The organism is Stenotrophomonas nitritireducens (assembly GCF_001431425.1).
GTDB classification, from domain to species: domain Bacteria; phylum Pseudomonadota; class Gammaproteobacteria; order Xanthomonadales; family Xanthomonadaceae; genus Stenotrophomonas; species Stenotrophomonas nitritireducens.
Genome location: NZ_LDJG01000004.1, coordinates 55,194 through 95,810, shown reverse-complemented (window position 1 = coordinate 95,810; position 40,617 = coordinate 55,194). Strand labels below are relative to the sequence as shown.

44 protein-coding genes and 1 pseudogene (1 of these 45 cut by a window edge) are annotated in these 40,617 nt (G+C 69.7%); 17 read left to right on the top strand and 28 right to left on the bottom strand.

What is annotated here, in order from left to right; genetic code table 11:
* Positions 1–203 (bottom strand): annotated as a pseudogene (locus ABB22_RS18990) (hypothetical protein); the annotation flags it as partial.
* Entirely contained in the window at positions 127–717 is a 591-nt protein-coding gene (locus ABB22_RS03815; protein WP_055764340.1) for a GNAT family N-acetyltransferase, read from the bottom strand. The pseudogene ABB22_RS18990 and the gene ABB22_RS03815, both read right to left, overlap by 77 nt.
* A 148-nt stretch (positions 718–865) precedes the next feature.
* Here ABB22_RS03815 and ABB22_RS03810 point away from each other — a divergent pair, with 148 nt between their 5' ends.
* The 5 genes from ABB22_RS03810 (at position 866) to ABB22_RS03790 (ending at position 5,508) form a co-directional block, all read left to right on the top strand.
* A complete protein-coding gene (locus ABB22_RS03810) occupies positions 866–2,065 on the top strand; it encodes a sensor histidine kinase (RefSeq protein ID WP_055764343.1) in 1,200 nt (399 codons plus the stop codon).
* Entirely contained in the window at positions 2,065–2,706 is a 642-nt protein-coding gene (locus ABB22_RS03805) for a response regulator (protein ID WP_055764345.1), read from the top strand. The genes ABB22_RS03810 and ABB22_RS03805 overlap by 1 nt, the downstream gene beginning before the upstream one ends.
* Before the next feature lie 506 nt (positions 2,707–3,212).
* Positions 3,213–4,280, top strand: a complete 1,068-nt coding sequence (locus tag ABB22_RS03800; RefSeq protein WP_055764348.1) for a polyketide cyclase — start codon at positions 3,213–3,215, stop codon at positions 4,278–4,280.
* Positions 4,281–4,456: 176 nt separating this feature from the next.
* Positions 4,457–4,828, top strand: coding sequence for a DUF423 domain-containing protein (locus ABB22_RS03795; RefSeq protein WP_055765332.1), 372 nt, complete (start codon positions 4,457–4,459; stop codon positions 4,826–4,828).
* A gap of 5 nt (positions 4,829–4,833) precedes the next feature.
* The gene (locus tag ABB22_RS03790) at positions 4,834–5,508 is read left to right on the top strand and encodes a DNA-3-methyladenine glycosylase family protein (protein ID WP_055764351.1); all 675 of its coding nucleotides are present in this window, start codon (positions 4,834–4,836) and stop codon (positions 5,506–5,508) included.
* Between the two features lie 34 nt (positions 5,509–5,542).
* Here the strand turns inward: ABB22_RS03790 and ABB22_RS03785 are convergent, their stop codons facing one another.
* The 9 genes from ABB22_RS03785 to ABB22_RS03745 all read right to left on the bottom strand — a co-directional run bounded on the left by ABB22_RS03785 (position 5,543) and on the right by ABB22_RS03745 (position 11,183).
* On the bottom strand, positions 5,543–6,067 hold the full coding sequence (locus ABB22_RS03785; RefSeq protein WP_055764356.1) for a hypothetical protein: 525 nt from the start codon (positions 6,065–6,067) through the stop codon (positions 5,543–5,545).
* A 90-nt stretch (positions 6,068–6,157) separates the two neighbouring features.
* Positions 6,158–6,955 (bottom strand): M15 family metallopeptidase, encoded by a 798-nt coding sequence (locus tag ABB22_RS03780; protein ID WP_055764359.1) that lies wholly within the window; start codon positions 6,953–6,955, stop codon positions 6,158–6,160.
* A 9-nt stretch (positions 6,956–6,964) separates the two neighbouring features.
* The gene (locus tag ABB22_RS03775) at positions 6,965–7,528 is read right to left on the bottom strand and encodes a PH domain-containing protein (RefSeq protein WP_055764362.1); all 564 of its coding nucleotides are present in this window, start codon (positions 7,526–7,528) and stop codon (positions 6,965–6,967) included.
* 23 nt (positions 7,529–7,551) lie between these two features.
* The gene (locus ABB22_RS03770; protein ID WP_055764365.1) at positions 7,552–8,349 is read right to left on the bottom strand and encodes a CPBP family intramembrane glutamic endopeptidase; all 798 of its coding nucleotides are present in this window, start codon (positions 8,347–8,349) and stop codon (positions 7,552–7,554) included.
* Entirely contained in the window at positions 8,346–9,614 is a 1,269-nt protein-coding gene (locus tag ABB22_RS03765) for an alpha/beta hydrolase (RefSeq protein ID WP_235504192.1), read from the bottom strand. Before ABB22_RS03765 ends, ABB22_RS03770 begins: the two co-directional genes overlap by 4 nt.
* 31 nt (positions 9,615–9,645) lie before the next feature.
* Positions 9,646–9,828, bottom strand: coding sequence for a DUF4177 domain-containing protein (locus ABB22_RS03760; RefSeq protein ID WP_055764372.1), 183 nt, complete (start codon positions 9,826–9,828; stop codon positions 9,646–9,648).
* A complete protein-coding gene (locus ABB22_RS03755) occupies positions 9,825–10,007 on the bottom strand; it encodes a type II toxin-antitoxin system antitoxin (protein ID WP_055764374.1) in 183 nt (60 codons plus the stop codon). Before ABB22_RS03755 ends, ABB22_RS03760 begins: the two co-directional genes overlap by 4 nt.
* Complete coding sequence (locus ABB22_RS03750) at positions 10,004–10,291, bottom strand: hypothetical protein (protein ID WP_055764375.1); 288 nt, start codon at positions 10,289–10,291, stop codon at positions 10,004–10,006. The genes ABB22_RS03755 and ABB22_RS03750 overlap by 4 nt, the downstream gene beginning before the upstream one ends.
* A 10-nt stretch (positions 10,292–10,301) precedes the next feature.
* Positions 10,302–11,183 carry an SPFH domain-containing protein gene (locus ABB22_RS03745; RefSeq protein ID WP_055764377.1) on the bottom strand — a complete coding sequence of 294 codons (882 nt, stop codon included), beginning with the start codon at positions 11,181–11,183 and terminating at the stop codon, positions 10,302–10,304.
* A 120-nt stretch (positions 11,184–11,303) separates the two neighbouring features.
* Between ABB22_RS03745 and purT the strand changes: the two genes are divergently transcribed.
* Complete coding sequence (purT, locus tag ABB22_RS03740) at positions 11,304–12,503, top strand: formate-dependent phosphoribosylglycinamide formyltransferase (protein ID WP_055764379.1); 1,200 nt, start codon at positions 11,304–11,306, stop codon at positions 12,501–12,503.
* Between the two features lie 368 nt (positions 12,504–12,871).
* On the opposite strand, the gene ABB22_RS03735 is transcribed toward purT, so the two are convergent.
* Both ABB22_RS03735 and ABB22_RS03730 read right to left on the bottom strand, forming a co-directional pair.
* Positions 12,872–14,074 carry an endonuclease/exonuclease/phosphatase family protein gene (locus ABB22_RS03735; RefSeq protein ID WP_055764381.1) on the bottom strand — a complete coding sequence of 401 codons (1,203 nt, stop codon included), beginning with the start codon at positions 14,072–14,074 and terminating at the stop codon, positions 12,872–12,874.
* Positions 14,075–14,248: 174 nt separating this feature from the next.
* Positions 14,249–14,989: an arginyltransferase gene (locus ABB22_RS03730; RefSeq protein ID WP_055764383.1), complete on the bottom strand. Its 741-nt coding sequence runs from the start codon at positions 14,987–14,989 to the stop codon at positions 14,249–14,251.
* Between the two features lie 236 nt (positions 14,990–15,225).
* Here ABB22_RS03730 and ABB22_RS03725 point away from each other — a divergent pair, with 236 nt between their 5' ends.
* Positions 15,226–15,798 carry an EF-hand domain-containing protein gene (locus ABB22_RS03725; RefSeq protein ID WP_055764386.1) on the top strand — a complete coding sequence of 191 codons (573 nt, stop codon included), beginning with the start codon at positions 15,226–15,228 and terminating at the stop codon, positions 15,796–15,798.
* An 86-nt stretch (positions 15,799–15,884) separates the two neighbouring features.
* On the opposite strand, the gene ABB22_RS03720 is transcribed toward ABB22_RS03725, so the two are convergent.
* The 4 genes from ABB22_RS03720 to ABB22_RS03705 form a co-directional block, all read right to left on the bottom strand.
* On the bottom strand, positions 15,885–17,093 hold the full coding sequence (locus ABB22_RS03720) for an RNA polymerase sigma factor (protein ID WP_055764388.1): 1,209 nt from the start codon (positions 17,091–17,093) through the stop codon (positions 15,885–15,887).
* A gap of 67 nt (positions 17,094–17,160) precedes the next feature.
* Complete coding sequence (locus tag ABB22_RS03715) at positions 17,161–17,679, bottom strand: putative signal transducing protein (protein WP_055764390.1); 519 nt, start codon at positions 17,677–17,679, stop codon at positions 17,161–17,163.
* Between the two features lie 2 nt (positions 17,680–17,681).
* On the bottom strand, positions 17,682–18,581 hold the full coding sequence (tesB, locus tag ABB22_RS03710; protein WP_055764392.1) for an acyl-CoA thioesterase II: 900 nt from the start codon (positions 18,579–18,581) through the stop codon (positions 17,682–17,684).
* Positions 18,582–18,766: 185 nt separating this feature from the next.
* Positions 18,767–19,549 (bottom strand): enoyl-CoA hydratase/isomerase family protein, encoded by a 783-nt coding sequence (locus tag ABB22_RS03705; RefSeq protein ID WP_055764393.1) that lies wholly within the window; start codon positions 19,547–19,549, stop codon positions 18,767–18,769.
* Positions 19,550–19,587: 38 nt separating this feature from the next.
* On the opposite strand from ABB22_RS03705, the gene ABB22_RS03700 reads away from it, so the two are divergent.
* From ABB22_RS03700 to ABB22_RS03685, 4 genes are all read left to right on the top strand, one after another.
* Positions 19,588–20,028 (top strand): copper chaperone PCu(A)C, encoded by a 441-nt coding sequence (locus ABB22_RS03700; RefSeq protein ID WP_055764395.1) that lies wholly within the window; start codon positions 19,588–19,590, stop codon positions 20,026–20,028.
* A 172-nt stretch (positions 20,029–20,200) separates the two neighbouring features.
* Complete coding sequence (gene gltX / locus ABB22_RS03695) at positions 20,201–21,604, top strand: glutamate--tRNA ligase (protein ID WP_055764397.1); 1,404 nt, start codon at positions 20,201–20,203, stop codon at positions 21,602–21,604.
* A gap of 16 nt (positions 21,605–21,620) precedes the next feature.
* On the top strand, positions 21,621–22,109 hold the full coding sequence (locus ABB22_RS03690; protein ID WP_055764398.1) for a transcriptional repressor: 489 nt from the start codon (positions 21,621–21,623) through the stop codon (positions 22,107–22,109).
* Positions 22,110–22,202: 93 nt separating this feature from the next.
* Positions 22,203–22,397 carry a hypothetical protein gene (locus tag ABB22_RS03685; RefSeq protein WP_055764400.1) on the top strand — a complete coding sequence of 65 codons (195 nt, stop codon included), beginning with the start codon at positions 22,203–22,205 and terminating at the stop codon, positions 22,395–22,397.
* Positions 22,398–22,439: 42 nt separating this feature from the next.
* Here ABB22_RS03685 and ABB22_RS03680 read toward each other — a convergent pair whose 3' ends face one another.
* The 5 genes from ABB22_RS03680 to ABB22_RS03660 form a co-directional block, all read right to left on the bottom strand.
* Positions 22,440–24,140, bottom strand: coding sequence for an amidohydrolase (locus ABB22_RS03680; RefSeq protein ID WP_055764402.1), 1,701 nt, complete (start codon positions 24,138–24,140; stop codon positions 22,440–22,442).
* Positions 24,141–24,245: 105 nt separating this feature from the next.
* Entirely contained in the window at positions 24,246–25,388 is a 1,143-nt protein-coding gene (locus ABB22_RS03675; RefSeq protein ID WP_082443453.1) for an HlyD family secretion protein, read from the bottom strand.
* Positions 25,389–25,398: 10 nt separating this feature from the next.
* On the bottom strand, positions 25,399–27,051 hold the full coding sequence (locus tag ABB22_RS03670; protein WP_055764404.1) for an MFS transporter: 1,653 nt from the start codon (positions 27,049–27,051) through the stop codon (positions 25,399–25,401).
* Positions 27,048–27,614, bottom strand: a complete 567-nt coding sequence (locus ABB22_RS03665) for a TetR/AcrR family transcriptional regulator (RefSeq protein WP_055765337.1) — start codon at positions 27,612–27,614, stop codon at positions 27,048–27,050. The genes ABB22_RS03670 and ABB22_RS03665 overlap by 4 nt, the downstream gene beginning before the upstream one ends.
* Before the next feature lie 167 nt (positions 27,615–27,781).
* Complete coding sequence (locus ABB22_RS03660; protein ID WP_055764406.1) at positions 27,782–30,001, bottom strand: TonB-dependent receptor; 2,220 nt, start codon at positions 29,999–30,001, stop codon at positions 27,782–27,784.
* Positions 30,002–30,130: 129 nt separating this feature from the next.
* Here ABB22_RS03660 and ABB22_RS03655 point away from each other — a divergent pair, with 129 nt between their 5' ends.
* Both ABB22_RS03655 and ABB22_RS03650 read left to right on the top strand, forming a co-directional pair.
* A complete protein-coding gene (locus ABB22_RS03655; protein ID WP_055764408.1) occupies positions 30,131–30,541 on the top strand; it encodes a MerC domain-containing protein in 411 nt (136 codons plus the stop codon).
* A 108-nt stretch (positions 30,542–30,649) separates the two neighbouring features.
* Positions 30,650–30,832 (top strand): 30S ribosomal protein THX, encoded by a 183-nt coding sequence (locus tag ABB22_RS03650; RefSeq protein WP_054666917.1) that lies wholly within the window; start codon positions 30,650–30,652, stop codon positions 30,830–30,832.
* A gap of 92 nt (positions 30,833–30,924) precedes the next feature.
* On the opposite strand, the gene ABB22_RS03645 is transcribed toward ABB22_RS03650, so the two are convergent.
* From ABB22_RS03645 to ABB22_RS03635, 3 genes are all read right to left on the bottom strand, one after another.
* A complete protein-coding gene (locus ABB22_RS03645) occupies positions 30,925–32,163 on the bottom strand; it encodes an alkaline phosphatase family protein (protein WP_055764410.1) in 1,239 nt (412 codons plus the stop codon).
* A gap of 77 nt (positions 32,164–32,240) precedes the next feature.
* Complete coding sequence (locus ABB22_RS03640) at positions 32,241–32,750, bottom strand: methylated-DNA--[protein]-cysteine S-methyltransferase (protein WP_055764412.1); 510 nt, start codon at positions 32,748–32,750, stop codon at positions 32,241–32,243.
* Entirely contained in the window at positions 32,747–34,216 is a 1,470-nt protein-coding gene (locus ABB22_RS03635; RefSeq protein WP_055764414.1) for a DNA-3-methyladenine glycosylase 2 family protein, read from the bottom strand. Before ABB22_RS03635 ends, ABB22_RS03640 begins: the two co-directional genes overlap by 4 nt.
* A 164-nt stretch (positions 34,217–34,380) precedes the next feature.
* Here ABB22_RS03635 and ABB22_RS03630 point away from each other — a divergent pair, with 164 nt between their 5' ends.
* Positions 34,381–35,511 (top strand): COG3904 family protein, encoded by a 1,131-nt coding sequence (locus ABB22_RS03630; RefSeq protein ID WP_055764416.1) that lies wholly within the window; start codon positions 34,381–34,383, stop codon positions 35,509–35,511.
* Between the two features lie 144 nt (positions 35,512–35,655).
* On the top strand, positions 35,656–36,837 hold the full coding sequence (gene ubiM, locus ABB22_RS03625) for a 5-demethoxyubiquinol-8 5-hydroxylase UbiM (protein ID WP_055764418.1): 1,182 nt from the start codon (positions 35,656–35,658) through the stop codon (positions 36,835–36,837).
* Between the two features lie 10 nt (positions 36,838–36,847).
* Here the strand turns inward: ubiM and ABB22_RS03620 are convergent, their stop codons facing one another.
* From ABB22_RS03620 to ABB22_RS03610, 3 genes are read right to left on the bottom strand one after another with little or no spacing between them, the layout of a single operon-like run.
* Entirely contained in the window at positions 36,848–37,069 is a 222-nt protein-coding gene (locus ABB22_RS03620) for an RNA-binding S4 domain-containing protein (RefSeq protein ID WP_055764420.1), read from the bottom strand.
* 57 nt (positions 37,070–37,126) lie between these two features.
* The gene (locus ABB22_RS03615; protein ID WP_055764422.1) at positions 37,127–37,783 is read right to left on the bottom strand and encodes a hypothetical protein; all 657 of its coding nucleotides are present in this window, start codon (positions 37,781–37,783) and stop codon (positions 37,127–37,129) included.
* Positions 37,784–37,802: 19 nt separating this feature from the next.
* Positions 37,803–38,312, bottom strand: coding sequence for an RNA polymerase sigma factor (locus tag ABB22_RS03610; RefSeq protein WP_055764424.1), 510 nt, complete (start codon positions 38,310–38,312; stop codon positions 37,803–37,805).
* Between the two features lie 160 nt (positions 38,313–38,472).
* Here ABB22_RS03610 and ABB22_RS03605 point away from each other — a divergent pair, with 160 nt between their 5' ends.
* Entirely contained in the window at positions 38,473–40,410 is a 1,938-nt protein-coding gene (locus tag ABB22_RS03605) for a DEAD/DEAH box helicase (protein WP_055764426.1), read from the top strand.
* Positions 40,411–40,608: 198 nt separating this feature from the next.
* A protein-coding gene (locus tag ABB22_RS03600) for a sensor domain-containing diguanylate cyclase (protein WP_082443479.1) crosses the window boundary here: on the top strand, positions 40,609–40,617 show its 5' portion. Its footprint extends 1,641 nt past the window's final position; only the first 9 of its 1,650 coding nucleotides appear in the window; its start codon is at positions 40,609–40,611; its stop codon lies beyond the right edge, outside the window.

Below are 40,617 nucleotides of genomic sequence, written 5' to 3'. Positions count from 1 at the left end.
GCCACGCGCTCGCGCATTTCCTGTACCAGCCGTTCCACATCGAGGGTGCGGATGCGCAGGTTGGCGATGCCCACCTGCCCGATCTTCAGTTCGCCTGCCTGTTCGTAATCCGGATTCACTGCCATCTCAGGTTCCCGTCGGCCGCTGCTGCAGGGGCCGGCGTGTGTTGCCCACCCACGGGACGTCGGGCAGGTTGTCGCCATAGGTTTCCTTCACCCATTCGTAGCTGCACAGGTCCTTGAGCAGCATGCTGGTGCGCACGTCCACTTCGGGCATGGTGTTCTGCCCGACCTCGCGGAAGCCGAAGCTGCCATGGAACAGCAGGGCGGCATCGGCGCCGTGGTCCAGGAACACCTCGCAGGCCATCTGCGGGTAGCGCAGCTCGGCATAGCTCTGGGCGTCGGCATAGAACGCGCGGCCGACGCCACCGCCGCGGCGGCGGCTGGCGACCACGATGCGGTCGATATAGAAGAAGCTGGGGTAGCGCTGCTGGAACCAGGCGAAGTTGCAGCTGTCGTGCTCGCTGTCGCTGCCATAGCCGACCAGGAACCCGGCCATGTTGCCGTCGCGCTCGGCGACGCGGAAATACTCGGCGGTTTCGTAGAAGCGGCGGATCTTGGCCGCATCCAGTGGCAGGATGGCCAGGCCGGCGTTGTTGTTCAGTGCCAGGACGGAATCGAGCTCGTGCTCGCGCACGTCGCGGATGACGATCGACATTGTGACTCCGTGGGTGAAACGGTCGGCCCCGAGCGAGAAGTGGGGGCTGGCCGGCGATTATCGCATGGCCGGCTGGACCGGGCGAGCATCGGACGGGCATGACTTCCGTGGGAGGGCGCAAAGGCCCCGGGCTCCTTACCATGCACGCATGTTGGGATATCTCAGCCATACCCGCGTCCTGCGCCTGGCCGGCCTGTTCACCTGGGGCCTGGTCAGCCTGCCGCTGCTCTACACCCAGTACGCGCCGGCCGAAGGCGAGCTGCCGCCGAGCCTGGGCGAGGCGACCTGGCTGCTGGCCGCTTATCTGTCCTTCGGCGTCTGCTACTTCTGGCTGACCCGCGGCCTGAGCGCCGGTGGCCATACCAGCTGGTACGACCGGCTGGCGCTGCTGGTGCTGACCCTGTCGGGGCTGGCGGTCAGCTATCTGAGCGTCACCGGGCTGGGCAGCATCCTGCTGATGGTCGCGGCCGGGGTGATCCCGTGGCTGCTGAGCCGGCGGGTCGGCATCGTCTGGCTGGTGCTCAGCCAGCTGGCGGTGCTGCCGGTCTACAACCTGATCATGGGGCTGCCGCTGTTCGAAGCGCTGCTGCAGTCGCTGTTGTATGCCGGCTTCTCGATGTTCATCTTCGTGACCAGCCTGGTGGCGCGGCAGCAGACCCAGGCCCGCGAGGAGCAGCGCCGGCTCAATGCGGAGCTGCGCGCCACCCGCCTGCTGCTGGCCGAGAGCGCCCGGGTCAACGAGCGCACCCGTATCTCGCGCGAACTGCACGACCTGCTCGGCCACCACCTGACCGCGCTGAGCCTGAACCTGGAAGTGGCCGGCCATATCACCGAGGGCCAGGCCCAGGAACACGTGCGCCAGGCGCACACGCTGGCCAAGTTGCTGCTCACCGACGTGCGCGAGGCGGTCAGCCAGCTGCGCGAGAGCGGGGCGATCGACCTGGCCGCGGCGCTGCGGCCGCTGGCCGAGCGGGTGCCCTCGCTCGAAATCCACCTGGACATGGACGACCCGCTGAGCGTGGAAGACCCCGAACGCGCCCATGTGCTGCTGCGCTGTACCCAGGAAGTCATCACCAACGCGGTGCGCCATGCCGGCGCCCGCAACCTGTGGATCCGGGTCGAGCGCGAGCGCGGGCGGATCGTGATCGACGCCCGCGACGACGGCGTCGGCGGCGAGGTGGAGGACATCCTGCCCGGCAACGGGCTGCGTGGCATGCGCGAGCGCCTGGCGCAGTATGGCGGCGAACTTGACGTGTCGGCACGGCGCGGCGAAGGCTTCCGCCTTCGCGCCTGCCTGCCGGTGGCAACCAATATGATGCTGGCCTCCGGGCCGCAAGGAGTGAACTGATGATCCGCGTCTGTCTGGTCGATGACCAAACCCTGGTACGGCAGGGCATCCGTTCGCTGCTGGCGCTGGACGACGGCATCGAAGTGGTGGCCGAGGCTACCGACGGCCGCCAGGCCGTGGAGATGATCCCGCAGGTGGCGCCGGACGTGGTGCTGATGGACATGCGCATGCCGGTGATGTCCGGCCTGGAGGCGCTGCAGACCCTGTCGCGGCTGGGGCAGCTGCCGCCGGCGATCATCCTGACCACCTTCGACGACGACCAGCTGGTGCTGGCCGGGCTCAAGGCCGGCGCCAAGGGCTATCTGCTCAAGGATGTGACCCTGGAGCAGCTGGTCGGGGCGATCCGCACCGTGGCCGATGGCGGCTCGCTGGTGCAGCCGGCGGTGACCCAGCGCCTGCTGTCGGGGCTGGAGCACATGCGCAACGAGTTCGTCAGCCTCGACCGGCCGGACCCGTTGACCGACCGCGAGACCGAGATCCTGCGGCTGATGGCCAGCGGCTTCTCCAACAAGGAGATCGCCAATTCGCTGGGCGTGGCCGAGGGCACCATCAAGAACCACGTCTCCAACATCCTCAGCAAGCTGGGCGTGCGCGACCGTACCCGGGCGGTGCTCAAGGCGTTCGAACTGCAGCTGGTATGAAGGCAGGATGCCCGGCCCGCTGCAGCGCGGCGGGCGTTCGCCGGCAGCACGAGGCGGTGCCTCGCGAGCGCTGCCGCCTCACCCTGGGCAAGCTGGGCGTGCGCGACCCTGCCCGGGCGGTGCTCAAGGCGTTCGAGCCGCAGCGGGTGTGAGTGGCCGGGCAATCCATGTCATGCGCCATACGGTCGTGTCCGGCGGCGGGCGCGGGCCGGGCATGCCGACATGGCGGAACCTGCTTTCGAATGAATCTCATGGAATGACTGGTGCGGAGACCGCCAGTGGGGGGAAAATGCTTCGCGCCGGACCCCTCGCCATCCTGGCCATCGCGTGACATCGTGGATGGCCGCGGAGGTCGAGGGGGTGCCCTTTACGACCTTCGGCCCGCATGCCTGCACCGGACATGGAAACCGGTGCGCCAAATCCGTCAACAACCTGCGCAAAGCCTGATAGGATGGGGGCTTCGCTTCAATCAACCCGGCCGTGGGATCGGCCCCGGAGACTCCTGAATGACCCGTATTATCGAGTTCCTGATCGCCTTGGGGATCGTGGCTGGCCTGTTCGTCATCATTGGCGTGTGCCTGCCGGGCGAGCGCCATATTTCCGAAAGCATCGAAACCAACCGCAAGATGACGATCGTGTACGACACGGTCAACAGCCTGCGCCGCTTCAAGGACTGGAACCCGCTGGTGCTGCGTGACAAGGGCATCGAGCTGAAGTACGACGGTCCGGACGCCGGTGTGGGTGCCCGCATGGACTTCAGCTCCAAGGAGCTGGGCTCGGGCAGCTGGAAGATCACCGACAGCGAGCAGAACAAGCGTGTCGTGATCGCCATCGAGGACCAGACCAAGGGCAAGGACAAGGTCACCACCTTCACCCTGGAGCCGACGGGCAAGAACGACCGCAACGTCAAGATCACCCAGGACTACACCGTCGATTACGGCTTCGACCTGTTCGGCCGCTATGCCGGCCTGTACGTCAGCCGCCACATCGGCGACGACCTGAAGCTGGGCCTGTCGCGTCTGGCCAACATGCTCGCCTCGGTGCCGAACGTCGACTACCGTGCCGCCGAAGCCCCGCTGACCGACCTGAAGGTCGTGGACGTGCCGGCCGAGGACCTGCTGGTGGTCAACGCCGGCAACATCGACCGCAGCAACGAGAGCATCCGCAAGTCGATCCAGGACAACCAGGAGTGGATCAAGCGCGCGATGGAAGCCAACGGCCTTGAGGCCGCCGGTCCGGTGCGCATCGTGACCACCGACTTCGGCGCCGAGAAGTACGCGTTCGACGTGGCGCAGCCGGTCCGCAAGGCCGCTGCCGCTGCCGACGCCAAGCTCGAGGTCAAGATCCCGTCCGGCAACCCGGTCACCTACGTGCACGCCGATGCGCACCGTTCGGCGTTCGCGTCCTACACCGGCCACATGGCGGGGCTGGATGTCGCTCGCAACGCGCTGCGCGCCTGGGCGACCACTGCCGGCTACGAAGTGATCGACCGTCCGTACGAATCGTGGAAGGGCGGCGTGGACAAGGCTTTCACCACCGACGGTACCTACGACGTGTACTGGTCGGTCAAGTAACCGGCCCGTCGCGCAAAGCAATGAAGTGATGCACAGAAAACGCGCCGCCTACAGCGGCGCGTTTTTTGTTGCCTCCCTGCCTGGCGACAAGCGGACGCGCGTACAGGCGGGCGATGCGATCAGCGTCCGGGCGATCATGGGCCGCGCTGCTGCGGCCGACCAACCGGGGGATGATGATGCTTGGACTGGAACGGAGGGTGCGCAAGCCGTCGCTGCTGGCGTTCTGCGGAGCCTTGCTGGCGGCGGCCGCGGTGGGATTGTCCGCCTATGCCTCGCATGCGGTGAGCGATCCGCTGGCGCAATCCCATCTCGATACTGCCGCGCTGTATGCCTTCGGCCATGGCGCGGTGCTCGCGGTGCTTGGCCCGGCATCGTTGAACGCGGCTGGGCGCACGGCGCTGTACGTGCTGCTGCTGGGGGTGCTGTTGTTCTCCGGCAGCGTGGCCGGCGGCGCGCTGGGGTTGTGGCCGACGCGGCTGGCGCCAGCCGGCGGTACCGCGCTGATGGCCGGCTGGGTGCTGCTGGCGCTCAGCGCGCTGAAGCGGTAGAGCCGATGCCCCGGCACGTGCGTGGCTTCGACGTGGAGCAGGCGCTGGCGCACCTGCAGCGGCGCGACCGGCGCCTGGCCGGCTGGATCCGGCGCGTGGGCCCCCTGGAAGTGCCGCCGGGGTGGCGTCGCCCGTTCGATCCGGTCGATGCGCTGGCGCGCGCGATCCTGTTCCAGCAGCTCAGCGGCAAGGCGGCCTCGACCATCGTCGGGCGGGTGGAAGCGGCGATCGGCAGTGCGCGCCCGCATGCCGATACGCTGGGCCGCATCGATGATGCCGGCCTGCGCGCCTGTGGCGTTTCCGGCAACAAGGCGCTGGCGCTGCGCGACCTGGCGCGGCGCGAGCAGGCCGGGGAAATCCCTTCGACCCGGCAGATGGCGTGGATGCACCACGACGCCATCGTCGAGGCGCTGGTGCCGATCCGCGGCATCGGCCGCTGGACGGTGGAAATGATGCTGATGTTCCGGCTCGGCCGGCCCGACATCCTGCCGGTCGACGACCTTGGCATCCGCAAGGGCGCGCAGCGGGTCGATGGCGGCGCGGCGATGCCGACGCCGCGCGAACTGCTGGCCCGCGGCGAACGCTGGGGCCCGTACCGGACCTGGGCCAGCCTGTACCTGTGGCGGATCGCCGATTTCGCCGAGGCCGGCGGCGTGAAGACGAACCGTTCGCAGGACTGACGCGGCGACGGAGTGGATGCGGCCGGGATGCGCGCTAGGGCTCGCGCTTGTTCCCGGAAGGCGCAAAGAGCGGGTTCTCGCTGAGGGCCGGCCCGGGAACGGGCGGGTTGCGCTTCCATTCCTTCACGAAGCGGTGGTAGCGGAAGGTCGCGGTCATGGCGCGGAAGTAGAAGATCGCGAACACCAGCCCGAACACGATGCCGGTGGGTTGGCCGGTCTGCTGCATGATCAGGATCTTGGACAGCACGAAATAGGCCAGCATGAAGGTCGCCGCGCTCCGGCTGCGCCTGCGGATGCCGAATGCCAACAGGGCGATGAGGCCGACGTCGATGAGGTTGAAGGCGCTGAAAGCGGCCTTGTCGCCGCTCTGGCGCAGTGACAGGAGCGTGGCCAGCAGGGTCATGGCGCACGACACGCAGGCGGCGATCCAGCCATGGCGGATCGGCGCGGCGATGGTTTCCGGTATCTGCCGCTCGGCGGGGCGGGCTTCATGCCCGGAGACGGATGTGGTGGGCGGCGTATAGGGATTGGAATCGCTCATGGTCTCGTCCTTGTTCATGCTCGTTCGTGGCAGGGAAGCTGCGCCGCCTGCGGCCATGGTCGCGCGTGGGTGCAACCGTTTTGCGATCCTTCGGCGCCTCGTCCGCGGTCAGGTGCCTGCCGCGTGGCACCAGTGCCAAGGCTCGTAGACGATGCCGTGCGGATTGTCGCGGGGATAGCTCATGTGGAAGCCGAAGTCGTCCGCATGTGCCTGCAGCCAGGCGAAGGCGGGGGTGCGCTCGAACGACTCTTCCGCCGGTGGTTCGCCGGGCGTGCCGATGTCCAGCGCGTTGCCGCCGTGGTGTTCGCTATAGCCGGGCGCGGCATTGACGGTGAGGATCTCCGCCACGCCCAGGCCGCGCGCGAGTTTGCGTTCGAAGATGCCCAGTTGGTAATCGTGGCTGCGGTAGCCGGAGATCGCATCCAGGACGATGCCGTCGGCCGCGGCAGCACCGCGCAGGCGTTGCCAGGCGCGCGCGGCGGCGCGGGTCAGCCACAGGGCGCGGCGATAGCGGTCCAGGCCGGCGAAATACAGGCAGGAAGGTTCGGCGACCAGCGGCAGGCCGCTGGCGTCGGCATAGCCTTCGTCCAGTCCGAGACGGTGCAGGCGTTCGTTGAGGCGATCCAGCGGCAGCGGTGTTTCCGCGGGCGGGCCGCGGCGGAGCAGCGGATCGTCCAGGCGCCGCAGCGCCGCTTCGATGCCGGGTTCACGGGCGAGGCGTTCGACCATCGGCATCAGCCCTTCCGGCACCCGTGCCGCCAGATAGCGGCCGTCGCGCTTGCGGCGCAGCACCGCCTGCGCGCGCGCGAGCAGGCGCGCGTCGTGGCTGCTGCGCGCGCGCAGCAGGCCGCCGGGCCACAGTTCGATGTCGGGGGTGTTGAGCAGCAGGCGTGGAGCGGGGCGCATGCGGCCAGCTTAATCGCGGTGGCCGGTACCGGCCAGTTGTTCCAGTTGCTGCAGCAGCTGCCGCGGTTGTTCGGGACTGAGCAGCACCAGGCTGCCGTCGCGCAGCGGTAGCGCCAGTACGCGGCTGTTGTCGGTGATCAGGCAGAACGCCTTGCTGCCGTCGCGCATGCGGTAGTGGCCCGAGCGGAAGCCGGGCAGGCCGTAGCCGTTGGTCTTGATCGCCGGCTTCAGCTCCCCGTGTTCGGCCAGGTCGACGACGCGGGCGCGTTCCAGCCGCAGGGAGCCGAGGGCGACGGTCCTGGTATAGAACGTGGAGCGGATGGTCAGGCCACCGGCATCGAGCGTGATGCGCCGGCGCAGGTAGGCCAGGCTTACCGCCACGCCGGTCAGCGACACCAGCGCCGGACCCAGCCAGGCGCGGGCGCTCGCCAGATACGCCACGCCCTTGTCGCCGAGCATCAAGGCCAGCGGCAGCCCGATCGCCGCCAGCAGGATTGCCCACAGGACCAGCATCGGCATGCCGGTGGGCGCGGCGACGGGGTAGTCCTTCGGTGCTTGGATTGCGGTCGGCATTGCGTGGATTCCTCCCGGAATAGTCATGGCGCGCCGGCCCCCAGCAGGGGCGCCAGCACGTGCAGCACGATGTCGGCGCTGAAATGGGCGAGCATCGCCATCTCCAGCCCGCGTCGCCAGTACAGCCAGCCGCAGACGATGCCGACCAGTGCGTTCAGGGTGAGGGTGCGCAGCACGACGATGGCATCCAGGCCCCAGAGCTGCGCGGCCGCGGGCAGGTGGCCGGCGCCGAACAGTATGGCGGCCAGCACGATGGCGACATGGAAACCCACATTGCCGGGTACCCGCCGGCGCAGGCGGGCGGCGACCCACAGCATCAGCGTCATCAGGAACAGGCGCAGCTGCAGTTCTTCGGCGATGCCGCCGTAGAACGAGGCCAGCAGGCCGTTGAGCGCCGACTGTCCGGCAGGGATGGGGGGCGGCGGATTGAGCATCGCCGGCAGCCAGGGGTCGATCCATTGCGTGCACAGCAGGACGACCACGCCCGACACGCCGCCCAGCAGGATGGCCTGCAGCGGCGCAGGGCGCTGCACGCCGCCGCTGTCGCCGCCGCACCAGCGCCGCAGCAACGGAGCGCCCAGGCCGAGCCGGTGGCCCATGCGCAGGCCCAGCAGCGACAGCGCGCCAAGCAGCACGAACGCCTGCAGCGACTGTGCAGCCACCAGCGCCGGCAGGGGCAGTGGAATGCGCGCCAGCTTTTCCGGCATGAGCTGCAGCAGGTAGGGGAACAGGCCGGCCGTAGCCAGCGCCGCGGCCAGCGCAAGCACGCCGGCCATCTTCAGGTCGACCTTCCACGACGGCGCCGCCGTGTGCGGATTCATGGCTGCGCCTTCATCCAGCGGGCGATGTCGTCGATCAGCGTGGCATCGACATGGCCGGGCTTCCCGTATTCGTCTGGAGTGCCCTTGCCTTCGCCGGCGATGCCGAGATGGTTGAGCGCCGGATAGAGGTGGAAGCGGTAGCGCGGCCCCTGCAGGCCCTGCTTCCAGCGCTGCCAGTCGGCATCAATCACCTGGAAGTCGCGGCCGCCCTGCAACAGCAGCACCGGCAGCCCGCTGTCGCGCGCATCGGCCACGGGATCGACCTGTTCCAGTTGCTGCCAATAACGGCCGGGAAGTTCCAGCAGCCTGGCCTCGGGATCCTGGCGGACCTTGGCGATGGCCGCGTCCAGCGCATCCAGGTGCGCCTGCTCCTCGGCGCTGACGCTGCCGTCGAGATTGGCCATGTAGCGGTTCTGTTCGCCGAGCAGGTCCAGGATCGGGCGCGCGGGTGCGGCCAGCAGGATCAGGCCCGCCACCTTGCCCTGGCTGTCCCCGGCGATGCGGCCGGCGAGCAGCCCGCCCTGGCTGTGGCCAAGAACGTAGATGTGCCGATGGTCGATGCCGGCATTGCCGGCCAGCGCGGCAACCGCCGCCACGGCATCGTCGATGGTCTCGCCGTCGATGCCGATGCCGTCGCGGAAATCCTGCGGCCGCGCCTGCGTGCGCTTGTCGTAGCGCAGCGAGGCGATGCCGTGCGCGGCGAGGCCGCGCGCGATGTCGAGGAAGGGGCGGTTGGCGCCGATGGTCTCGTCGCGGTCCTGCGGCCCCGATCCATGTACCAGCACCACCGCCGGGAACGGGCCCTTGCCCTTGGGCAGGGTCAGCGTGCCCGGCAGCCCGGGCTTGCCCGAGACCGGCGCGGGCAGGGTGACGGCCTGTTCGATGACGCCGGCATCGGTGACCGGCGGGGGCGGCGGGGGCGGCGGCGCCGGCTGCACCAGGAAGCCGGCGATGCGGTCGTCCTGGTCCAGCACCACCCGCGCCAGCAGGCCGCCGTGCGCGTATTCCAGCGGAACGACGACGATGCGGAAGCCATCGGCCTGGCTGGTTTCCGCCGTGCCACGCTTGCCGGCCGCCCCCATCTGCGCGGGCAGCGACTCCCACACGGCCTTGAGCTTGGCGGCGGGCACCGCGGCCTTCATCTGCGGCGAGAACGAGGCCTCGGCCGCTTCATACTGGCCCGCGTCGAGCTGGTCGAGCAGGCGCATGGCCAGCGCGGCGGGGGCCTCGGCGGCGGATGCGGTGGCCGAGACTGCGATCGCCATGCCTGCGATCCATGCCAGCAGGCGCTTCATCTCAGGCTTCCCTCTTGAACAGCAGGGTCGGCGAGGAATAGCCGGGCATGGAATGCACCACGTTGACCAGTTCCCAGCCGAGCCGGCCCTGCTTGTCCAGTTCTTCCTGCAGCGTTTCCATCTTGAAGCCACCCATCAGGCTGGTCTTCAGTTCGACGACGAGATACTTCCATTGCTTGTTCATGGTTCTTCCTCGTTGGACTCGTTCTTCGGTGCGGGGAGTCGCCCGGCCTTGCGCAGGGCGTCGCGTATCACGTACTCGATCTGCGCGTTGAGGCTGCGCAGTTCGTCGTCGGCCCAGCGCTGCGCCGCCGCCAGGACGTCGGCGTTGATGCGCAGCGGATAGGCCTTTTTCTCGCTCACTTTCGTGCCGCTCCGGTATCGCCGCGGCGCAGGTGCAGCACCATCGACACCACCAGTACGTTGGCTGCCACGGCGAAGCCGATGCCGATGGCCATCGCGGCGCCGCGGTGGCCGCCGAAGAAATACAGCGCAATGGCGGCGATGAAGGCGCACAGCGCGATCAGCGCCCAGCGTAGGCCGGTACCGCGCGCGTGGGCGCTGCCGCCACGGCCGCTCCATGCGGCGATGAACAGCGCCGGCAGGCCGGTGGCGGCAAGAATCAGCGGGGCGATCACGTCATTCATTGCGTTGCCTTCAATACAGCGAACCGGTATTGACCACCGGCTGGGTGCCGCGGTCCGAGCACAGCACGGTGAGCAGGTTGCCGACCATCTGCGCCTTGCGTTCTTCGTCCAGCTGCACCACGCCGCTCTTCTGCAGTTCGGCCAGCGCCATCTCGACCATGCCCACCGCGCCGGCGACGATGCGCTGGCGCGCGGCGATCACCGCGTTGGCCTGCTGCCGCTGCAGCATCGCCTGGGCGATTTCCGGGGCGTATGCGAGGTGGCTGATGCGCGCGTCCAGTACCTGCACGCCGGCATCGGCCAGGCGCTCGGCCAGTTCGTCCTTCAGGTGCTGGGAGATCTCGCTGGCGTGGCTGCGCAGCGACAGCTGCCCTTCCTCGTGCTGGTCGTAGGGGTAGCTGGTGGCCATCGCGCGCAGCGCCGATTCGGACTGGATGTGCACGAAGCTCTCGTAGTCGTCGACGTTGTAGACCGCCTCGGAGGCGTCCACCACCTGCCACACGATCACCGCGGCGATCTCGATGGGCGAGCCGTCCAGCTCGTTGACCTTGAGCTTGCCGCTCTCGAAGTTGCGCACGCGCTGGCTGACCTTCTTCTTGGTCAGGAAGGGGTTGTTCCAGCGCAGGCCGTTGTCCTTGACCGTGCCCACGTACTTGCCGAACAGGCTCAGCACCGCGGCCTGGTTGGGCTGGACCATGTACAGGCCGCTGCTGAGGAGCAGCCCGGCGAGCAGGAGCGCGATGCCGCCCCCGGCCATCGCGCCACCCCCACCGCTGCCGGACTTGGTGAGCACCACCGCGAAGATGAGGGCGGCGACGCCGGCCAGCATCAGGACCAGCGAGCCGAGCAGGGTGGGGATGCCGGGCAGGGACCCGAGGGACTTCTCTTTCATGGCACGTCTTCCGTGGTGGTTGGAGAAAAGATATCAAATTGATATCAGGTTGCAAGTGCCGGGCGGCTGCGGGCGGATGGCTAGAATGTGCGGCCCTTTCTCCTCGCCTGGACCTGCCCGATGACGACGCTCGGTACCCCGCTGTCTCCCTCCGCTACCCGCGTTCTGCTGCTCGGTTCGGGCGAACTGGGCAAGGAAGTGGCAATCGAGCTGCAGCGTTTCGGCGTGGAAGTGATCGCCGTGGACCGCTATGCGGACGCGCCGGCGATGCAGGTCGCGCACCGCAGCCATGTGATCGACATGCTCGACCCGGCCGCGCTGCGCGCGGTGATCGCAGGCGAACAGCCGCACCTGGTGGTACCCGAGATCGAGGCCATCCATACCCAGACCCTGGTGGAGCTGGAGGCCGGGCAGGGCCTGCGGGTGATCCCGACCGCGCGCGCCGCGCGCCTGACCATGGACCGCGAAGGCATCCGCCGGCTCGCCGCCGAAACCCTGGGCGTGCCGACCTCGCCCTACCGCTTCGTCGATACCGAGGCCGAATACCGCGACGCGGTAGCCGCCATCGGCCTGCCGTGCGTGGTCAAGCCGGTGATGTCGTCCTCGGGCAAGGGCCAGAGCACCGTGCGCGGCGCCGCCGACATCGGCCCGGCCTGGGACTACGCACAGACCGGCGGCCGCACCGGTGCCGGGCGCTGCATCGTCGAAGGCTTCATCGATTTCGACTACGAAATCACCCTGCTGACCGTGCGCCACGCCGGCGGCACCTCGTTCTGCGACCCGATTGGCCACCTGCAGAAGGATGGCGATTACCGCGAAAGCTGGCAGCCGCAGCCGATGTCGGCCAAGGCGCTGGAGCGCGCGCAGGAGGTGGCCTGCGCCATCGCCGGGGACCTCGGCGGCTGGGGGGTGTTCGGCATGGAGTTCTTCGTGAAGGGCGACGAAGTGTGGTTCAGCGAAGTCAGCCCGCGCCCGCACGACACCGGGCTGGTGACGCTGGCCTCGCAGGAACTGAGCGAATTCGCGCTGCACGCGCGCGCCATCCTCGGCCTGCCGGTCGGTGCTGGCGACGGTGGGACCATCCGTCGCCACGGTCCGGCGGCGTCGTGCGCGATGCTGGCGCAGGGCAATGGCGTGCCGTTCTTCAGCGGTGTCGATGCCGCGCTGCGCACGCCGGATACCGCGCTGCGCCTGTTCGGCAAGCCGGTGGTGCAGGGCCAGCGCCGCGTCGGCGTCACCCTGGCGCGCGCGGCGGACGTGGACCAGGCCCGCGCGATCGCCCGCGAAGCGGCCGCGGCCATCGGCATCGAGCTGCGCTGATGCCCCTGTAGGGCGGGGCGCCGCCCTGCTGGAGCATGCCCGGCCAAGTCACGCCGGGCAGTGCCGGGCGCTGCGGAGCGCTTCGATCGTTCCTGTAGAGCGGGGCATGGCCCCGCTGGAGCATTCCCGGAGCAGCTGCGCCTGTTGGAGCGGATTCATCCACGATCGCCCTGGACGCTTTTGATTGGGGCAACCGCGCGAGCGCGCTCCGGCGATGTCCCGGCACGTCGAGCAGAAGGTCGTAGATACGTGGTTTGCCGCGCAGGCGGCTTTACCGGCAATGCCGCATCGCGCGCCGAGATGCGCTCCCGCAGCGAAACGAAAAACGCCGGCAGTCGCCGGCGTTTTTCATTGCATCGAGCGGACGATCAGCGCACGTCCACCCACACCAGATGATGGTCGCTGCCGTCGGCGATCTTCGCGTCCGTACTGCCTTCGGCCGGCCAGAACACGCCGCTGCCGAGGTGGCTGAAGCCGGTAGAGGGCAGTACGTAATCCAGCCGCAACGTGCCCGAGCGCGGGCCGAAGTCGCCGGTGGCATGCTGCGGCGCGCCGCGGCGCACGATGCCCTTCTCCGCATAGGCCAGGCTGGTCTGCTCGCCGCCGACGCTGCTCGGGGTCGGGTAGCGCAGCACGCGCGGGTGTTCGAGCAGTTCGAGGATGGCGTCGTGGCGGCCATCGCCGTCCACCGGGTCGTTGTTGAGGTCGCCGACGATGACGAAACGCGCGTCCGCCGCCAATCCGCCGCAGCGGCCCTGGTCGTCGCACAGCCATGGCGCGTCGCCGCCGTCGAGATATTCCTTCCACAGCCGCAGTTCGTCGTGGTTGCGCGCGGCGTTGCGCTTTTCCCTGCCGTCGAACACCGGCGGCGTCGGGTGCGAGGCCAGCACGTGCACCGTGCCCAGCGGCGTGCGCACCGGCACGTCCCAGTGCGACTTGGACGAAAGCCGCAGCTGCGACCAGACCACGTCGTTCCAGAACGGCTTGCCGGTGTCCGGGTCGAGCGGGCGGATCGCACCGGGCATCGCGCTCCACTTCAGCAGCTGGAAGCTGCGCACGGCCGCGGTGTCGATCGGATACCTGGACAGCACCAGCATGCCGTACTGGCCCGGGTGCAGGCCGTAGCCCCAGGCGTCGTTGCCGCGCTCGCGGCCCTGGCCGCCGACCGTGCCGTTGTTGTCCAGGTCCAGCCCGCTGGGCACGCCGGTATTGACCGGGGCAAGGTAACGGTAGGGATAGCGCAGCGCGTCGCCGCCGCCGGCCTGCGGCGCTTCCAGATAACGCTGCTGGAACAGGTCGGCGGCGCGATGGGCGTCGTCGAAATCGAATTCGTTGAGCAGCACCAGGTCCGGGCGGATCCGCTGCAGCACCGCGGCGATCTTGCGCGCGTGGGGACTGTCGCCTTCCAGCTCGCGGATCAGGCCGCCGGCGTCGTCCGAATACAGCGAGGTGTTGTAGGTCGCCAGCCGCAGCTGCGCGGTGGCCGCGGGCGTGTCCGGGGCGGCGGGGGCGGTGCTGGTGCAGGCGGCGCAGAGCATCGTCAGGGCCAGGGGCAGGAAGTATCTGTTCATGGCGGTATTCTCGCACTGCGTCGATGAAACCGGCATTGCAGCGGGTCGGCAGCCGATGCAGGGACTTCAGGTAGCGCCGGCAATGATCCGTCACCGCCGTCCGTGGCGGTGCCCCGGCCTATTGCCGGGGCGGCGCAGAAACCGCTCCGGGGGGGCTTCCCGGGGCGGACGGCATTACCCGGCGTCTTCCCGCCAGTGCCGGCCATCGAAACATTCCAGCGGCCGGTAGCGGCGCTTGTAGTCCATCTTGCGGTGGCCATCGATCCAGTAGCCCAGGTACAGATGGGGCAGGCCGGCGCGTCGTGCCCAGTCGATCTGCTGCAGGATCGCGTAGGTGCCCAGGCCGCGCGCGCTCTCGTCAGGATCGAAGAACGTGTAGACCGCCGACAACCCCAACCGGGTGACATCGGTGACGGCGACGCCCAGCAGCCGCCCGCGCTGGCCGTCGCGGCCCGGGGTGCGGATCTCGAGGAAACGTCCGTGCGACCAGCCGCCGATCAGGAACTGATCGAACTCGTGCGGGCCGTGGTCGTCCATGCCGCCCTTGGCATGGCGCGCGGCGAGGTAGCGCCGGTACAGCGCGAACTGCTCGTCGGTGCGCTCGGCCGGCAGTACGCGGCATTCCAGGCCGGCGTTGCGCGCCAGGCAACGGCGCTGGCTGCGGTCGGGCGTGAAGCGCTCCACCGGCACCCGTACCGGTACGCAGGCGCGGCACTGCTGGCAATGCGGCCGGTAGACCAGGTCGCCGGAGCGGCGGAAGCCCCAGCCCAGCGCCATCGGGTACAGCTCGCCGAGCCGGCTGTCCTGCGGGTCGAGTACGAGATCGCGCGCGCGCCGCTCGGGGAAATAGCCGCACGGGTGTTCGCCGGTCTGGAACAGGCGCAGTTCTTCGTTGGAGTCGCCGTGCAAAGCCATGGCGGCAAGCATAGCGGCACGCGTTCTCAGATCGTGCGCCTGCGGGCCCCGCAGGATCGCTGGCGGCACGACGCATCCGCTCCGGGGCCGAACCGGCTGACGGGGGCGTTCGCCGGCGCCTGCGGCTGTCCGCCCGATGAATGCGTCCGGCAGGCGGTCAACGCGCCGGGTGCTGGCGCGTTGATGTCACCAAGGCGCAGCGATGCGCCCGATCATCCACCACTGGAGCCAGACCCATGACCCACCGCAAACCCCTGATCCTGCTGGCCGTGCTGATGGCCGCCTCCGCCACCGGCGTCGCCTTGGCCGCCACCGCGCCTGCACCCGCGCAGAAGCCGGCTCCGGCGCGGCTGGATGCCAATGGCGATGGCGTGATCGACCGCCAGGAAGCCGCCGCCAATCCGCGCCTGGCGCAGCGTTTCGACGAACTGGACAAGAACAAGGACGGCAAGCTGTCGCGCGATGAGATGCCGCGCTGGCATGCCCGTGGCGGCGACGGCCACCGCGGCATGGGCCGTCACCATCGCGGGCATGGCGGCCAGGGCTTCCTGCGGGCGATGGACAGCAACCACGACGGCCGCGTCAGCGCCGCCGAATATCAGGCCTTCTTCGAGCGCATGGACGTCAACAAGGACGGCTTCATCGACCAGGCAGACCGTGAGGCGCGGGCCAAGCAGCGCCGCGAGGAGTGGTTCCGCAATGCCGACACCGACAAGGACGGCAAGCTGAGCCCGGCCGAGCTGGAGGCCGCGCGCGCCAAGATGGGATCGCACGGGCCGCGCCCGATGCCGTCACCGGCGGCGAAGTAACCGCGACCCTTGTCGATAAAAGAACGCCCCGCCGGCTGGCGGGGCGTTCTTTTTCGTCGACTGGACCCGCGGCAGGAGCGTCGCCTTCAGCGTTTGAGCAGCACGAACAGCACCGCGGCGATGGCCAGCGCGCTGGTTGCGACCACCGCGCTGCGGCCGAACAGGCTGTTGTAAACGCGGCTGGGGCCGCTGCGTCCGTGGCGGGCGGCGTCGCGGGCGAGCATCGGCCCCATGATCCGCGGCAGCGTCACCAGATACTGGTAGTTGATCGCGCACATGCCCAGCGCCAGCGTCGCCAGGGACGCGACCAGCCCCACACGCAGGACCACCGCCAGCAGCGTGCTGCCGCAGAAAACGGCGGCGGTGGCGGTATGCAGGCGCATGAAGCGCTGCACCTGGGCGCGTTCGCCGGCCGATTCGGCGTAGCGCAGCAGGTACAGCCCGCCCAGCCAGGCTGCGGCGGTGCCGCCGATGGTGGCGCCCAGCACCAGCCCGAGATGGAAGCCGTCGGCCATCAGCGTGTTGGCGAGCATGCCCAGCGAGCCGCCGGCCGCGCCACCGCTCACGGCGGCGGCGCCCATGCTGCCGGCACCCAGCTTGCCGGCGCCGGCCAGGCCGGCGCTGCTGCCGATCACCACCGCGCTGGCGGTTCCCGGTGCGGCCACCATCAACAGCGAGCCGATCGCCGCGGCGAACGCGGTGCCTGGCGCACTGCTGCGCGCGAATTCGCCGAAGCGGCTCAGCATCTCCTCGCGCACGGTGGCGCGGGCGCGCGATAGGCGTTTGCGCACTGCCGCGTCGCTCAAACCCAGCAGGGCGGCGACCTGCTGTGAGCTCTGCCCTTCGCGATAGAACAGCAGCAGCGCTTCGCGGCTGTCCTCGGGCAGGGCGGAGATGATTTCCTCGGCGGCCAGTTCCTCTTCCACGCGCGCCATCGCCTCGGCGGCGCCGGGCGTGGGGTCGGCGGCCATGCCGATGGCGATCTCCGCCGCTTCGCCGCTGAGCGGGCGGTTGCGGTTGGCGCGCAGCCAGTCGCGGGCCAGGTTGCGGGTGATCTGCCGCAGCCAGGGCAGGAAGCTGGCCGCGTTGTTGAGCTGGTTGAGTTGCTGCCAGGCCTTGATGAAGGCTTCCTGGGCGATGTCCTCGCTGGCCTGCACGTCGCGGGTGATGGCCAGGGCGATCGCGGTCACCGTGTTCTGGCAGGCGACCACGATGCGCCCATAGGACTGCGCGCAGCCGCCGCGGGCGGCGGGCAGTTCGTGATGGAGCAGGGATTCGAGCGTGGTGGCGGTCATGGGCGGCTCCCGGTGGTCTGCAGGGCAGGACGGAGGCCGCCGGCCGATGTGACCGCCACGTTGCGGCTCAGGGTGTCGGCGGCGGAGCCGGGGCGGGCGCGGGATCGCGGGGCTGGATGCGCACGCGGAAGCCGTCCTCGCCGTCCTGGCCCGGCGCCGGCTGCACCTGCGGAGCCGGTACGGGGGGCGGTGCCTGTGTGCCGCGATGGCGCAGCACGACCACCAGCGCCACGCCGGCGATCACCAGCAGCAGCGCGATGCGGATGCGCCAGGCCCAGCCGCGGCTGTTGGACTGCGCCGGCGCGTCGCGGAAAGCGTACTCGGCGACCGGATGGTCGCGGCGGGTGGTATCGAGCAGGCGCGCGTCGCGCAGGATCTCGCGGGCGCGCGGCTGGTCGTCGGCGCGTACCACCCAGACCGTCGGCAGCTGCGCGTCGTTCTTCCTGTCCAGGTAGCTGAATTGGCCACGGCGCTTGCTGTGGTACGAACGACCGTTGGTCAGGCGTACCTCGATGCCGGCTTCGCGCAGCATGTTGGCCACGCCTTCGGCGTTCTCCACGCGCTGGCTGGTGAAGATCTTGCGCATGCTTACTCCCCGCCGCCTTCGCCGGCGGCCGGCGGCGCTACACGGATCAGTCCTTCCTGCGCGGTGCTGGCCACCAGCACGCCTTCGCGGGTGAAGAACTGGCCGCGCGCCAGGCCGCGCGCATCCTGCGCGCTGGGGCTGTCGAGCGAGTACAGCAGCCAGTCGTCCACGCGGAACGGGCGGTGGAACCAGATGGCATGGTCGAGCGAGGCCATCTGCACGTGCGGCTGGTAGTAGCTGATGCCGTGCGGGAAGGTGGCGGTGCCCAGCAGGTGGAAATCCGAGGCGTAGGCGAGCAGCGCCTGGTGCAGTTCCGGCGCGTCGCCGACGCGTTCGTTCAGGCGCATCCACACCTGGTGGTAGGGCGGGCGCTTGGGCGGGTTGAGTTCATCGCGCGGGTACACGTGGCGGAACTCGAACGGGCCGCCGCGCGAGAGCCAGCGCTGTACCTTCACCGGCAGGCGCTCCAGCACCTCCGGCGGCAGCGGGCGGTTGGGTTCGATGTCTTCCGGCTGCGGCACTTCAGGCATCTTGTGCTGGTGCTCGGCGCCGTGTTCGGCCTGCTGGAACGAGGCCGCGCAGAAGAAGATCACCTTGCCGTGCTGGATCGCGGTGACCCGCCGCACCGAGAAGCTGCCGCCGTCGCGGGTGCGGTCCACGTCGTAGATGATCGGGTGGTCGATGTTGCCGGCGCGCAGGAAGTAGGCGTGCAGCGAGTGCACGTGACGGCCGTTGCCGATGGTGGCCTGGGCGGCGGCCAGCGCCTGGCCCAGCACCTGCCCGCCGAACACGTACTTGGTGCCGATGTCGCGGCTCTGGCCCCGGAACAGGTTGTCCTCCAGCCGCTCCAGCGACAGCAGGTCGATCAGTTCGGGTACCACGGGGTCGGCGTTGGAGGACAAGACGGCGGGCCTGGGTTTCGACAGGCCGCGATTATAGCGGGCGGGGCCGGGCGGCCATGCGGTGCAGCCCGTGCCGCCGATGCCGTCCTTCCGCCGGTGCAGGGGCGGCCTCAATCGCGGCGAGGCTTTCCCGGACAGGTCCCCTCGCGCTCACGCCGCTCCCGCGCAGGTTCGTCGCCGAAGCCTCAGGCTTTGCCCAGCTTCGCGGCCAGCGCCTGCAGCGCGGCCTGCGCATCGGGCGAGTACCAGGCCTCGACGAAGCGCTCCAGCTGGATGTGCTGCGGCTGCATCGCCTCGTGCAGGTCGGCACGGGCGATGGCGCGGGTCAGCAACATCGGCTGGCGCGGCAGTTTCAGCTGCGCCTGCAGCCAGGCGATGGCCTGCGCGGCCACGGCGGCGGCGCCGTCGGCCAGTTCGTCCACCAGGCCGATCTCCAGCGCGCGCTCGGCGCTGACCAGTTGCCCGCCGGCCAGCAGTACGCCGGCGCGGTGCGTGCCGACCACGCGCCGCATCAGCCGCTGGATGCCTTCGGGCGCGACCAGGCCGACCTGCACTTCGTTCAGGCCGATCAGGTACGGCTTGGCAGGATCGACGCTGCGCGCCATCACCCGGTAATCGCAGCACAGCGCCAGCACGCAGCCGCCGGCCGGGGAATGCCCGGTCAGCGCGGCCACGACGGGGATGCGGCTTTCGGCCAGCGTGCGCGCCGCGCCGAAGAAGGCCTGCCAGCTGTCCATCAGCCGCTGCCGGTCTTCGCCATGGCGCAGCAGGCAGGGCACGTCCATGCCGCCGGTGAAGACGCGCTCGCTGCCGGACAGCACCACGCCCTGCACGTCATCGGCCATGGCCTGGTTCATCGCAGCGATGAGCGCGCGGCACAGTTCGGTATCCAGCGCATTGACCGGCGGCCGCGCCAGCCGCAGTTCGCGGATGGGGCCGTGGTTGATCGTGTCGATGAGCGTTGTCATGCTGCGGCCTCGAATTACGGCAGGGAGTCGAGGGTCCGATGATAACCAAACCATTCGCGTGCGTACTGTTGGTGGCTGCGAGCTTCGCGGCCACCGTTACCGCGCAGGCGGCCGAATCCACCTGCGTGCGCCTGAGCGAGGGCTGGATCCGCTTCCCGGCGATGGCGCACATGGCCGGCGGCTTCGGCCGCATCGACAACGCCTGCAAGGCGGACGTGGCGGTGACTTCGGTGCGCAGCGCGGCGTTCAAGGATGTGTCCCTGCACGAGACCACCCTGGTCGATGGCGTCAGCCGCATGCGCGAGATCGAACGCCTGCCGGTGGCGGCCGGGAAGGGCGTCGAGCTCAAGCCCGGTGGCCTGCACCTGATGCTGATGGACGGCGCCGGCCCCCTGCAGGAAGGCCAGCGCGTGCCCCTGCTGCTGGGCCTGTCCGACGGCACCGAGGTGCGTGGCGAGCTGGTGGTGCGCAAGCCCTGATCTTTCCTTCTCCCGCCGGGAGAAAGTGGCGCGAAGCGCCGGATGAGGGGGCGGGCGAAGCCTGGCGCATCCAGACAGCGCGAAGGCTTCGTCCCACCCCCTCTCCCGGAGAGAGAGGGGCTTGCAGTGCCATACGCGGTAAAATGGGCCGATTCCATCTATCGGTTATGTCATGGCCTGCCGCACCCGCTTCGCCCCCAGTCCCACCGGTTACCTGCACATCGGTGGCGCCCGCACCGCGCTGTACTGCTGGCTGGAGGCCCGCCACCGCGGCGGCGAGTTCGTGCTGCGCATCGAGGACACCGACCGCGAGCGCAGCACCCAGGCGGCGATCGACGCCATTCTCGAAGCGATGGACTGGCTGGGCCTGGACTACGACGAAGGCCCGGTCTACCAGACCGACCGCGTCGCCCGTTACAGGGAGGTGGCCGAGCAGCTGATCGCGTCGGGCAAGGCTTACTACGCCTACGAGACCAAGGAAGAACTGGACGCCATGCGCGAGGCCGCGATGGCCAAGCAGGAAAAGCCGCGCTACAACGGCGCCGCGCGCGATCTGGGCCTGCCGTTCAAGGACGACCCGAACCGCGTCATCCGCTTCAGGAACCCGCTGGAAGGCACGGTGGTGTTCGACGACCTGATCAAGGGCCGCATCGAGATCGCCAACAGCGAACTGGACGACATGGTCATCTTCCGCCCGGACGGCTACCCCACCTACAACTTCGCGGTGGTGGTGGACGACTGGGACATGGGCATCACCGAGGTCATCCGCGGCGACGACCACATCAACAACACCCCGCGCCAGATCAACCTGTACGAAGGCATCGGCGCGCCGGTGCCGAAGTTCGGCCACATGCCGATGATCCTGGACGAGCAGGGCGCCAAGCTGTCCAAGCGCACCGGTGCGGCCGACGTGATGCAGTACAGGGACGCCGGCTACCTGCCCGACGCGCTGCTGAGCTACCTGGCCCGGCTGGGCTGGTCGCACGGCGACCAGGAGCTGTTCAGCCGCCAGGAACTGATCGACCTGTTCGACGTGAAGGATTGCAATTCCAAGGCCTCGCGCCTGGACATGGCCAAGCTGGGCTGGGTCAACCAGCATTTCCTGAAGACCGAGGAGCCGGCCAGCATCGTGCCGCACCTGGTCTACCAGCTGGAAAAGCTGGGCTTGGACGTGGCGGCCGGCCCGGCGCCGGAGGACGTGGTGATCGCCCTGCGCGAGCGCGTGCAGACGCTGAAGGAAATGGCCGAGAAGGCGGTGGTCTGGTATCAGCCGTTGACCGAGTACGACGAAGCGGCCGTGGCCAAGCACTTCAAGGCCGGTGCCGACGTGGCGCTGGGCAAGGCCCGCGAACTGCTGGCGGCGCTGCCGCATTGGACCGCAGAGAGCGTCGGCGTCGCCCTGCACGACACCGCCGCCGCGCTGGAGATCGGCATGGGCAAGGTCGCCCAGCCGCTGCGCGTGGCCATCACCGGCACCCAGGTCAGCCCTGACATTTCGCACACGGTGTACCTGGCCGGCCGCGACGAAGCCTTGAAACGCATCGACGCCGCACTCATCAAGATCCCCAGGAACTGATTCCGTCGAGGCAGACATGACCGAGCACGAGCACAGCTGTACCGCCCCCCACCACCACGTCGACGACGCGGCGGGTTTCATCGCGGTGGTCGAACGGGTGTGCCGCGAGCGCGGGCTGCGGCTCACGCCGATCCGCGCCAACGTGCTGCGGCTGATCGCAGAGGCCGGCAAGCCGGTCAAGGCCTACGAACTGCTGGACTGGGTGCGCGAGGGCAAGGGCGTCGGTGCCGACGCCCCGCCCACGGTGTACCGCGCGCTGGATTTCCTGATGGCCAATGGCTTCGTGCACAAGCTGTCCTCGGTCAACTCCTTCGTCGCCTGCCACCACCCCAGCAGCAACCAGCATTCGGTGCCGTTCCTGATCTGCGACCGCTGCCACAGCGCGGTGGAGCTGGAGGACCGCGACATCGTCCGCCAGCTCGAAACCCGTGCCCGCGAACTGGGCTTCAAGCCGCAGGCGCAGACGCTGGAAGTGCATGGCCTGTGCGCTGACTGCGCCGGGTGAGCGAAGGCCGGGCGCTGCGGGCATGGCGCGCCGCAGGCATCGGGTGATGCCTGGAGGATTCCCCCGCGGGGCCTGCGCGTGCCGTGGGGTTGGATGGCCGTTGCCGTGGCGTTGTGGATCGCCTGCTTCGTCGTGTTTTCCGATTCGTGCCTCGGCCTGCGCGGCGCCGCTCCGGTCGGCCGGAGCCTGTTCGATTACCCGCAATCCCTGCTGATCGCGGCGACCGCCTTCCGGGGGCTGGCGGCGCTGGTGGCCACCTTCATGGCGAAGCGGGGATCGCTGGTCTGATGTTCCCGCTCGCCGGCGGGTGTCAATCGCCGACCTGCGGCGTTACTTCGTCGACGCATCGGCGCGGTAGACGACGTTGCCGTCCTTGATGGTCTGCAGCACCTTGATGGTGTGCAGTTCGGCCGGCGCGATGGTCAGCGGATTGTCCGAGAGCACTACCAGGTCGGCGCGCTTGCCGGTTTCGATCGAGCCTTTGCGGGCTTCTTCCGAGTACTGCCGCGCGGCCCACAGGGTGATGGATTTCAGCGCCTGCTCCGGGCTCACCCGCTGCGCCGGGCCGAGCACGCGGCCGCTGCGCGTGGTGCGGTTGACGGTGGCGTCGAGCACGCGCATCGCATCGGGGAACACTACCGGTGCGTCGTGGTGCGAGGTGAACACCATGCCCGCGTCCAGCACCCAGCGCGTGGGCGAAATGTTCTCCGCGCGCTCCGGGCCGAGCACCGAATCGCGGTGCCAATCGCCCCAGTAATAGGTGTGCATCGGGAACAGCGAGGGGAAGATGCCGAGGCGGCGCAGTTCGCCCACCTGGTCGCGGCGCAGGGTCTGGCCGTGGATCAGCACCGGCATCAGGCGCTTGCCCGGATGCGCGGCCTCGGCGACGGCCACGGCATGGATGAACTGGTCGATGGCGGCGTCGCCGTTGGCATGCGCCAGCACCTGCCAGCCGTTGTCCCAGGCCTTGCCGATCAGCGCGTCGGCCTGCGCGTCGCTGTAGGCGGGGTAGCCGGCGTAATCCGTCTTCTCGCCCACGGGCGCCTTGTAATAGGGCTGGGTCAACCAGGCGGTCTTGCCCTGCGGCGAACCGTCCAGGCTGATCTTCACCCCGCCGATGCGGAAGTGGTCGATGTAGTCCGGGCCGTAATAAGGGCCGCGCATCGCCGGGCTGTCCAGCGCCACCTGGATGTCGGGGTAGGCGACGACGTCGATCTTCAGCTTTCCCGCCTTGCCGGCCATCGGCAGCATCGCCAGCGTGCCGGCGTCGGTCTTGCCGTCCTGCGCGGTGGTGTAGCCGTATTTCATGTAGAGCGCCTGGCCGGCCTCGAGCATGGCCATCGCCTGCGCGGGTGTGAGCGCGGGCATCAGCCGCGCGAGCGCGAGGTTGTGCGCGCTCTCCTCCAATACGCCGTCGGGAACGCGGCTGCCGGGTTCGCGGCGGATCACTCCGCCTTCGGGATCGGGCGTGTCGGCGCCGATGCCGGCCTGTTCCAGCGCCTTGCTGTTGTAGGCACCCAGGTGCCCGGACTGGTGGATCAGGACCACCGGGACGTCGGTGGCGATGGCGTCCAGTTCGGTACGCGTCGGTGCGCGCTTCTCCGCCAGCTGCGATTCGTCGTAGCCGAAGCCGATCAGCACCTTGTAGCCGCCGGGTACGGTGGCCGCGGCGCGGAACCTGCGCATGATGTCCTGCAGCGCGGGAATCGAGTTGCCTTCGCCATCGGGCGCGGGCAGCAGGTTGGCCGACAGCGCCTGCAGGCCGACGCCGGAGACATGCCCGTGGCTGTCGATGAAGCCGGGCATCAGGGTGTGGCCTTGCAGGTCCACCTGGCACGCGCCGGGGCTGAAGGCAAGCGCAGCCTTGTGCGTGCCGACGAAGGCGATGTCGCCGCCGCGCACGACCACCGCTTCGGCCTGCGGCTGCCGGTCGTCCAGGGTGACGATCGGCCCGCCCGTGTACAGCGTGTCCGCCGCCTCGGCGGTGCCATGGAGTGCCGCCAGGATCGGCAGGGCCAACAACAGTTTCATGCGCGCGCTCCGCAGCCGCCGAAGATGCCGCAGCCTAGCGCGCCGGCGGCATGCGGAAAGTGATTGCGCTGCGGGGCCCCGCTGGATGGGGGCAACGCGGCCCGCTCAGGGCCGCGGCGCGCCGGCCGTATCCACTTCCACCACCACCGACATGCCGGGGCGCAGGCGTGCGGCCAGCGGCTGGCCGGGGTCGATGGCGATGCGGATGGGCAGGCGCTGCACGACCTTGGTGAAGTTGCCGCTGGCGTTGTCCGGCTTGAGCACGGCGAACTCCGAGCCGGTGGCCGGCGCGATCTGTTCGACATGGCCGCGCAGGCGCTGGCCCTGGAAGGCGTCGACGCTGAAGGTCGCCGGCTGGCCGATGGCCATCTTCCAGGTCTGTCCTTCCTTGAAGTTGGCCACGATCCACAGGCTGTCCGGCACCAGGAACAGCAATTGGGTGCCGGCGGTGACGTATTGGCCCAGCCGCACCGAGGCCTCGGACAGCTGGCCGTCGCGCGGGGCGCGGATGACGGTGTTGTCCAGGTCGATCCGCGCCAGTTCCAGCGCGGCCTCGGCGCTGGCGACCTTGGCTTCCAGTCCCTGGCGCGCGACGCGCGTAGCGGTGAGGTTTTCCTCGGCGATGCGGATGGCCGCCTGCGATTGCGCCACGCCCGCGCTGGCCGCCTGCGCGCCGGCGCGCAGCTTGTCGCGGTCGCTGCTGGACACCAGTTGCTGCGCGGCCAGCGTTTCATAACGCTGCAGTTCGGTGCGGCTGCGCTGCTGCTCGGCCTGGCCGGCCGACAGGTTGGCGTGTGCGGAGGCGATCTGCGCACGGTTCTGCGCCTGGCTCTGGTCGGAATTGGCCAGCTGCGCGCGCGCATCGGCCAGCGCCGCCTCGGCCTGGTCGACCTTCTGCCGGTAGGTGCGCTCGTCGATGCGCAGCAGCGGCTGGCCCTGCGTCACATGGTCGAAGTCCTTCACCAGCACCTCGGTGACGTAGCCGCTGACCTGCGGCGCCAGCACCGTGACCTGCCCGCGCACATAGGCATCGTCGGTATGCATGTGGCTGCTGTTGAACGGCCACAGCTGCCAGGCGCGCAGGATCAGGGTCAGCCCGACCAGGGCGATGACCACCATCACCACCACGCTGGTACGGCTGGGCGTGTTGTATTTGGAGACCGGCGCCGACGCCGCTGCCGCCTCGCCATCGCTGGCGTCGGTGATCGGCTCGTCGGGGTTGCCGGGGTTTTCCTGTTTGTCGCTCATGTCGTCTGCTTCATCTGGAGGGCGTGGCGGCCGCGGCCGGCCGTATCGCTTTTTTTACGGTGGGATTGCGGAACAGCACTTCCAGCAGCAGCCAGCTGAGGAAGCCGATCGCCAGCCAGCCGCTCAGCGCGAACACGTCGTTGAAGGCGCGCACGTTGGCCTCGCGTCTGGCGGCCTGCGCCAGCGCCGCGGCGGCCTGCGCCTGGCGTTGTACCGGGTCGGTGATCAGGCGGGCGTAGCCCTGCTGCTGCACGCGCAGGCGCTGGGCGACGACCGGGTCGGCCGGGTCCAGCTGGCTGACCAGCTGGCTGGAATACACATGCTCGCGGTGCAGCTGGTAGCTGCCCAGCAGCGCCGAACCGGCCAGGCCGCCGAAGGTCTGGGTCAGCGACAGCACCACGATGAAGGACACGATGTGGTCCAGCCCGCGCGCCATGGCCTGGCGGATGCCCATCAGCATCAGCGGGCCCATGAACATGCCGCTGCCGACTGCCGCCAGGAACTGGCTCAGCGCGAAATCCATCGGCCGGTCCAGGCTGGTGCGGTGCTGGTCGAGGAAGGCGGCGCTGCCGAGCAGGATGATCGAGGCCAGCAGCTGCGGGATCAGCGCCTTCGGCCCGAAGGTCAGCGCGCCGGCGGCGATGCCGACCAGCACGCCGAGCAGGATCACCGCGAACAGCGGCGCCATCTGGTCCGGCCCCATGCCCAGCGTGCGCATCATCGTGACCATGCCGTAGGACTGCTCGTTGGTCAGGAAGCGGATCAGGAACGCGCCGGCGATGAAGCGCAGCATCGTCGGCCCCATCAGCCAGCGGATCTGCAGCAGCGGGTTGCGGCGGTAGTGCTCGATCAGGAACGCCGCCAGGATCAATGCCGTCGCCGCGGCCAGCAGCCAGCCCAGCCACGGCGTGTCGAACCACCAGTGCAGGTAGCCCTGGCTGAGCACGATGACCAGCATCGCCAGCGCCGGCGCGAGGATGGCGAAGGTGACGAAGTCCAGCGGCTCGAACACCTTGATCTGGATGCCCGGCGGCAGCTTGAGGATCACCACCGCGGCGAACGCGCACAGCGCCAGCCCGGCCTCGAACAGATAAAGGTTGTGCCACTCGCCGTGGTCGAGCAGGCCGGGCGAGACCAGCCATGCCAGCGGCACCGCCAGCTGCGACAGGCTCATGCCGACCACGAGCAGGTTGCCTACGTACTTCCTCGGCAGCGCCTGCAGCATGTACAGCGTGCCCAGCGTGGTGCAGGCCGCGCCGGCGAAACCGCTGGCCGCGCGCACCAGCATGGTGGTCGTCAGCCCGCCCACGGCCAGGTGCAGCACCGCCAGCGCGGCGTAGACGCCCAGGCCGAGTTCGGCGAACAGGCGGATGCCGTATTCCTGGCGGAATTTGAACACCAGCAGGTTGGCGGTGACGTTGACCATTATGTAGGCCGCCACCAGCCAGTTGGCCTCGGTCGGCTGCAGGCCCATCTGCCCCTGGATCCACGGCAGGTTGGCGCTGAGCAGCGCATTGCCGAGGCCGCCGGTGATCGCCACCAGCACCGCCACCGCCGCGTAGGCCGCACGCCGGTGCGGCGGGTGCCAGGGCATCGACGCGGAGCCGGGCAGGGTGGGTTTTTCGTGCTCCTCCCAGTCGGGAATCGGCTTGAGCGGCTTCATGCGTCCGCTCCGGCGGATGCGGCCAGGCCTGGGCGCAGCAACTGCAGCGCGCGCGTGGCGAGACGGGCGCGGTCGGCGCGGGTGCGTCCGCGCAGCGCGGCGCCGAGCATGCTCGAAACCAGCGACAGGTCGGCCAGTTCCAGGTCGGCCCGGCACAGCCCGGCGGCGCGCGCGCGCAGCAGGGCCGGCTCCATCAGCTTCAGCACCCGCTGGCGGGCGGCGCGGATCGGCGGGTCGTTTTGGTCCACGGCGCGCCAGTAATCGGCCAACGCCGGCGAATGCACGATGCGCCGGGCCATGCCGCCGATCAGCTCGAACAGGGCATCGTCGCGTTCGCCCAGTTCGGCCACGTGCGCCCGGATCTTCTCGACCGTGCGTTGGAGCAGCGCCTCGATCAGCGCGGCGCGGTCGGGGAAGTTGCGGTACAGCGTGGCGCGGCCGACGCCGGCACGTTCCACCACCAGGTCCAGCGGGGCGGTGATGCCGTGTTCGCCGAACACGGCATCGGCCGCGTCCAACAGCTGGGCGCGACGCGCGGCGGCATCGGAACGGATCGAGGTCATGCGCATATGATCCGGACAAAAGTGTCCGCTTACAATGAGGGCGGTGTGAAACGCCGTGTCCGGCAAAGCGGCCATTCAGCCTTGCGGCGGGAAGGGCACCCGATGCCGCAAAGCAAGGAAGGGGCCTTGCGGCCCCTTCCTTTGCTGCTTCTTCGTCAGTGCGCCGGTCAGAACCAGGCGCGGATGCCGAAGGCGACGCCGCGGCCGGGCAGCGGCGAATAGTCGCGCAGCAGCGAGGTATGCGGCCGGGCTTCGCGGTTGGTCAGGTTGCTGCCGTCCAGGAACAGCTCGTAGCTGTTGCTGCCGTTGCGGTCCCAGCGGTAGGCCAGGTGCGCATCGACCAGGGTGTAGCCGGCGCTGGGCGCCTCGTTCAACGCCACATCCTTCTGGCTGCCATAGCGGATCGCCCCCAGCGAGGCGCGCCAGCCGTCGCGCGCCCAGCGCAGGTCGGCGCCGATGCGCGCCGGCGCGATCCGCGGCAGGTAGCCGCCATTGGCCAGGTCCACGCTGTAGCCGTGGCTGTGGTCGCCGTGCGGCACGGCGATGTCCGCGCGGCGGCTGCCGCTGCCGTCCAGTTCGGCCTTCACGTAATCGCCGAACACGCGCAGGTCCCAGTCGCCGCTGTCGCCCTGCACCAGGTGGAACATGGCTTCGGCCTCGGCGCCCTTGAAGGTGGCGTCGTGCTGGGTCCAGGCCCGGACCGGCAGCCCCTGTTCGACCACGCCGGTATCGGCCAGGTAGATGAAGTCCTTGAACTTCGTCTGGTAGATCGATGCCGAGACATCGACGCGGTCGCTATGAGCGTGCAGGCCCAGTTCCATGCGCTGGCCGCGCTCGGTATCCAGATTGGCATCGCCGATCTCCAGCGAACGCGTGGCGATGTGGGCACCGGCCGCGTACAGCTCTTCGTTGGTGGGCGCACGCTCGGAACGGTCCACGCCGAAGCGCAGGTCGAAACCGTCGCTGATCGTCCAGATGCCGGCGGCGGACAGGTTGGTGGCGCCGAAATCGCGCCCGCGCTGGCCATCGTCGGGGCTGAGCTTGACCCGGTCATGGCGGCCGCCCAGTTCCAGCTTGAGCGGTCCGAAGCGCTTTTCCTGCAGCACGAACAGGCCCAGCGTGTCGGTGCTGGTGCCCGGCACGAAGGCCTCCTCGCCCAGCGCGCCGAAGTCGCTGCTGCCGAACTGCAGGCCGAACGCGCCACTCCAGCCTGCGACCGGGCGCTGTACCGCTTCCACGCGGCCTTCCACGCCCTTGTTGGTGAAGCGGGTGGACGGCGTGCCGGCCTCCAGTTCGGTGTGCTCGTAGTCGGTCCAGGCGGCGCGGACGGTGAGGCTCTGCAGGAACGGCAGCGGGTCGTAGAGCCCGCCCTTCACGTCGAAGCGGTTCTGCACCATGTCGATGCGCACATCGTGCTCGCCTTCGTCGGCGGCGCCGGCATCGGCATGATCGTGGTCGTGACCGTCGTGGTCATGGTCGTCGTCGGCATGCACGTGGGCACCATTGGGGATGCCGTAGTTGCTGCGATAGGTGCCCAGCGAGGCGCCAAGGAAGCCCGACTCGCCCAGCCAGGTGGCGCCGACGCCGCCGGCGCGGGTGCGCATCGAGCTGTTCTCCAGGCGCCCGCGCGGGCCGAGTTCGCCATCGTGGTCGTCATGGTCGTGGTCATGGTCCACATCCAGCGCCGCGGGGTCTATCGCGTACCCGGGGATGTGGAAGTCGTCGCCATTGCGCACCAGGCCGTCGACGTGCAGGACGAGGTTGCCGCCGCTGACGCCGTCGAGCCTGAACATGCCGCTGCGCTCGTTGTTGACGCTGTTGCCGCGCAGTTCGGCGCGGCCGCTCAGGGGGCGGTCGGGCAGGTCGCTGGCGATGCGCCCGTCGACCACGTTGACCGCGCCGCCGATGGCGCCGCTGCCGAACAGCAGGGTCGCCGGGCCCTTCAGCACTTCGATCTGGTCGGCCAGGAACGGCTCGATGCTGGTGGCATGGTCGGCGCTGACGGTGGAGGCGTCCATGTTGCCGACGCCATTGGCGACCACCGCCACGCGCGGGCCCTCCTGCCCGCGGATGACCGGTCGGCCCACGCCGGGGCCGAAATAGGTGGTCTGTACGCCGGGCATGCGCGAGATGGTGTCGCCGAGCGTGGCGCCCTTGCGCGCGTCCAGTTCCTCGCCGGTCAGCACGGCGACCGGACGGGCCAGCGATTCGGCATCATTCTGCAGCGGGGAGGCGGTGACCTTGACCGCGGACAGTTCGGTCAGGTGATGGCTCTGTCCGTCGGTGTCGTCGGCGGCCTGGGCGGCGGGAAAGGCCGCGGCGAGCGCCAGGAACAGGGCGTGGCGGGCGAGGTGCGGCTTGGCGCGGGTGGGAATCTGTCGGGTCATGGTGTTGTTACTTTGTATCAATGGAGGGGCGCAGAACGGCTTGAACGGGCTGCGATGGGAAAAGGGGGAGCCGGGCGGGACGATAATGTTATATTATTCCATAACGCGCCGCCGCCCCTGCTGAAAGTCATGCCGCCGAAATCGTCCCGCCAGTTCCTTGACCGCTTCGGCGCCGCCGGCTCGCTGCTGTGCGCGGTGCATTGCGCGGCGTTGCCGGCATTGCTGGCGCTGGCTCCCTCGCTGGGGTTGTCGTTCTGGTTGAGCGATGGTGTCGAGCAGGCGGTGGTGGTCTTCGTGACTTTCCTCGGCCTGTTCAGTCTGCTCTGGGGTTACCGCCGCCACCGCGCGCTGCGCGCGCTGGCGCTGCTGGTCCCGGGGCTGGCGCTGCTCTGGGCCGGCCTGTTGCACGCCGGACTGCACCATTCGCAGGTGCCGCACGCGGTGGTGATGACCGTCGGCGGCGTGCTGGTGGGGTTGGCCCATCTGATGAACCTCAGGCTCAACCACCTGCACGTGCACGACGCCAGCTGCGCACATTGAGGGGCGCATGTTAGGCTTCCACCTCACGCGCGGGGGCGCTGCTACAGCGGCCTCGCCGAACCCGTGTCAGTACGGGGCAATCTGATTTCAAACCAAGGAGTTGACGACATGGGTAAGGGTGACCGCAAGACCGCCAAGGGCAAGCGCTACAACGCCAGCTACGGCAATGCGCGTTCGCATTCGGTGAGCAAGGTGGCCGTGGGCGCAGCTGCGCCGGTCGCCAAGAAGACTGTCGCCAAGGCGCCGGCCAAGAAGGCCGTGGCCAAGAAGACGGTGGCCAAGGCCGGTTGATCCCGGTCTGGCAGCAGCCAAAAAGCGGCGCTTGCGCCGCTTTTTTGTTGCCCGGCCAAGGGGCGGTGAAGAGGGATCGCCCCCGGTGGGGGTCAGTCCGGCTTGCGCAGCGCCTGCAGCAGTGTCTCCGGGTCGCCATCGTTGGGGGCCGCGGTGATGCCGGTCAGCCGCGCCAGCAGCGGGTAGACGTCGACGTTGTCGAAGCGCGGCAGCAGCACGCCCTGCCGGAACGACGGGCCGCGGGCGACGAAGACCGCCTGCATCGACGGCAGCGCCGGGTCGTAGCCGTGCGAACCGCGGCTGCCGGGCGAGCGCCTGGCGATGCTCCTGCGGGTCAGCGCGTCCCAGCCTTCATGCATCTGGCAGACGATGGGCGGGATGCGCGGATGGGTGCCGTAGTGCCAGCGGGCCGGCAGTTGTTCCTTCTTCCAGCAGTCGTAGTGCGGGTGCGCGCCGAGCAGCACCTTTTCCGCCTCCTGCTCGCGGCCGGGCTGCGGGGCGAAGCCGACCGACTGGCCGACCGACACTTCGCGTGCGATTTCCGGCGCGACCATGTCTTCGGTAGCGATCACCTGTCCGGCCGGGACGCTGGCCATGCCGTGGTCGGAAACCACGATCACGTTGGTCCGGTCGAGCAGGCCATCGCGGCGCATGCCGTCCAGCAGCAGGCCGATGGCCGCGTCCACTTCGTGCAGCGCGGCGGCGTACTCGGGCGAATCCGGGCCATGGTTGTGCCCGGCCTTGTCTACCGGCTCCATGTAGGCGGCGACCATGCGCGGTTTGCGGCCGTCGGGGGCGCCTTCCAGCCATGACAGCACCAGCTTCATGCGCTCGGGCAGGGGCACGCTTTCGTCGTAGGCATGCCACTGGCTGGCGTGCACGCCCTGGATGGCGGCTTCGCTGCCGGGCCATGACCAGGTGGCGCTCTTGTAGCCGGCCTTCTCCACGCCGACCCAGATCGGCTCGCCGCCCCACCACGCCGGGTTGGTCACCGCGTCGCGGTCGTCGAGGCGGAAGTCGCCCAGGTCCTCGGCGCGCATGCTGTTGTGGATGATGCCGTGGTGGTCAGGGCGCAGGCCGGTGACCAGCGTGTAGTGGTTGGGGAAGGTGAGCGAGGGATAGGACGGCGACATGCCGACCGAGCGCACGCCTTCGCGGGCGAGGCGGGCGAGGTTGGGGCTGTAGCCGCGCTCGATCATGTCCGCGCGCAGGCCGTCGATGGACAGCAGCAGGACGGTGGGCGGCGCGGAGGCGGAGGGTGCCGGTGTCGTGGCACAGGCGGCGAGCAGGGCGCAGGCCAGGGCCGCGACGGGGAAGCGGAAGGAAACCATTCCCCCATGATAGGCGGCATTCGTTACGCGACGAATACGACTTTTGACCCGGGCTTTTTCCCGGATCGGTCGAATGCTCAGCCGAACAGGTCGCCGACCCGCGCGCCATCGTTGCCGATGCCTTCCAGGCGCAGCAGCGCCGCCTTGGTCGGCAGGCCGCCGCCGAAACCGGTCAGCGTGCCGTCGTTGCCGATCACCCGGTGGCAGGGCAGCACGATCGGCAGCGGGTTGCGGCCGTTGGCGGCGCCCACGGCGCGGGTCGCGGTGGGACGGCCGATGCGCTGCGCCAGCTGGCGATAGCTCCAGGTGCCGCCGAACGGGATTTCGGCCAGCGCATGCCAGACCTGCAGCTGGAATTCGGTGCCGACCGGCGCCAGCGCCAGATCGAAGCCGCGGCGCCGGCCATGCAGGTAGTCCAGCAGTTGCCGGCGCGGTTCGGCGACGGCGGCCGGGTCGTGCCGCCACTGCTCGCGGCCCTTGGCGTCATGGCGGTTCTGCGCGAACAGGATGTGGCGCAGGCCGGTGGCATCGGCGGCGACGGTGAGCGGGCCGATGGGAGTGTCGAAGCGGTCGTAGTAGAGGGTCATTGCCCGGGTTCCTTGTTCGGTTCTGCGGCCAGGTGCCAGAGGTGGAGCACGGCGTAGGCGCGCCAGGGACGCCATGCCTGCGAGCGGGCCTCGGTGGCGCGTTCGCTCAGGCGCTGGCCTTCGCCCAGTACCTGCTGCAGCACGAGGTCGCCGGCGGGGAAGGCGTCGGGCATGCCCAGCGCACGCAGCGCCATGTAGTGCGCGGTCCACGGGCCGATGCCGGGCAGGGCGGTGGCCTGGTGGACGAACTGTTCCAGGGTCTGCGAGCGGCTGAATTCCAGCCGGCCTTCGGCGCAGGCCAGCGCCACCGCGCGCAGGGTGGCCGCACGGGTGCGCGGCAGGCCGATGCTTTCCAGTGGCGCCTCGGCCAGTACGGCGGGCGTGGGGAATTGCCGGTCCAGGCCGTCGGGCATGTCCGGCAGGACGTGTCCGAACCGGTCGACCAGCCGTCGCGCCAGCGTGGTGGCCGCGGCGACGCTGACCTGCTGGCCGAGCACGGCGCGCGCGGCGACCTCGAAGCCGTCCCAGCCGCCGGGGATGCGCAGGCCCGGGCGCCGGGCGATGCCGCGCGCCAGCAGCGGTTCGTGCACCAGGCAGGCATGGACGGTAGCCAGGTCGGCATCGAGGTCGAACACGCGCCGAACCTTCGCCACGATTGCCGGGATCGCGCGCGCATCAGTGGTGCCCAGCTGCAGGCGCAGCTCCGGACGTTTCGGATCGGCGCTGACCCGGATCAGGCTGGCGCGGCCGTCGGCGACGATCACGCGCTGGTAGCTGCCGGCGTCGATGCGTTCGATGCCGGGGATCGCCCGCTTGCGCAGGAAGGCGAGCATCGCCGGGAAATCCAGCGGCGGGCGATAGGCCAGCCGCAGCACCGGTTCGCCGCCGGCCACCGCGCCGTGGCGCTTGCGCAGCGCGCTTGGCGGCATGCCGCAGCCGGCGAGGAAGGCGGCGTTGAAGCGGCGCAGGCTGTTGAAACCGGCCGCCAGCGCCACCTCGGTGACCGGCAGGTGGGTTTCGGTCAGCAACTGCTTGGCCAGCAGCAGGCGGCGGGTGGCGTGCAGCTGCGCGGGCGTCGCGCCGAGCCGGGCCACGAACAGCCGCTGCAACTGGCGCGCGCTCAACTCCATCGCCTCGGCCAGCGCGGCGGCGGGCTGGTCCTGCAGGATGCCTTCGTCCAGCAGCGCCAACGCGCGGTGCAGGGTGTGGTCCTGCATGAAGTTGGCATCGTCCGGCGACAGTTCGGGCCGGCAGCGCAGGCACGGACGGTAGCCGGCCGCAGCCGCGGCCGCGGCGGTGGGGTAGTAACTGACGTTGTCGCGGCGCGGCGGCGGCGCCGGGCATACCGGCCGGCAGTAGATGCCGGTGCTGCGCACGGCGGTGAAGAACAGCCCGTCGAAGCGCGCATCGCGGGCCAGGCGGGCCTGTTCGCATTGTTCGTGGCTGGGCAGGGCGGGACCGTTCATGGCGCCCAGTCTAGGCCCGGCGGCAGGTGCGTACTGGCCGTTTCCGGACATCAATGCTCATGACGGATCGTCAGTTCAGGAGGCATTGCGGCGGGAGCGGCAATGCGCACTAGACTGTCCGTTCCCCGGCGCGCGGCGCCATCGTACGGATCCGATCGTTCTCCATGTTGCGCAGATTCTGGTGGTCGCCGCTGCTGCTGTGTGTCGGGCTGCTGGCCTGCAATCCCGCCGACAAGGGCAAGCCGGTCGTCGCCGCCGACCCGGCCGCGGCACTGGCTGCCGATGGCGACCACATGGTGTCGATCAACGCGGCCGATGCGCCGCCGCCGCCGCCGCCGGTGAAGCCGGCGCGGGACAAGGCCTGGCCGGAAGTGACCCTGGAGAACGGCAAGGCCTGGGTCAGCTGCGATACCGACTACACCGGCGAGGTCGGCGACGGCGCCGCGCTGGAGGCGCTGGACCGAAAGACCCTCGATGCCGCGCTGGAGCCGTGCCGCGAGCGTGGGCTGGTGCGGGTGCGCTATGCCGGCAAGATCAACCCCTCCTTCGCCGCGATGGTCTCGCGCCTGGCGGTGGTGGCCGATGCGCTGAAGATCGGCAAGCGCGTGCTCGACCTGGATTCCAGCGGCGGCCAGGTGGAAGCGGCGATCGTCGCCGGCGACAGCATCGGCGAGGCCGGCTGGACCATCTGGGTGCGCGAAGGCTCCATCTGCCACAGCGCCTGCGTGTTCGTGCTGGCCGCCGGCGACAACCGGCTGATCTCGGGCAAGGTCGGCATCCACCGGATGATGCGCATCAGCTCCACCGCGACCTCGCGTGCCGAGCTGAACAAGGAACTGCACGAGGTCTACGACAACGTGAAGGACTACCTGCAGCGCAACGGCGTGGCGGTGGGCGTGGCCGACCTGATGATGACCGTGCCTAACCGCAGCCTGCGCGTGCTCACCCGCGAGGAGCTCAAACAGTACGGGCTGGACGGGACCAATGCGGTGCAGGACGACCTGGAGCGGATCAAGCAGATGCGCAAATGCGGCGACGATTTCGTGCGCCGCAAGGATGCGTTCCTTATCGCCTTCGACCGCCAGTGCAAGGTGGAAGGGGCCGACCTGGAGGCCGTCACCAACTGCGGGCAGGCGCTCAAGGAGCATTTTGGTTTCCCGGACGAGACCTGCCCGGACGAGAGCCCGCTTTCGGAAATCGACACGGCGCTGCTGGAAATGCCGGTCGAAGCCGCGCCCTTGCCGGGGGTGGCGCCGGCGGCAGCGACCCTGGAGCCTCGCCGCGGCGGACTGTGAGGTCCCGGCTGGTCCCGCAGGTCGGCGCCTGAGGTCAGGGGCGCAGGATCGAGCCGGGTGATCTCCGCAGCGCATGATCCGGATCAAGGCCGGTGCCGCGCGCGGGTCGTAGGCTGTGCCGGACACGGAATGCGGAGGCGGAAGATGCGGGCTGTCGATGTACTGGTGGTGGGTGCGGGTCCGGCCGGGCTGTGCCTGGCGCGGGGGCTGGCCGATACGGGGCTGTCGGTGACCCTGGTCGAACTGCAGCCGGCCGCGGCGCTGGCCGAACCGGCCTTCGATGGCCGCGAGATCGCGCTGACCCACGCATCGCGGCAGATCATGCGCGGGCTGGGCCTGTGGGAGCGCCTGGACCCGGCCCAGGTATCGCCGCTGCGCAGCGCCCGGGTCATGAATGGCGCCTCCCCGTTCGCGCTCGGTTTCGCCGCCGGCAACGAGAACGTGGACGAGCTGGGCTGGCTCGTCCCGAACCACCTGATCCGTCGCGCCGCCTGGGAGGCAGTGCAGGGGCAGGCGGGACTGGAGCTGGTCGATGGCGCGAAAGTGACCGCGATCGAGACCGGCGATGCGGCCAACACGGTGGTGCTCGACGATGGCCGCCGCCTGTCGGCGCGACTGGTGGTGGCCGCCGACAGCCGTTTCTCGGCGACCCGGCGGATGATGGGCATCGGCGCGCGGATGCGCGACTTCGGCAAGTCGATGCTGGTGTGCCGGCTCGACCATGAGCAGCCGCACCACCACGCCGCCTGGGAGTGGTTCGGCTACGGCCGCACGCTGGCGATGCTGCCCTTGCCGGGCGAGCAGTGTTCGGCGGTGATCACCCTGCCGCCGCAGGGGATCCAGGAACTGATGGCGATGGACGATGCGGCGTTCGGCAACGCCGTCACCGGCTTCTTCGAGCAGCGCCTGGGCCGGATGCGGCCGGTGGGCGCGCGCCATGTCTATCCGCTGGTCGGCGTGTACGCGCACCGCTTCGCCGCGCACCGCTATGCGCTGGCCGGCGATGCCGCAGTGGGCATGCATCCGGTCACCGCGCATGGTTTCAACTTCGGCCTGCAGAGCCAGCAGCGGCTGGTGAAGGAGGTCGCCACCGCGGCCGCGCGCGGCGGCGACATCGGCGCCGCTGCCGTACTGGCCCGCTACGAGCGCGGGCACAGGCTGGCGACCTGGCCGCTCTACGAGGCGACCAATGCCATCGCCACGCTGTACAACGACAGCCGCCTGCCGGCCCGCCTGCTGCGCGGTGCCGCGCTGCGCGCCGCGCACGGCGTGGCGCCCTTCAGGAAGATGATCGCCGCGCACCTGACCCAGCGCGCGAGCTTCTGAGCCACCACTGCTACGTCGCGGCCAGCACGCGGATCCGCACCTCGCCCAGCGCCACCTGCTGGCCCGCGCGGATCTTGCAGGCCTTGCGCAGTTCGACCTCGCCGTCTACGCGGACCTGGCCTTCGCCGATGATCATCTTGGCCTCGCCGCCGCTGGACACCAGGTCGGTCAGCTTGAGCAGCTGTTTCAGTTCCACGTATTCGCGGTCCAGTTCGAAATCGATGGTCTGCATGGGGATGCCGGTGGGGAAGGAGGGCGATTATCGCCCGCGCTGGATACGTCCTGCTCGTCACTCCTGTTCGAACCGGCGCAGTTCCTCGATCACCGCCTGCGCCTGGCGCAGGCTGTAGCCGCTGACCGCATTCTCGGCGCGGCGCGCCAGCCCCGGTCGCGGCGAGGTCCGCGCCCAGCGGTACAGCGCCGCGGTACCCAGCCAGCCGAGCAGGCCGGTTCCGACGCAGGCCGCGAACCACGGCGCCATGCCCGGCCAGGCGGATATGCCGGCGATGCCGCCCAGCGCGACCAGCACCACGACCCACATCACCCACCATGACCAGCCGGCGAGCATGCCGTTGAGCGCCTGCAGGCGGCGCAGCCGGCCCAGGCCCTGCTCGAGTTCCAGTACCGGGGCGGTGGGGTCCAGGCGCCGCAGCCGGTCCAGCACGATGCCGGCCAGCGCAGCGGTCAGCACGCCGAAGGCATGCACGGCGATGCCGGCGGCCAGATAGGCGGGCACCTCGAGGTTGCGTTGCCAGCAGGCGATGCCGAGCAAGACCAGGCCGATGCCGAACGCCAGTTGCAGCCATTGCCCGCGCCGCAACGGGGCAAGGTGGTCGTGCAGGCGGCGGCTGGCCTGCACGCGCAGCAACTGCAGGTCCAGCGCCTGCTGCCGTTCCAGGTGGCGGGCCAGGGCCTGCCAGGCGGTCCTCAGTTCATCCGGTTCCATGGGGGCGTCCTCGGTTGGGTCACAGTTCGTTGCGCAGGCGCGCTTTCAGGCGGCCGATCTTGGTGGCGACATTGGTCGCGCTCAGGCCCAGCACCTCGGCGATCTCGCGCTGCGGGCACTCCTCCAGATGGAGCAGCATCAGGGCGCGGTCCAGCGGCGGCAGGGCATGGATGAAGCGGTACAGGCGTTCGACCTGCTGCGCCCGGTCGGGGTCGTGCGCGGCCGGGTCGGGCAGGGTGTCGAGCGGGTCGTCGGCGGCGGCCTGGAGCGTCGGCGTCCGGGCCCGGCCGCGCAGCTGCGAGATCGCCACGTTCAATGCGATCCGGTACATCCAGGTCGAAAATGGCCGTGCCGGGTCGTAGCCAGGCCACGCCCGCCACAGCTGGGCGGCGATCTCCTGGGCCAGGTCCTCGCGGTCCTCGCGCTGGCGCGCATAGCTGCCGGCCACCTTGACCAGGATGCCGCGATGGCGCTGCAGCAGTTCGGTGAAGCGGGCCGGGGGCTCGGGAAGCGGCTGGGACGGGGCCATGACGGTCGCAAGGGGGACGATGCCGGGTGATTCGCCGGCCGCCGCCGGATATCACAGCTGAACGGATGCCATCGGGGATTTCGACAGCGGCCTGCGCAAGGCGCACAATACGCCCCATTTTCCTGCCCGCTGCGTTCGCGGCGGTGCCCCCGGAGCCCCCATGTCCCAAGAAACCCCCGCGCCGCTGCTGTTCGCAGATCTCGGCCTCTCAGAGCCTGTGATGAAAGCGGTCGCCGACGTCGGTTACGAGACCCCGTCGCCCATCCAGGCCGCCACCATCCCGGCGATGCTGGAAGGCCGCGACGTGCTCGGCCAGGCGCAGACCGGTACCGGCAAGACCGGCGCCTTCGCGCTGCCGGTGCTGTCCAACATCGACCTTTCCGCCACCAAGCCGCAGGTGCTGGTGCTGGCGCCGACCCGCGAGCTGGCCATCCAGGTCGCCGAGGCGTTCCAGACCTATTCGGCCTCGATGCCCGGCTTCCGCGTGCTGCCGGTGTACGGCGGCCAGCCGTACGGGCAGCAGCTGTCGGCGCTGCGCCGTGGCGTGCACGTCGTGGTCGGCACCCCCGGCCGCGTCATCGACCACCTCGACCGCGGCACCCTGGACCTGTCCGAGCTGAAGACGCTGGTGCTGGACGAAGCCGACGAAATGCTGCGCATGGGCTTCATCGACGACGTCGAGGCCGTGCTCAAGAAGCTGCCGGAAAGCCGCCAGGTCGCGCTGTTCTCGGCGACCATGCCGCCGCAGATCCGCCGCATCGCGCAGACCTACCTGCGCGAGCCGGTGGAAGTGACCATCGCCTCCAAGACCACCACCTCGGCCAACATCCGCCAGCGCTACTGGTGGGTGGCGGGCATGCACAAGCTGGACGCGCTGACCCGCATCCTGGAGGTGGAAACCTTCGATGCGATGATCATCTTCGCGCGCACCAAGGCCGGCACCGAGGAACTGGCCGGCAAGCTGCAGGCGCGCGGCCTGGCCGCGGCCGCCATCAACGGCGACATGCAGCAGGCCCAGCGCGAGCGCACCATCGGCCAGCTCAAGGAAGGCAAGCTCGACATCCTGGTCGCCACCGACGTGGCCGCCCGAGGCCTGGACGTGGAGCGCATCAGCCACGTGCTGAACTACGACATCCCGTACGACACCGAAAGCTATGTGCACCGCATCGGCCGTACCGGCCGTGCCGGCCGCAGCGGCGAGGCGATCCTGTTCGTCACCCCGCGCGAGAAGGGCATGCTGCGCCAGATCGAGCGCGCCACCCGCCAGCCGATCGAGGAAATGCAGCTGCCGACCGTGGACGCGGTCAACGACCACCGCGTGACCAAATTCATGGACCGCATCAGCCAGACCCTGGCCGGCGGCGACATGGATTTCTACCGCGACCTGCTGCAGCGCTACGAAGGCGAGAACAACGTGCCGGCGATCGACATCGCCGCCGCGCTGGCCAAGCTGCTGCAGGGCGATGCGCCGTTCCTGCTGGCCCCGCCGGTGCGCGAGCGCCGCGAACCGCAGGCCGGCCGCAACGAACGTCCGGCGCGCGACGGCGGTTTCCCGCGCCAGCGCGAAGAGCGCGGCGAGCGCCCGGCGCGCTTCGAACCGCGCTTCGAGCGTGGCCCGCGCGCCGACGACGGCGAGCACGCGCCGCGTCCGCCGCGTGGCGAAGGCGAGTCCGGCGAGCGTCCGCGCCGCGAGATGCCGCCGCGCAGCGCGCCGGAATTTGGCATGGAGACCTACCGCATCGAGGTCGGCCACATGCACGGCGTGAAGCCGGCCAACATCGTCGGCGCCATCGCCAACGAGGCCGGGCTGGAAAGCCGCTACATCGGCCGCATCGACATCCACGACGACCACTCGGTGCTCGACCTGCCGGCGGAAATGCCGTCGGACACGCTGCAGCACCTGCAGAAGGTGTGGGTGTCCGGCCAGCAGCTGCGCATGCGCCGGGTCGAGCCGGGCGAGGAGCAGGGCGCCGCGTCCTCGTTCAAGCCGCGCTTCGGCAAGGGCCCCAAGCCCGCCGGCCGTCCCGGCGGTCCGCGCTCTGCTGGTCCGGGCGGCCGCCCTGGCGGCTTCAAGCCACGCGGTCCGCGCGGCGCCTGAGTCCTTGCGGATGACGGGTTCCACCGCCAGGACGGTGGACCCGTGCGATCCGGCCCGGCGGAGACGAGGCCGTCATCGGGTTTTCCCGACAAGGGCGGAAAAGCCGCATGCGATAATCGCGGACGCGTCGGGATGTATGCAGGGGAAGGGATGGTGATCGCGGGCAGTGGGATGAAGGCGCGGGCCATGGCGGGGCCGATGTTGCTG

Bases quoted from the DNA above. Each gene is read 5' to 3' on its own strand.
- ABB22_RS03765 (WP_235504192.1), bottom strand. From the start codon at position 9,614: ATGGCGATCGCAGTCTCGGCCACCGCATCCGCCGCCGAGGCCCCCGCC.
- ABB22_RS03815 (WP_055764340.1), bottom strand. From the start codon at position 717: ATGTCGATCGTCATCCGCGACGTGCGCGAGCACGAGCTCGATTCCGTC.
- ABB22_RS03605 (WP_055764426.1), top strand. From the start codon at position 38,473: ATGTCCCAAGAAACCCCCGCGCCGCTGCTGTTCGCAGATCTCGGCCTC.
- ABB22_RS03720 (WP_055764388.1), bottom strand. From the start codon at position 17,093: ATGACCGCCACCACGCTCGAATCCCTGCTCCATCACGAACTGCCCGCC.
- ABB22_RS03650 (WP_054666917.1), top strand. From the start codon at position 30,650: ATGGGTAAGGGTGACCGCAAGACCGCCAAGGGCAAGCGCTACAACGCC.
- ABB22_RS03705 (WP_055764393.1), bottom strand. From the start codon at position 19,549: ATGACAACGCTCATCGACACGATCAACCACGGCCCCATCCGCGAACTG.
- ABB22_RS03680 (WP_055764402.1), bottom strand. From the start codon at position 24,140: ATGAAACTGTTGTTGGCCCTGCCGATCCTGGCGGCACTCCATGGCACC.
- ABB22_RS03610 (WP_055764424.1), bottom strand. From the start codon at position 38,312: ATGGCCCCGTCCCAGCCGCTTCCCGAGCCCCCGGCCCGCTTCACCGAA.
- ABB22_RS03810 (WP_055764343.1), top strand. From the start codon at position 866: ATGTTGGGATATCTCAGCCATACCCGCGTCCTGCGCCTGGCCGGCCTG.
- purT (WP_055764379.1), top strand. From the start codon at position 11,304: ATGACGACGCTCGGTACCCCGCTGTCTCCCTCCGCTACCCGCGTTCTG.
- ABB22_RS03735 (WP_055764381.1), bottom strand. From the start codon at position 14,074: ATGAACAGATACTTCCTGCCCCTGGCCCTGACGATGCTCTGCGCCGCC.
- ABB22_RS03675 (WP_082443453.1), bottom strand. From the start codon at position 25,388: ATGAGCGACAAACAGGAAAACCCCGGCAACCCCGACGAGCCGATCACC.
- ABB22_RS03630 (WP_055764416.1), top strand. From the start codon at position 34,381: ATGTTGCGCAGATTCTGGTGGTCGCCGCTGCTGCTGTGTGTCGGGCTG.
- ABB22_RS03795 (WP_055765332.1), top strand. From the start codon at position 4,457: ATGCTTGGACTGGAACGGAGGGTGCGCAAGCCGTCGCTGCTGGCGTTC.
- ABB22_RS03780 (WP_055764359.1), bottom strand. From the start codon at position 6,955: ATGCGCCCCGCTCCACGCCTGCTGCTCAACACCCCCGACATCGAACTG.
- ABB22_RS03655 (WP_055764408.1), top strand. From the start codon at position 30,131: ATGCCGCCGAAATCGTCCCGCCAGTTCCTTGACCGCTTCGGCGCCGCC.
- ABB22_RS03745 (WP_055764377.1), bottom strand. From the start codon at position 11,183: ATGAAAGAGAAGTCCCTCGGGTCCCTGCCCGGCATCCCCACCCTGCTC.
- ABB22_RS03700 (WP_055764395.1), top strand. From the start codon at position 19,588: ATGATAACCAAACCATTCGCGTGCGTACTGTTGGTGGCTGCGAGCTTC.
- ubiM (WP_055764418.1), top strand. From the start codon at position 35,656: ATGCGGGCTGTCGATGTACTGGTGGTGGGTGCGGGTCCGGCCGGGCTG.
- ABB22_RS03800 (WP_055764348.1), top strand. From the start codon at position 3,213: ATGACCCGTATTATCGAGTTCCTGATCGCCTTGGGGATCGTGGCTGGC.
- ABB22_RS03640 (WP_055764412.1), bottom strand. From the start codon at position 32,750: ATGACCCTCTACTACGACCGCTTCGACACTCCCATCGGCCCGCTCACC.
- ABB22_RS03670 (WP_055764404.1), bottom strand. From the start codon at position 27,051: ATGAAGCCGCTCAAGCCGATTCCCGACTGGGAGGAGCACGAAAAACCC.
- ABB22_RS03620 (WP_055764420.1), bottom strand. From the start codon at position 37,069: ATGCAGACCATCGATTTCGAACTGGACCGCGAATACGTGGAACTGAAA.
- ABB22_RS03790 (WP_055764351.1), top strand. From the start codon at position 4,834: ATGCCCCGGCACGTGCGTGGCTTCGACGTGGAGCAGGCGCTGGCGCAC.
- ABB22_RS03615 (WP_055764422.1), bottom strand. From the start codon at position 37,783: ATGGAACCGGATGAACTGAGGACCGCCTGGCAGGCCCTGGCCCGCCAC.
- ABB22_RS03750 (WP_055764375.1), bottom strand. From the start codon at position 10,291: ATGAATGACGTGATCGCCCCGCTGATTCTTGCCGCCACCGGCCTGCCG.
- ABB22_RS03660 (WP_055764406.1), bottom strand. From the start codon at position 30,001: ATGACCCGACAGATTCCCACCCGCGCCAAGCCGCACCTCGCCCGCCAC.
- ABB22_RS03760 (WP_055764372.1), bottom strand. From the start codon at position 9,828: ATGAACAAGCAATGGAAGTATCTCGTCGTCGAACTGAAGACCAGCCTG.
- ABB22_RS03775 (WP_055764362.1), bottom strand. From the start codon at position 7,528: ATGCCGACCGCAATCCAAGCACCGAAGGACTACCCCGTCGCCGCGCCC.
- ABB22_RS03805 (WP_055764345.1), top strand. From the start codon at position 2,065: ATGATCCGCGTCTGTCTGGTCGATGACCAAACCCTGGTACGGCAGGGC.
- ABB22_RS03730 (WP_055764383.1), bottom strand. From the start codon at position 14,989: ATGGCTTTGCACGGCGACTCCAACGAAGAACTGCGCCTGTTCCAGACC.
- ABB22_RS03690 (WP_055764398.1), top strand. From the start codon at position 21,621: ATGACCGAGCACGAGCACAGCTGTACCGCCCCCCACCACCACGTCGAC.
- ABB22_RS03645 (WP_055764410.1), bottom strand. From the start codon at position 32,163: ATGGTTTCCTTCCGCTTCCCCGTCGCGGCCCTGGCCTGCGCCCTGCTC.
- ABB22_RS03785 (WP_055764356.1), bottom strand. From the start codon at position 6,067: ATGAACAAGGACGAGACCATGAGCGATTCCAATCCCTATACGCCGCCC.
- ABB22_RS03685 (WP_055764400.1), top strand. From the start codon at position 22,203: ATGGCCGTTGCCGTGGCGTTGTGGATCGCCTGCTTCGTCGTGTTTTCC.
- ABB22_RS03770 (WP_055764365.1), bottom strand. From the start codon at position 8,349: ATGAATCCGCACACGGCGGCGCCGTCGTGGAAGGTCGACCTGAAGATG.
- ABB22_RS03635 (WP_055764414.1), bottom strand. From the start codon at position 34,216: ATGAACGGTCCCGCCCTGCCCAGCCACGAACAATGCGAACAGGCCCGC.
- gltX (WP_055764397.1), top strand. From the start codon at position 20,201: ATGGCCTGCCGCACCCGCTTCGCCCCCAGTCCCACCGGTTACCTGCAC.
- ABB22_RS03665 (WP_055765337.1), bottom strand. From the start codon at position 27,614: ATGACCTCGATCCGTTCCGATGCCGCCGCGCGTCGCGCCCAGCTGTTG.
- ABB22_RS03715 (WP_055764390.1), bottom strand. From the start codon at position 17,679: ATGCGCAAGATCTTCACCAGCCAGCGCGTGGAGAACGCCGAAGGCGTG.
- ABB22_RS03725 (WP_055764386.1), top strand. From the start codon at position 15,226: ATGACCCACCGCAAACCCCTGATCCTGCTGGCCGTGCTGATGGCCGCC.